Raw genomic sequence first — 55,502 nt, 5'->3', positions numbered from 1 at the left:
CGGCGGGCGGCCAGCGCCGCCCCGGCCCGGCGCAGCGCCTCGGGCCCCATGTCACCCGCCGCGGCGGCGACGCCCGTCATCTCGTCCATCTTGCCGTTGCAATGCAGGGCGATGTCGCAACCCGCCGCGATCGCCGCCGCCGCGCGCTCGGCCCTGGTGCCCGAGAGCGCCTCCATCCCGACGTCATCGGTCATTAGCAAACCGCCGAAGCCGATCCTATCGCGGATCAGCCGGATCATCGGCGGCGAGCAGGTGGCGGGGCGGTCATCGACCGCCGAGAAGACGATATGCGCCGTCATCGCCATCGGCAGGTGGTTCAACGCGCGGAAGACGGCGAAATCGGTGGCGAGCAGCGTTTCCAGATCGGTGGAGACGGTGGGCAGCGCCAGATGCGTGTCGCCCGCCGCCCGGCCATGGCCCGGCATGTGCTTGATGACCGGCAGCACGCCGCTCGCCAGATGCGCCTCGGCCACCACGCGGGCAAGCTCGGTCACGGCAGCCGGGTCGTCGGAGTAGCAGCGGTTGGCGAGGAAGGGATGGGTCGCCGCGCTCAGCACGTCGGCCACCGGGGCGCAGTTGCTGTCGATGCCGACGGCGCGCAGCTCCTCGGCGATCAGCCGGTAGCGCAGCGCCATCATCCGCGCCGCCTGCGGCCCCGCCGCGCGCACCGCGTCGAGCGGCGGCGGATACTCGCGCCAGGCCGGGCTGCGCAGCCGCTGCACGCGCCCGCCCTCCTGATCGACCAGCACCGGCGCGTCGCGGCCCACCGCCTCGCGCAGCTCGGAGGTCAGGCGGCGCAGCTGGTCGGGCGTCTCGACATTGCGGGCAAAGAGAATGAAGCCGAAGGGATCGGCCTCGCGGAAGAAGGCGCGTTCCTCCGGCAAGAGAACGGGTCCGGCGCAGCCGAAGATGCAGGCCCCACGACCGACGGCGGTCATCGCACGGCGACCGGAATGCAGGCGGTGTTCTCGGCCAGAAGCGCCGAGCAGAAGCGGCGCGCGTCATCCTCGTCGGCGAAGCCCTCGGCGCGCAGCCGGTAGAAGGTGCGTCCGCCGCTCTGCGCCTCCTGCACCACGCGGGCCTTGCCCTGCAGGAGCTCGCCGAACGTGCCGGAGAGCTTCACCCATTCGCGGCGCGCCGCCTCGGCGTCGTCGAAGGCGCCAAGCTGCACCAGCCGCGTGCCGGAGGCCAGCGTCGCCGGGTCGACCTCCTTCACCGGCGCGGCCGCGGCGGGCGCGGCGGCGGCCAGCGTCACCCCGGCGGAAGCGGAGGCGGGGCGCTGCGGCGGGCGCGGCGAGCGGGTGACGGCCCCGGCGGGCGCAGCGGCGACCTCGACCTCCGGCTCGGCCAGCGGGTCTTCCAGCGCGGCGGGGTCGGGCAAGGAGGTATCGGCGGAGAGCGGCTCCACCGTGTCGGCCAGCGCCTCGGCGATGGCGAGGCGGGTCGGATCCTCGATCAGCGGCGCGGCGGCGGGTTCCGGTTGCTGCTGCGAGGGGGCCTCCAGCGGCGCGGGATCCTCCTCGGCCACGGCGTCCATCGCCAGCTCGTCGGAGCCCTCGCCCTCGACCGGCGGGGCATCGTCGGACAGGCCGGCCCCGTCCTCCAGCGACAGCTCCACCGGGCGCGGGGCCAGCACCAGCCGTTCCGGCGGCGGCGAGGCGACGCCGACGGCGGCCACGTCATTCACCGAGAGCCCCTGATGCGCGGCGATCTCGCCGCCCGGATCCTCGGGCGCGATCCGCATCGGGCCTTCCATGGCGCGCACCACCGGGATGCCGGTCACGTCGCGCACCGCGAGCTTGTAGCCCCAGACCGCAAGGCCGAGGATCAGCGCGACCGAGACGAGCCCGCCCGCGAGGTTGAGCGCCCGCTGCACCCGCGCGGGGCGCTGCGGCGCGTCATACTCGCCCTCATACTCGTCGTAATCCACGCCGGCCATGCTCTGCCTCACTGCGCCGGGGAAAGCCCCTGACGCTGTCTTGCCCGTTTCACCCCGGCGGGCGCCATTGGTCAGCGCATTTCCTCGACCGGAGTGACGCCCAAGATACCCAAACCGGCAGAAATCACAACGCCCACACTCCGGGCGAGGGCAATTTTCGCCTGCATGGTCGCGGCGTCATCCTGAATGAAGCGCAATCCGGGCTCGTCATTGCCGCGGTTCCACAACCCGTGTAGGTCGGAGGCCAGTTCGTAGAGGTAGAAGGCCACCCGATGCGGCTCGTTGTTGCGCGCGGCGACCTCCACCAGACGCGGCCATTCGGCGATCTTGCCGATCAGCGACAGCTCCGCCGGATGGTCGAGCTTGGCCATGTCGGCCCCGGCCAGCGCCGCGTCTGTCACGTCCACGCCCGCCTCACGCGCCTTGCGCAGCACCGAATTGATCCGGGCATTGGCATATTGCACGTAGAAGACCGGGTTGTCCTTCGACTGCTCCAGCACCTTGTCGAAGTCGAAATCCAGCGTCGCGTCGTTCTTGCGGGTCAGCATGACAAAGCGCGTCACGTCGGCGCCCACCAGATCGACCACGTCGCGCAGCGTGACGAAAGTGCCCGCCCGCTTCGACATCTTGAAGGGCTCGCCGTTCTTCCAGAGCTTGACCAGCTGCACCAGCTTGATGTCCAGCGGCACCCGCCCGCCCGACAGCGCCGAGACCGCCGCCTTCATCCGCTTCACATAGCCGCCATGGTCGGCGCCGAAGATGTCGATCAGCTGATCGAAGCCGCGGGTGACCTTGTCGTAGTGATAGGCGATGTCGGGGGCGAAATAGGTCCAGCCGCCGTCGGATTTCTTCACCGGGCGGTCCACGTCGTCGCCATGCGCGGTGGAGCGGAACAGCGTCTGCTCGCGCGGCTCCCAGTCTTCCAGCGTCTTGCCCTTCGGCGGCTCCAGCACGCCCTCGTAGATCAGCCCCTGCCGTTCCAGCTCGGCCAGCGCCGCCTCGATCTTGCCGGTGCCGTAGAGCGCCTTCTCGGAGGAATAGACATCCATCTCGACGCCGAGCTGGGCCAGATCCTCGCGGATCATCTCCATCATCCGCCGCACGGCGAAATCGCGCACCGTCACCAGCCATTCGGCCTCGGGCTTGTCCAGAAGGGCCGTGCCGAAGGTCTCCTTCAGCGCCTCGCCCACCGGGATCAGGTAGTCGCCGGGGTAGAGCCCCTCGCGGATCTCCGGCTCCAGCCCATGCGCCTCGCGGTAGCGCTCGTAGGCCGAGCGCGCCAGAACATCGACCTGCGCGCCGCCGTCGTTGATGTAATATTCCCGCGTCACGTCCCAGCCGGCGAAGGCCAGCAGCCGCGCCAGCGCGTCGCCCACCACGGCGCCGCGGACGTGGCCGACATGCATCGGCCCGGTCGGGTTGGCCGAGACGAATTCCACATTCACCCGCTTGCCCTGCCCGATGTCGGCGCGGCCGTAATCGGCGCCGTCGGTCAGCACGCCGGCGACCAGACCCTGCCACACCGAAGGATAGAGACGGAGGTTCAGAAAGCCCGGCCCCGCAACTTCGGCCCCGGCAACGCGCGGATCAGCCGCGAGGCGCTTGGCCAGCGCCTCGGCGATGGCGCGGGGGGCGAGACCGGCGGGCTTGGCCAGCACCATCGCGGCATTGGTCGCCATGTCGCCATGCGCCGGATCGCGCGGCGGCTCCACCGCGACGGCGGCGGTGTCGAGACCGGAGGGAAGCTCACCCGCGCGGGCCATGTCATCCAGCGAGGCGATGACGAGACTGCGGATTTCGGAAAAGAGGTTCATAGGTTGCGTCCTGATTATCGCAACCGGGAATGCCAGAGCCGGGCCTGCGGGTCAATGGCGGCAGGGTCACCCCCGCCGCCCCTGCTCAGCCGCGCGCCGCGCGCCAGTCCTCCAGCGCCGGGTTTTCCTCCGCGACCGCCGCTGTCGCTGGCGGCGCGGCCACCGGGCGGAAGCGGAAGTAATGCGCCTCGCGCGCGCCGAAGTAGAAGCCGACGATCGCCGCCAAGAGCCACCACAGCGGCTCGGGCACCAGGTTCAGCCCCACCATGCGCCGCCCGAAACTGTCCGGATCGACCATGGCATAGCCGAACAGCGCCAGCGTGCCGAAGGCCAGGAGTGGGCGCGGCAGGCGGTTCAGCCCGTTGACGAAGCGGTCGAAGCCCCCTGCCCCGGCGCTCTGGTATTCCGCGCCAAGCTGCGCCAGCGCCGCCTGCTGCGCCTCGGACGACAGCTCCTGCGCCCGGGTGGCGTTCGGGGTGAACACCTCGGCCACGTCTTGCGCCGCCTCTCCCAGCGCCGAGACCGCGCCGGGCGCGCCGATCAGCCGCGAGATCACGCCCATGCCGCCACCCGCACCCGATGCTGCGCCTCGGTCAGCCGGTAGCGCGGCTGCATGAAGCTCTCGGCCCGGGTGATCCAGCCGCCTTTGCCGCCATCGCGCCGCCGCGCATATTTGCGCGAGGCCGGGCGGCCGTCGGCCAGAGCGTAATAGTAGTTCCGCCGCGCGATTGCATAGGCATCGGCCAGATGCGCGGGCGCCGCCTCCTGCGCCAGCTGCGCGGCGCGGATGGTCTGCGGCCCGACGAGGCCGTCGACGGCGCAGGCAAAGCCCATGTCCTCCAAGAGCCGCTGCAGGATCTTCACCGCCGCCGGGCCCGCGTTCACATACATGTCGAAGACGCTAGGCTGCAGCGGCTCGGGCAGGCTGCCGAGCCCCGGCTTCCTGAAATACTGCTCGACGAAGATCGTCTCGGCCTGCGCCCGGCTCAACCGCCGCAAATCCTCGACCGATGTCTGCCCGTCGCCGGTCAGATCAAACCCGAGCCGCCGCAGCGTGGCCAGCGTCACCCCATGTTTCGTCGGCCCGCCCGGATCGTCCGAGTCGTCGACAAAGCCGCCCTCGCGGGCGACGATCTCTTTGGCAATCTCCTGAACCGTCTGCATGGGGCCTCCCGGGTTGCGACCCGGGAAGGCTGGCGTCAGGCGGTCAAGATCGGGTTACTCAACCGTTCGGCTGGTCGCTGGGGGCCTCGTAGACGCCCTGCTCCTTCAGCGCGTCAACGACCTCCTTCGGCATGTAGGTCTCGTCATGCTTGGCGAGGATCTCGGTCGCCTTGAACACGCCGTTCTCCATGCTGCCGGTGCCGACCATGCCGGCGTTCTCGGCAAAGAGGTCCGGCAGCACGCCGGCGAAGGTGACGGGGATCGTCTCGTTCGTGTCGGTCACGCTGAAACTGACCGTCTCGCCCTGCCCGCGCACCAGGCTGCCTTCGGCCACCAGACCGCCGATGCGGAACACCTCGCCCTGCGAGGGCGGGTCGCTGACCACCTGGCTGGGCGAGCGGAAGAAGTTGATCCCGTCGCGCATCGCATAGCCGATCAGCGCGGTCGAGACGCCCAGCAGCACGAAGGCCAGCACGATGATCTGGATCCGGCGTTTCTTCTTCAGGCCCCGCATGGTCTTTTCACACTCCCCTCAAGGAAAGACGGGAGCGAGCCGCAGCCCGGAGGCCTCGTCGATCCCCAGCATCAGATTGGCGTTCTGCATCGCCTGCCCGGACGAGCCCTTGCACAGGTTGTCCAGCACCGCCACCACCATGGCGCGGCCGGGTACCCGGTCACCAATCACACCTATGTGCACATAGTTGGACCCGCGGATGTCGCGTGTCGAGGGCAGTGCGCCAAAAGGTAGCACCTTGAGAAATTCCTCGGCGGCATAGCGGCTGGCCAGCGCCTCGTGCACCGCCGCCGGATCGCCGCTGACATAGACCGAGGCGAGGATGCCGCGGTTCATCGGCGTGAGATGCGGCGTGAAGCGCACCAGCACCGGGCGACCGGCGGCCTTGGAGAACTCCTGGTCGAACTCGCCCAGATGCCGGTGCTTGCCGCCGGCCGAATAGGCATGGGTGCCCTCCGACAGCTCGGCATGCAGCAGGTTCTCCTTCAGGCTGCGCCCCGCGCCGGAGACGCCCGCCTTCAGGTCGATCAGGATGTCGTCGAGCCCGATCACCCCGGCCTCGATCAGCGGCCGCAGCGCATATTGCCCCGTCGCGGCGTTGCAGCCGGTGCCCGCCACCAGCCGCGCGCCCTTGATCTCGTCGCGGTAGAATTCGGTCAGGCCGTAGACCGCCTCCTTCTGCAGCTCCGGCGCGGAATGCGGCTTGCCGTACCACTTCTCGTATTCCGACGGATCGCGCAGACGGAAGTCGGCGGAAAGATCGACCACCTTCAGATCGCCCGGCAGCTCGGCGATCACCGCTTGCGAGGTCGCATGCGGAAGGGCGCAGAAGGCCAGATCGACATTGGAGAAATCGATCTCCTCGATCTTCTGCAGCCGCGGCAGGTCGAGATGGCGCAGGAAGGGGAACACCTCGGCCATCTCCATCCCCGCCTTGCGGTCGCCTGACAGCGCGACGATCTTCATCGTCGGATGGGTGGCGATCAGCCTGACCAGTTCCGCGCCCGTGTAGCCAGAGGCGCCGAGAATGGCAATCTTGTGTTCCATGTCAGTCTCTTCCGTGGGTATCTTCAGATAATGCGTCAGGCGGATTCGAAGCTGATCCGCCGCCGCAGGAATTGCGTGGCCTTGCTGGAGACCGATTTCGGATCGCCCGTGGTCAGGGCCTTCGAGACCTGTCCGGCACCGACGAACTCCGGCCGACGCGCCAGATAGTCGGCAAGGCTCTCGGCCACCAGATTGGCCTGGCTGTAGACGGCGACCTCAGGCCCCAGCGCCTCCTGGAAGGCGGCGGCCATCAGCGGGTAGTGGGTGCAGCCGAGGATCGCCGCCTGCGGATGCGGCATCCGCCGCTTCAAGGCCTCGACATGGCTGCGCACCAGCGCCTCGGCCAGGATCTCGTCGCCCTGCTCGATGGCGTCGACCACCCCGCCGCAGGGCTGGGCCTCGACATCGACCCCGATGGCGCGGAAGGCCAGCTCGCGCTGGAAGGCGCGGCTCGCCACCGTGGCGGGCGTGGCGAACAGCGCGACATGCTTCACCGCGACCTCGCGCGGCGGCGAGTTGTCGCCCCATTGCCGCTCGGTCAGCGCCTCGATCAGCGGCACGAAGACGCCGAGCACCCGCTTGTCCTGCGGGATCCAGCCGTCCTGCATCCGCCTGAGCGCCGCCGCCGAGGCGGTGTTGCAGGCGAGGATCACCAGATCGCACCCCTCGGCCCAGAGCCGTTCGGTCGCGGCGCAGGTCAGCGCGAAGATGTCATCGGCATCCCGCACCCCGTAGGGCGCATGAGCGTTGTCGCCGAAATAGACGAAGGGCACCTCCGGCAGACGCTTCTGCAGCGCGTCCAGCACCGTGAGCCCGCCGAGCCCCGAATCGAATACCCCAACCGCCATGCCCGCACCCCGCCCGTTTCAGGACTTGTCCCTGCCTCGCCCCCGTTGGCCGCGAGCATAGGATTTCGCCGCCCCGGGTGAAAGCGCATTGGTGAGGCGGCGCGGATTTTCCGCGTCGCAGCCCCGGTTCACTCCGCCGCATGCTGCAAGGGTGCGCCGCCCGCCCGGAAGGCCTGCAGCAGCGCCAACCGCCGGGCCGCGGCCTTCCCGGCATTGGCCTCCTTCACCGGGCCGTAGCCGCGGATGGTCAGCGGCAGCTCCGCCAGCTCGCGGGCGACCGGCAGCGTCGCCGGCGTGACCTTCGGCAGCACCTCGGCCATGTCGGCCTCGAACTCCGCGATCAGCGCGCGCTCCATCCGCCGCTCCGCCGTGCGCCCGAAAGGGTCAAGCGGCGTGCCGCGCAGCAGCTTCAGCCGGGCGAGCACACGGAAGGCGGGCAGCATCCAAGGGCCGAAGGCGCGCTTCTTCGGCCGCCCGTCGCTGGCCGTGCCCCCCATGAAGGGCGGCGCAAGATGGAAGACCGGACGCAGGTCGCCGTCGAAGGCCGCACGGGCCTTTTCCATCGTCGACAGATGCAGCCGCGCCACCTCGTATTCGTCCTTGTAGGCCAGCAGGTGATGATAGCCCTTGGCCACCGCCTCCCTCAGTTCCGGCGGCGCGCTCTCGACCAGCGCAAGGAAGCGCCGCGCCAGCCTGCGGCTCTGATATGCCTCCAGCCGCTTCGCGCGGTAAGCCACCGGATCGACCGGAGCAGCCGCCGCAGGCGCCAGCAGCCCCGAGGCCTCCGCCGGATGCAGCACCGCCCAGCGGCCCAGAGCGAAGGCGCGCGTATTCTGCTCCACCGCCGTGCCGTTCAGCGCGATGGCCTGCATAATCGCCGCCTCGCTCAGCGGGATCAGCCCGCGCTGCCAGGCCGCGCCGAAGACCATCATGTTGGAGTAGATCGAGTCGCCCATCAGCACCCGCGCCAGCTCCGAGGCGTCGAAGAAGGCCAGCCGGTCCTGCAACCGCGCTTCAAGCGACAGCTGCAAGCGGTCGGACGGAATGCGGAATTCGGTGTTGCGGGTGAACTCGCCGGTGACGATGTCATGGCTGTTGACCACCGCGCCGGTGCGGCCCGTGGTCATCAGGCCCAGCGTCTTCGCCCCCGCCGTCACCACCAGATCGCCGCCGATCACCGCATCCGCCTCGCCCACCGCGACGCGGATCGCGCTGATCTCGCCCGGGCTCGCCGCGATCCGGCAGTGGATATGCACCGCGCCGCCCTTCTGCGCGAGCCCGGCCATCTCCATCATCGCGGCGCCCTTGCCGTCGAGATGCGCCGCCATCGACAGGATCGCCCCCACCGTCACCACGCCGGTGCCGCCGACGCCGGTGATGACCACGTTATGCGTGCCGCGGATTTCGGGAAGCACGGGCGGCGGCAGGTCCGGCAGGTCGATCTGCGCGGTCGCCGCCTTCTTCGGCTTCGCGCCCTCCAACGTGACGAAGGAGGGGCAGAAGCCGGCGAGGCAGGAGAAATCCTTGTTGCAGGAGGATTGGTCGATGGCGCGCTTGCGGCCAAGCTCGGTCTCGACCGGCACGATCGAGACGCAGTTCGATTGCACGCCGCAATCGCCGCAGCCCTCGCAGACCTCGGTGTTGATGAAGACGCGCTTGTCGATGTCGGGGAAGGCGCCGCGCTTCCTGCGGCGGCGCTTTTCGGCGGCGCAGGTCTGCACGTAAACGATGGCCGACACTCCCTTGACCGTGCTCAGCTTTTTCTGGACATCCATCAGCTCTGCCCGCTCGTGCACCGCGATGCCCGGGGGGAAGGCCGCAAGATCCAGCCCCTCCTTCGCGTCATGCACCAACGCGATGGTTTCGACCCCCATCGCCTGGATCTCGCGCACGATCCGGTCGGCGGTCAGCCCGCCCTCGTTGGTCTGGCCGCCGGTCATGGCGACGGCGTCGTTGAACAGGATCTTGTAGGTGATGTTCGTCCCCGCCGCCAAGGCCGCGCGGATCGCCTGCACGCCGGAGTGGTTGTAGGTGCCGTCGCCGAGGTTCTGGAACACATGGGCGCGGGTGGAGAACGGCGCCTCGCCGATCCAGTTCGCACCCTCGCCGCCCATCTGGGTGAAGCCGGTGGTCTCGCGGTCCATCCACTGCACCATGTAGTGACAGCCGATACCGGCATAGGCGCGGCTGCCTTCCGGCAGACGGGTCGAGCTATTGTGCGGGCAGCCCGAGCAGAAATAGGGCAGCCGCGCCGCCATGTCCTTGGCATTGTCGGCCCGCCGCGCCTCGGCCAGCCGGGCCAGAGCGCCGCGCAGCGCATCCGTCCCGCGCCCCTCCTCGATCAGGATGGCGCCGAGTTTCTCGGCGATGCCGACGGGCTCCAGCGCGAACCTCGTCGGGAACAGCTCCTCGCCCCGGTCGGTCTGCCAGCCGTAGATCCGCCGCCCGCGACGGTCGTTGAAGATCGCCTCCTTGGCCTGCACCTCGATCAGCTTGCGCTTCTCCTCGACGCAGACGATCAGCTCCAGCCCTTCGGCCCAGTCGTGGAAGCCGCGGAAGTCCATCGGCCAGACCTGCCCGACCTTGTAGGTGGTGATCCCCAGCCGCTCCGCCTCGGTCTCGTTGATGCCCAGAAGCGCCAGCGCATGCACCAGATCGAGCCAGTTCTTGCCCGCCGCGACGAAGCCGATCTTCGCCCCGGGCCTGCCCCAGACCCGCCGGTCCATCCGGTTGGCATGGCTGAAGGCTTCGGCGGCAAAGCGCTTGTGGTCGATCATCCGCGCTTCCTGAGCGACGGGCGTGTCGCCCAGCCGGATGTTCAGCCCGCCCTCGGGCAGCTGGAAGTCGGGACGCAGGAAGGTCAGGCGATGCGGATCGCCATCGACCACCGCCGTCGCCTCCACCGTGTCCTTCATGGTCTTCAGCCCGACCCAGACCCCGGCGAAGCGCGACAGCGCCCAGCCGTAGAGCCCGAAGTCCATGACCTCCTGCACCCCGGCAGGGGACACGACCGGCATGTAGGCATCCACCATCGCCCAGTCCGACTGGTGCAGCGTGGTCGAGGACTCGCCGGTATGGTCGTCGCCCATCGCCATCAGCACGCCGCCGTGCCGCGACGAGCCCGCCATGTTGGCGTGGCGCATGACGTCGCCGGAGCGGTCCACCCCCGGGCCCTTGCCGTACCAGAGCGCGAAGACCCCGTCGAAGCGCCCCTCGCCGCGCAGCTCGGCCTGCTGGCTGCCCCAGACGGCGGTAGCGGCCAGATCCTCGTTCAGCCCCGGCTGGAACAGCACATCCGCCGCCTCCAGCTCGCGCTTCGCCCGCGCCATGGTCTGATCGACCGCCCCCAAGGGCGAGCCGCGATAACCGGTGACATAGCCCGCTGTATTGAGCCTCGCGGCCATGTCGCGCGCCTTCTGCATCAGCATCAGCCGCACCATGGCCTGCGTGCCGTTCAACAGAACCGGAGACTTGGCGAGATCGTAGCGGTCGGACAAAGACACATCCTGCCTGCTCATCATGCACCTCCCGTTGCTTTCAGAACATGGGACCAATGATAGGTCAAAATGGCTGACCTACAAAGCGCTTTGTCAGCTATGTTTCATTTGCAACTCTGCTATGCAGTCCCTAGATGAATGTTGCCGCCGCGTCGGCCCCTAACGGCGAAGAGTTACGATATGGATTGGGACAAGCTCAGAATCTTCCACTCGGTTGCGGATGCCGGGAGCCTCACCCATGCCGGCGAGACCCTGCACCTGTCGCAATCGGCGGTCAGCCGTCAGATCCGGGCGCTGGAAGAGAGCCTGAACGTCACGCTTTTCCACCGCCACGCGCGGGGGCTGATTCTCACCGAACAGGGCGAGTTGCTGTTCGACGCGACCAATGCGATGGTCAAGCGTCTGGATGCCGCAGCCGCCCGCATCCGCGACAGCGAGGACGAGGTCTTCGGCGAGTTGCGCATCACCACCACCACCGGCTTCGGCACGCTCTGGCTGGCGCCGCGGCTCACCTCGCTCTACCGCAAGTATCCGGCGCTGAAGATCGACCTCATGCTGGAAGAGCGCGTACTGGACCTGCCGATGCGCGAGGCCGATGTGGCGATCCGCATGAAGGAGCCGTCGCAGGCCGACCTGATCCGCAAGCGGCTGATGAACATCCGCATGCGGCTCTACGCCTCGGCCGATTATCTGGCCGAGCATGGCACGCCGCAGCGCATGGAGGATTTCTCGCAGCACCGGCTGATCTGCCAGCATGCCGGCGCGCCGCAGGTGGCGGCGGGCGCCCTGCTGGTGCAGGAGCTGATGAGCCACGACATCCCGTCGATGCTGACGGTGAACAACTATTTCGGCGTGCTGCAGGGGGTGCTGAACAGCCTCGGCATCGGCGTGCTGCCGGATTACAACGCCGTGGCCTTCCCCAACCTCGTGCGGGTGCTGCCCGATGTCGAGTCGGGCGATGTGCCGGTGTTCCTCGCCTATCCCGAGGAATTGCGGCACTCCAAACGGGTCGCCGCCTTCCGCGAATTCGTCACGGAAGAGATCTTCAACTACCGCAAGAGCCAGCAGGGCTGAGGCTGAGCCTCCCAAGGCTGGCCAGAATGGATGCCCGCGCGACGGGCATCCGTTTGATTTGCTTGACGTAAATCTATCCCGGACATGCAGATATGCACGGCGCGCATAGCCGCCATGATCATATCGCGACAACAATCGCCTTGAACGCGTCGTGCCCCAAGCCTAAATCCCACCGTGAAGGCAGTGATTGAGGTTTCTCTTGCTGTCTTCATACCTCCCTGTTGGACTTGGGCCGAGCTTCTGCTCGGCCTTTTTTTGTTTTTGCGCGTCGATTTTCGAACTGCCCGCGGATTGACCGCCGATCCGCCCGTTTCGCGCGCAAAGGATGCGCGACGCGGATCGCGGCCCGACGCACCTGCCCGCAGAGCCCGAAAAAACTTGGGGCTTTCCCCAAGCCACCACCTTCCCCTGTCCCCGCCCATGTCCTAGAACGCGCGCGAGCCCATCCGCGATGGCCCAGAGCGAAGGATAGCGTCATGACCGAGCCCGACATCACCCCCGAGCTGATCGCGGCCCACGGGTTGAAGCCCGATGAATACGAACGTCTCCTCGGCATCATCGGCCGCGAGCCGACCTTCACCGAGCTCGGCATCTTCTCGGCGATGTGGAACGAGCACTGCTCCTACAAGTCGTCGAAGAAATGGCTGCGCACCCTGCCCACCACCGGGCCTCAGGTGATCTGCGGACCGGGCGAGAATGCGGGCGTGGTCGATATCGGCGACGGTCAGGCGGTCATCTTCAAGATGGAGAGCCACAACCACCCCTCCTACATCGAACCGCATCAGGGCGCCGCGACCGGCGTCGGCGGCATCCTGCGCGACGTCTTCACCATGGGCGCGCGCCCCATCGCGGCGATGAACGCGCTGAGCTTCGGCCTGCCCTCGCACCCGAAGACCGCGCATCTGGTGAAGGGCGTCGTCGAGGGCGTCGGCGGCTATGGCAATGCCTTCGGCGTGCCGACCGTCGGCGGCGAGGTGCGGTTCCACCGCAGCTACAACGGCAACTGTCTGGTCAACGCCTTCGCCGCTGGCCTCGCGGATGCCGACAAGATCTTCTACTCCGTCGCCTCGGGCGTCGGCATGCCGGTGGTCTATCTCGGCGCCAAGACCGGGCGCGACGGCGTCGGCGGCGCGACCATGGCCTCGGCGGAGTTCGACGACACCATCGAGGAGAAGCGCCCGACGGTGCAGGTCGGCGACCCCTTCACCGAGAAGCGCCTGCTCGAGGCCTGTCTCGAGCTGATGGCCTCGGGCGCCGTCATCTCGATCCAGGACATGGGCGCGGCGGGTCTGACCTGCTCGGCGGTGGAGATGGGCGACAAGGGCGATCTCGGCATCAAGCTGCAGCTCGACGCCGTGCCGCAGCGCGAGTCGAACATGACCGCCTACGAGATGATGCTGTCGGAGAGCCAGGAACGGATGCTCATGGTGCTGAAGCCCGAGAAGGAGGCCGAAGCGCGGGCGATCTTCGTGAAATGGGATCTCGACTTCGCCATCGTCGGCGAGACCATCCCGGAAGACCGTTTCCTCATCCTGCACGGCAACGAGATCAAGGCCGACTTGCCGCTGAAGGCCCTGTCGGGCACCGCGCCGGAATATGACCGGCCGTGGGTGGAAACTCCGAAAGCCGCGGCGCTGACCGATGCGCCAGAGGTCGATCCCATCGAGGGCCTGCGCGCGCTGATCGGCGCGCCGAGCTACGCCCACAAGGCCTGGGTTTACGAGCAGTATGACAGCATGGTGATGGCCGACACCGTCCGCGCGCCGGGCCTCGGTGCCGGCGTGGTGCGGGTGCATGGCACGGGCAAGGCGCTGGCCTTCACCTCCGACGTGACCCCGCGCTACGTCAAGGCCAACCCCTTCGAGGGCGGCAAGCAGGCGGTGGCCGAAGCCTACCGCAACCTCAGCGCCGTGGGCGCCCTGCCGCTCGCCACCACCGACAACCTGAACTTCGGCAACCCCGAGAAGCCCGAGATCATGGGCCAGTTGGTCGGGGCCATCAAGGGCATCGGCGAGGCCTGCCGCGCGCTCGACTTCCCCATCGTCTCGGGCAACGTCTCGCTCTACAACGAGACCGACGGCACGGGCATCCTGCCCACCCCGACGATCGGCGCGGTGGGGCTGCTCTCCAGCCTCGACGAGCTGATCTCGGGCCTGCCGACCGAAGGCTGCCTCGCGCTGGTGATCGGCGAGACCGCGGGCCACCTCGGCCAGTCGGCGCTTCTGGCCGAGATGTTCGACCGCGAAGAGGGCGATGCCCCGACGGTCGATCTGGCCGCCGAACGCAAGCATGGCGAGTTCCTCCGCGCCAACCGGGAAAAGTTGACAGCCGCAACCGATCTCGCCGATGGCGGGCTGGCGCTGGCCGCCTTCGAGATGGCCGAGGCCGCAGGGCTCGGGGTCGCTCTCGACGCTGCCGACACGGCGACGCTCTTCGGCGAGGATCAGGCGCGCTATCTGGTGGCCTGCACCGAGGCCCAGGCTCAGGCGCTGGAGGCTGCGGCGGCTGCGGCGGGCGTTCCGCTGTCCCGCGTCGGGCGCTTCGGCAGCGACAGCGTGAGCTTCGGCGGCAAGAGCGCCCCGCTCGCCGATCTCTCCGGCCTCTACCGCTCGGCCTTCGAGGCGGCGGTCGGCTGATGCTGCGTCGGGCGGAGACGGCGGAGCTTGCCGCCATCGCCGCCCTGATCGCCCGGCATCCGATGCAGCTCCTCGCCATGGGCGAGGACTGGCTGGCCGAGATCGCCGCCGATCCGGCCAACCGGGTGATGGTCTGGGACAGGGACGGCTTCGCCGGTTTCGCCATAATCGAGACCGCCTATCCGCAGGTGCTCACCCTGCCGAACCTCGCCGTCACCAAGGCTGGCGAGGGCCGCTCCCTGATCGCGGCGGTGCTGGAACTGGCTTTCGCGGAGATGGGCGCGCACCGGCTGTTCCTCGACACGGTCTTCGACAACCAGCGCGCCCTCGAAGCCTTCCGCCGGGCGGGCTTCACCGAGGAGGGCCGCTTACGCCAGTGCTGGCTGCGCCCCGACGGGCTCTGGGCCGATTGCATCGGCATGGCGATCCTGCGCGACGAATGGGCCCGCAAGCGGTCCGGAGACGCGGCTGCGCTTGCACCGTAGCAACACCGGGATTACATCTGGGGCGACAGAGATCGCACAGGACATCCCATGCCCATTGAAGCCCGTGACATTGAAAACCTGATCCGGGGCAGCTTCCCTCAGGCAAAGATCACCATCACCGATCTGGCGGGCGACGGCAATCACTGGGCCGCCGAGGTGATCGACGAAAGCTTCAAGGGCATGAACCGCGTCCAGCAGCAACGCGCGGTCTATGCCTCGCTGAAGGGCAAGATGGACGGCCCGAACGGCGATCTGCACGCGCTGGCGCTGACCACCAAGGCGCCCGAGTGAAACACCGCAGGCCAGAGCCCTGCCACCGAAAGGACTTCCGATGACCACGACCACAGCCGAAGACCAGATCCGCGACACGGTCGCCAAGAACGACGTCGTGCTGTTCATGAAGGGCACCAAGGCGATGCCGCAATGCGGCTTCTCCAGCCGCGTCGCCGGCGTGTTGAACTTCATGGGCGTCGAGTATGCCGATGTGAACGTGCTGGCCGATGCCGAAATCCGTCAGGGCATCAAGGATTTCTCCGACTGGCCGACCATCCCGCAGCTCTACGTGAAGGGCGAATTCGTCGGCGGTTGCGACATCGTCACCGAGATGACCCTCTCGGGCGAGCTCGACCAGCTGTTCGAGGCCAAGGGCGTCACCTATGACAAGGCCGCCGCCGACAAGATCCGCGAAGCCAACGCCTGAGCGACGCCGAACCTTTAAGCGCAGGCGGCCGCCGCCTGCGCTTTCCGCCTCCCTTCTGGGCAGCGCGACCTTGAGACGCAGAGCGGGAGCGGACGGCCTTCCCCCGCGCCGCGAAATCGGTTAATCGCAGACATTCCTTTCAGTCAGATTGCCGGCACGCCCGACATTCCCCATCGGGATACCCCTCATGGCCTCCTCCCTCCTCCGCAGTGCGCACGTGCTTGGCGCGCTTTCCTCGGTCGGCCCCTTCGCCATCGACATGTATCTGCCCGCCCTGCCCGCCATCGGCGCCGATCTGGGCAGCTCGGTCACCGCGATGCAGAGCACGATCACCGCCTATTTCCTCGCCTTCGGCGTGGCGCAGCTGGTCTACGGGCCCTGGGCCGATCAGGCTGGGCGGCGGTTGCCGCTTTATGTCGGGCTCGCGATCTTCTTCCTCGGGTCGGTGGTCTGCACGCTGGCGGGCTCGGCCGAGATGCTGCTGGCCGGGCGCTTCGTGCAGGGGCTCGGCGGCGCGGCGGTCATGGTGGTGCCGCGCGCCATCATCCGCGACCTGCACACCGGGCACGAGGCGACGCGGCTGATGGCGGCGATCATGCTGGTGATCTCGGTCTCGCCGATGCTGGCGCCGCTGGCGGGCGCGGGGCTGATCGCGGTGGCCGACTGGCGCGCGATCTTCGCCGTGCTCAGCCTCGGCGCGCTGGCGAGCCTCGTCATGACCCGCTTCGCCCTGCGCGAGACCCTGCCGCCCGAGGCGCGTCAGCCGGTGCGGCCCCGCGCGTTGCTGGCGGCGGCGCGGATGCTGCTCGGCCATCGCAGCTTTCTCGGCCTGACCCTGCTCGGCGGCTTCGGCATGGCGAGCTTCTTCGTCTTCATCGCCTCGGCCTCCTTCGTCTATACCGAGCAGTTCGGCATGTCGCCCACCGGCTTCTCGCTGGCCTTCGCAGTCAATGCGATCGGCTTCTTCGGCGCCTCGCAGATGGCCGCCGGTCTCGGGCTGCGCTTCGGCGCGGTGCCGGTGGTGCTGGCGGCGGCGGCGGGCTTCGCCGCCTCGACCGTGGCGCTCTTCGCGTTGGCGCTCATGGGCCTTGCCTCGCTGCCGGTGGTGATGGCCGGGCTCTTCGTCGCCAATGGCTTCCTCGGGCTGGTGATCCCGACGACGATGGTGCTGGCGCTGGAGGAGCATGGCGAGCATGCGGGCCTCGCCTCCTCGCTGGGCGGAACGCTGCAGATGCTGGTCGGCGGCGCGATGATCGTGCTGACCGGGCCGTTCTTCGACGGCAGCGTGGTGCCGATGCTGGGCGCCATCGCCGTCTGCGGCGTCATGGCCTTCGCGCTGAGCCGGATCGTGGTGCCGCGTCAGGCGGCGCTGGCCTGAAGCCCGGCCAGCGCCTCGTCCAGCACCTCGAGTCCCGCCCCCGGGCGCGACGCCCCTTCCGAGAGCACCCGCCGCCAGAGCCGCGCCCCGGGCCGCCCGGTGAAGAGGCCGAGCATGTGGCGGGTGATCTGGTGCAACCGCCCCCCCGCCGCCAGATGCGCGGCGATATAGGGCCGCATCGCCTCCACCACCTGCCAGACATCGCGCGCGGGCGCCTCGCCCCAGAGCCGGTCGGCGTCGATGAGCACCTCGGGGTCGTTGTAGGCGGCGCGGCCCAGCATCACCCCGTCGAGCCCCTGCGCCAGCAGCGCCTCGGCCTGCGCAAGGCTGGTGACTCCTCCGTTCAGGCAGATGGTGAATTCGGGAAAGCGCCGCTTCATCGCCACCACCAGCGGGTAGTCGAGCGGCGGGATCTCGCGGTTCTCCTTCGGGCTCAACCCCTGCAGCCAGGCCTTGCGGGCATGGATCACGAAATGCGACACTCCCGCCGCGGCGACTGTCTCCAGAAAGGCCGGCAGCACCTCTTCCGGCAGCTGGTCGTCCACCCCGATCCGGCATTTCACCGTCACCGGCACATCGGCCTCGGCGATCATCGCCGCGACGCAATCGGCGACCAGCGCCGGCCGCTCCATCAGCACCGCGCCGAAACAGCCCGACTGCACCCGGTCCGAGGGGCAGCCGACATTGAGGTTGATCTCGTCATAGCCGAAGGGCCGGGCCAGCCGCACCGCCGCCGCCAGCTCCGCCGGATCGGAACCGCCGAGCTGCAGCGCCACCGGATGCTCGACCTCGGAATAGCCCAGCAGCCGCTCGCGCGGCCCATGCACCACCGCAGGCGCCGTCACCATCTCGGTATAAAGCATCGCCCGCCGCGTCATCAGCCGGTGGAACACGCGGCAGTGGCGGTCGGTCCAGTCCATCATGGGCGCGACGGAGAGGCGGTGGGCGGGGTGTTGCGTCATGCTGTCGTCAACCGTTGCAAGGCGCCCGAGGGGGCGGGTCCGCCCCCAGATAGCATCCTTTGCCGGCGGTTTCGAGGCCCGCCCTAACCAGACGCACCCGCCTCAGGCGTCCAGCTCGGCGTCCCAGTAGAGGTAGTCGAGCCAGCTGTCGTGCAGGTGGTTCGGCGGGAAGCGGCGGCCGAGGTTCTGCATCTCCTCGGCGGTCGGGCGGCGCGGCGGTTGGGCGAGGCGCAGGCCGGATTGCCGAAGCGTCTTCGAGCCCTTGCGCAGGTTGCAGGGCGAGCAGGCGGCGACGACGTTTTCCCAGGAGGTGATGCCGCCCCGGGCGCGGGGCAGCACGTGGTCGAAGGTCAGGTCGCCGCGCGCGCCGCAATACTGGCAGCAGAACTGGTCGCGCAGGAAAAGATTGAAGCGCGTGAAGGCCACGCGCTTCTGCGGTTTCACGAAATCCTTCAGCACCACGACGGAGGGTATCCGGATCTCCGCCCGCTGGCTGCGCACCACCTGGTCATATTCCGCCACGATGGTCACCCGGTCGAGAAAGGCGGCCTTGATCGCCTCCTGCCAGGGCCAGAGCGACAGCGGATAATAGGACAAGGGCCGGTAGTCGGCATTCAGCACGAGCGCCGGATACTGTTTCAGCGCGGCTGGTTCGCGCACGAAAGTTGTTCTGAAATCGCCGTCCATCCGTGAGTGACTCCGTCCTCGTCCCGTCTGCCGGTCATCGGCACCGAGACGGGGAGCCCCGCCCCGGTCATGTGAAAACTATATATGGCGTTCGGCGCCTGACAAGCCCCGCGATCTGCGATGCGGCGCCGAGGCCCTTGTGCCAGCTAACGGTCACAGCCATGTGACGCCTTTTGCGCCGTCACGTCCAGCGTCTCGTCCAGCCCGGCCTGCCGTCCGCGGGGCCATCGAGGCCCCCCGGACGGTATTGCCATGGACGGATCGCCGGAGGGACGCGCCCGAAGCGGGTGTCGGTGCCTCCGGCGGGGATATTTTCACAAGGTGAAGCGGCTCAGCCGAGACGTTCCTTGAGGAAGGCCAGCGCCACCGAGAGGCCGTCGGGCGAGATGCCGTGGCCCGTGCCCTTCATGACATGGCCGTAGGTGGTGAAGCCGGCGGCGGTCAGGGCATTGCCTGCGAGGCCCATGTCGGCGAAGGGCACCACCTCGTCGGCGTCGCCGTGGATCAGCAGGACCGGCGGTTTGGAGCGGGCTTCGGTTGCCAGCCGTTCGGGAGCGAGCAGGCGGCCGGAGAAGGCGACGATGCCGGCGATCGGGTCGGCGCGGCGCGGGGCGACGTGCAGCGCCATCATCGTGCCCTGCGAAAAGCCGACGAGGGCCAGCGCCTCGGGGGCGAGGCCTTCCTTGGCCAGCTGCGCGTCGAGGAAGGCGTCGAGATCGGCGGCGGCCTGAAGGAGACCCGCTTCGGCGAGCGCCTCGGAGGAGCCGTCGAGCCAGGGGATCGGGAACCACTGCCGGCCGAAGCCATTGGCCCGGCAGGGCTCGGGCGCGTCGGGGGCGAGGAAGACCGTGTCGGGCAGATGCTGCGCCAGAGGCTCGGCCAGCCCCAGAAGGTCGGCGCCATCCGCGCCATAGCCGTGCAGGAAGACCCCAAGGCTCTTCGCCTTGCCCGAGGCGGCCGGAATCCGGCCGGTGGTGAGCGTGCGTGTCATCTGATCCCTTCCCGTGCCTTTGCCACCCGGTAATAGGCCCAGAGCAGCCGGGCCGCAACGCCCCGCCAGGGGTGCCAGTCCTCGGCCATCGTGGCGAGGCTGCGCTCCGAGGGCCGCGCCCCGAGGTCGAAGAGGATCCGCGCGGCCTCCTGCAGCGCCAGATCTCCGGCGGCGAAGACATCGGCGCGGCCGAGGGCGAAGAGGGCGTAGATCTCGGCGGTCCAGCGGCCGATGCCGGGCAGCGCCACCAGCTCGGCGATCAGCGCCTCGTCGGGGAGGCTACGCAGCGCGCTGTAGTCGAGCGTCGCTCCGGCCAGCGCCCGGGCGTAACGCAGCTTCGGGCGGGAGAGGCCGCAGCCGCGCAGATCGTCGTCGCTGGCGGCGGCGACGGCCTCGGGGGTGACGAGGCCTGCGGCGGCCATGCGGCCCCAGATCGCGGCGGCGGAGGCGGTGGAGACCTGCTGGCTGACGATGGCCGAGAGGAGTTCGGCAAAGCCGTCGGGACGGCGGCGCAGCGGCAGCGGGCCGGTGAGCGCATAGGCTTCGGCCAGCCGCGGGTGGCGCGCGGCGAGCCAGTCGGCGCCCTCGGCGACGCAGGCGTCGGTCTCGATGATGCGGCCGGTCATGTGTCCCTCCTGACGCGAGGCTAGCCGCCCTGGCCCGCCGCCGCCAGAGCGCGCGGATTCCGCTTGCAGGACTTCGCTCGCCCGGCCTAGGTCAGTGCCATGACCGCTTCCCCCGCCCTCCCCGCCTCCGATCCCCGTTCGCGCCGCAATGTCTGGGTGCTGGTCGCCGCGCAGGCGGTGCTCGGCTCGCAGATGTCGATGGTGTTCATCGTCGCCGGGCTGGCGGGGCAGTCGCTTGCCTCCAACATCTGCTGGGCGACGCTGCCGATTTCGCTGACGGTGATCGGCTCGATGCTGGCGGCGACGCCGCTATCGGCGGTGATGCAGCGTTTCGGGCGGCGGACGGGCTTCGTGATCGGGGCGGTGGCGGGGATGATCGGCGCGGCGATCGGGGCCTATGGGCTGATGCTCGGGTCGTTTCCGGTCTTCCTGATCGGCTCGCTCTTCACCGGGGTCTACATGTCGGCCCAGGGGTTCTACCGCTTTGCCGCCGCCGATACCGCGTCGGAGGCGTTCCGGCCGAAGGCGATCTCCTATGTCATGGCCGGGGGGCTTCTGTCGGCCATCCTCGGGCCGCAGCTCGTCAAGCTGACGGCGGAGGCGATGGTGGTGCCGTTCATGGGCACCTATCTGGCGGCGATCGGGCTGAACTTCTTCGGCGTCTTCCTCTTCGCCCTGCTCGACATCCCGAAGCCGCGGCCTCCGGCCCCGGGGGCGGCGCTGGGGCGGTCACGGATGGAGTTGCTGCGCGAGCCGAGGATCGCGGTGGCGATGATCTGCGCCACGGTTTCCTACGCGCTGATGAACCTCGTGATGACCTCCTCGCCGCTGGCGGTGGTGGGCTGCGGGTTCGAGACCGGGGATGCGGCGAATGTGGTCACGGCGCATGTTCTGGCGATGTATGGGCCGAGCTTCTTCACCGGGCATATCATCGCCCGGATCGGGGTGGAGAAGGTGGTGGCGCTGGGGCTGGTCATTCTGGCGGGATCGGGGGCGGTGGCCCTCTCCGGCGTGGAGCTCGAGCATTTCTTCGGGGCGCTGATCCTGCTGGGGCTCGGCTGGAACTTCGGATTCATCGGGGCCACGACGATGCTGGCCTCGGCCCATGCCCCGGAGGAGCGGGGCCGGGTGCAGGGGTTGAACGATTTCATCGTCTTCGGCGGGGTGACGCTGGCCTCGTTCAGCTCGGGCGGGCTGATGAACTGTTCCGGCGGGACGGTTCAGGCGGGCTGGGCGGCGGTCAATCTGGCGATGCTGCCCTTCCTCGTGCTGGCCGGAGGGGCGCTGATCTGGCTGGCGCTGCGCCCGAAGGAGGCGTGATTTTCACGCGTGAAAATCAGGGAAAGCCGTTGATTTAGAACGATTTTCCCGGCCCCGTTCAGGAAATCTTAACCCTTCAGATCCGCCCCGTCGCTGCAGACCACAGGAGCCGCCCGCGGCGGGAGAATTCCGACAGGTGCAGCGTGCCGTCGGCCACCCTTCCCGGCTCGGCGGCGGCGAGACGCAGGAGCGCGCCCGTCTGCCACGCGGGCAGGATCGCCGGGCGCAGGCCTGCGGGAAGCCTCGCCGCCCTGCCCTCGTTCAGCAGCGTCAGGCCGCGCCGCGCCAGCGCCGCCACCGCCTCGCGCCGCCCGTCGGGCAGCGGCAGGCGGCCGCGCGCCTCGAGCTCCGGCACGGCGCGCAGCCAAGCCACCAGACCCGAGGCCCAGCCGATGGCGCGCAGCGCCGCTTCGTGATCGGGCGCAGCCCCCAAGGCCAGACCCGAGAGCCACATCAGCCCGCCCGCCGTGGCGTCGAGATGCGCGGCGAAGGCGGCCTCGTCGGCGAAGGGCTCGCGGTAGATGTCCCAGCGCCGCGCCTCCACCACACGGTCGAGCACCGGCACCGGCAACCGCGCGACGCGGATCACCTCGGCCAGCGGGGCCGCCACCTCATGCGCCCGCGCCCTGCCCTCCGCCGCCTCTTCCACCGCGTCGCGCCAGAATTGCAGCCGCATCTCGGCGATCATCGGCTCCTTGGTGAGCCATGGCGCGCGGGCGGCCTCGAGGTTGAAGGCGTAGAGCGGGAAGAGCCGCGCCCGCGCGGGGGGCGGACTGGCCATGGTGGCGGCGAAACGGTCGGGATCGCCGCGTTCGACCAGAGCGGCGCAGGCCTCGAGCGTCATAGCGGTTCGCAGACCACCTGAAGATAGCCGTAGTCCCCACCATGCGCGTGGCGCAGCAGGACTTCCTTCTCCTCCTCGTCGAGCGCCAGTTGCAGCGCGGGCTCGGCCTCGCTGCGCAGCGCCTCGATCCGGGCGGCGAGCGGCTGGAGATAGGCATCCCAGCCGGCTTCGGGCAGCCAGCGGCTGGCGATCACCCGGTAGCCCGCGGCGGCGACCTGCTGCAGCACGCCGTCGCGGTCGGTCATCGCCGGGTAGGACTGCCAGAAGCTCCGGGCCTCGGGCGACGGGTTGTCGACCGCCCAGGCGAGTTGCGAGAAGGCGACGCGGCCGCCCTCCTTCAGATGCGGGCGCCAGGCCTGCAGACCTTCGGTGACGCCGAGGAAATAGAGCGACCCGGCGGACCAGATCAGATCGAAGACGCCTTCGGGGTCGGCCATGTCGCCCGGGATCGCCAACACCCGCGCATCGACGGCATGGCGCGAGGCCAGCCGGTCGATATAGGGCTGGTGCAGATCCATCGCCACGACCTGACCTTCGGGCACAGCCTCGAGCAGACCCTCGATATCGGCGCCCGGGCCGCAGCCCGCATCGAGCACCCGCGCATCCCGCGCGACCTCCGCCGCCGCCATCGCCCAGTCGAGGCTTTCACGGGTGCCGGGGCCCTCGCGGTCCAGACCGGAATGCAGGGTGAAGAAGGCGTCTTCGGGGGTCACGTCTCATCCTTTCCTGTGTCACGGATCAACTTCCAGTTGATCGCGTCGAGCAATGCCTCGAAGGAGGCATCGACGATGTTGGGCGAGACACCCACGGTGGACCAGCGGCGGCCCTGGCTGTCTTCGCTGTCTATGATAACGCGCGTCACAGCCTCGGTTCCGCCCTGGGTGATGCGGACCTTGAAATCGACGAGGTGCATGTCGTCGATGATGCTCTGCCAGGGGCCGAGATCCTTGGCGAGCGCCTTGGCCAAGGCGTTGACCGGACCGCGGTCGGTGCCGGCCTCGTCGAGGCTTTCGGAGACCGAGAGCACGCGCTTGCCGTCGATCAGCACCACGACGACCGCTTCGGAGAGGGTCATCATGCCGGCGCCGCTGCGGCGGCGCTCGACGGTGACGCGGTAGCGCTTCACCTCGAAGAACTGCGGCAGCTGGCCGAGCTCGGCGCGGGCGATCAGCTCGAAGCTGGCCTGAGCGGAATCATAGGCATAGCCCTGATCCTCGCGCGCCTTCACCACCTCGAGGATGCGGCCGAGGCGCGGATCGCCGGGGGCGACGGTGAGGCCGGCGGCGGTCAGCCGGGCGCGCAGGTTCGACTGGCCGGCCTGATTGCTCATCGGGATGACGCGGGCGTTGCCGACGAGGCCGGGCTCGATATGTTCGTAGGTGGTCGGGTCCTTCAGGATGGCGCTGGCATGCAGCCCCGCCTTGTGGGCGAAGGCCGAGGCGCCGACATAGGCGGCGGCGCGGCGCGGCACCCGGTTCAGGATGTCGTCCAGCATGCGGCTGGTGCGGGTGATGCCCTTCAGCGCCTCGCGGGTGACGCCCGTGTCGAAGCGGGTGGCGTAGGGCTGTTTCAGCAGCAGCGTCGGGATCAGCGTGGTGAGATTGGCGTTGCCGCAGCGCTCGCCCAGACCGTTCAGCGTGCCCTGCACCTGCCGCGCGCCCGCGTCGATGGCGGCGAGCGACCCGGCCACGGCATTGCCGGTATCGTCATGGCAATGGATGCCGAGGTGATCGCCGGGGATGCCCGCGGCGATGACCTCGGCGGTGATGCGGCCGATGTCGGCGGGCATCGTGCCGCCGTTGGTGTCGCAGAGCACGACCCAGCGCGCGCCTTCGCCTACGGCGGCGCGCAGGCAGTCGAGCGCATAGGAGGGGTTGGCGCGGTAGCCGTCGAAGAAATGCTCGGCATCGAGCAGCGCCTCGCGGCCCTTGGCGACGACATGCGCGACCGAGGCGCGGATCGCCTCGAGGTTCTCCTCCAGCATGACGCCGAGGGCGGTGGTGACGTGGAACTCATGCGTCTTGCCGACGAGGCAGACCACGGGGGTTCCGGCATCGAGCACCGCCGCCAGCACGTCGTCATTCTCGGCCGAGCGCCCGGCGCGCTTGGTCATGCCGAAGGCGGCGAGCCGGGCGGTGAGGGCGGGCGCCTGGGCGAAGAACTCGCTGTCGGTGGGGTTGGCGCCGGGCCAGCCGCCCTCGACGTAATCGACGCCGAGCGCATCGAGCGCCAGCGCGATCTGCCGTTTCTCGGCGGTGGAGAACTGCACGCCCTGGGTCTGCTGCCCGTCGCGCAGGGTGGTGTCGTAGAGGTAGAGGCGTTGCTTCGCCTCCGCTTCGGGCAGGCCCCCGTCTTCCTCTCCGCCCGCGCTCACGCCAGCCCCTCCAGCTTCGCCGGGTCGAAGCCGGGCCCGAGCCGCCAGGTGACGCCGGTGGGGGAATCCATGATCACCACCCCCGCCGCGGCGATGCCGTCGCGCAGCGCGTCGGCGCGGGCGAAGTCGCGCGCCTGCCGCGCGTCGGCGCGGGCCTGCAGCAGCGCGTCGATGCGGTCGGAAATCTCCGAGGTCGAGTTGATCCAGTCGCCCATGTCATCCTCCAGCAGTCCCAAAAGCGCCGCCGAGGCCTTCAGCCCCGCGGCGTCGCCGGCCCCGGCCAGCGCGTGCAGCGCGGCGATGGCGCCGGCGGTGTTCAGATCGTCCGACAGCGCCTCGAGGACCGCGGCAGCCGGGCTCGGCGCGGGTTCGATGCCCGCGACGAGACCGCGCCACCGGCGCAGCGCCGCCTCGGCCTGTTCGGCCTTCTCCGCCGTCCAGTCCATCGGCTTGCCGTAATGCGTGCCGAGATAGACCATGCGGATCACCTCGCCCGGGTAGCCCTGGTCCAGGAGGTCGCGCACGGTGAAGAAGTTGCCGAGCGATTTCGACATCTTCCGGCCCTCGACCAGCAGCATCTCGTTGTGCATCCAGACCCTGGCGAAGCCGCCCTCGGGATGGGCGCAGCAGCTCTGGGCTATTTCATTCTCGTGATGCGGGAATTGCAGGTCGATGCCGCCGGCATGGATGTCGAAGCTCTCGCCCAGGAGCTCATAGGCCATGGCCGAGCATTCGATATGCCAGCCGGGGCGGCCGCGGCCCCAGGGCGAATCCCAGCCGGGCAGCTCGTCCGAGGAAGGTTTCCACAGCACGAAATCCATCGGGTCGCGCTTGTAGGGCGCGACCTCGACCCGGGCCCCGGCGATCATGTCATCGACCGAGCGGCCGGAGAGCGCGCCATAGTCGGCATAGCTGCGCACGTCGAACAGCACATGGCCCTCGGCCTCGTAGGCATGGCCCTTGGCGATCAGGTCGGCGATCATCGCGACCATCGCGCCGATCCATTCGGTGGCGCGCGGCTCGTGGCTGGGGCGCAGCGCGCCGAGCGCGTCCATGTCGGCATGGTACCAGCCGATGGTCTCGTCGGTGCGCTCGCGGATCAGCGCCTCCAGCGGGCGCGGGTCGCCGGAGTCGCGCCTTGCCTGCGCGGCGGCGTTGATCTTGTCGTCGACGTCGGTGAAGTTGCGCACATAGGTGACATGCTCCGCGCCATAGACATGGCGCAGCAGGCGGAACAGCACGTCGAAGACCACCACCGGGCGGCCGTTGCCGAGATGGGCGCGGTCATAGACCGTCGGGCCGCAGACATAGAGCCGCACGTTCTGCGGATCGAGCGGGGTGAACGGCTCTTTCTGGCGGGTTCTGGTATTCGTCAGGCGGATCATGGACATGGCCCCTCGCGAGCGGTTGCGCCGCCGGGCTTCTCAGATCACGCTTGGGAGAACGTCAGAGAGCAGCCCGCGACCGAAGTCAGCAGGTAATGGTACCGCAGATGATGCAGATGCTCTTCATGACGAGGGTGTTAGCAGGCGGCTCCGAGTCTGCCAAGCGGCAATCTGCGGCAGGGGCGGTCATGAAAAACGGGGCGCATCGCTGCGCCCCGTTTCCCGTCCGAGGTGGAAGCCTCAGAAGTTGTACGAGACTTTCGCTTTCACGGTCGTCGCGTCGACGTCGATGTTCTGATCGTCGAAGTCGTCGAACTCGTGCTTCAGGATCTCGCCGCCGACAGTCCAGGTGTCGGTCACGGCGTAGTCCATGCCGATGCCGTAGAAGTTGCCATTGTCGGAGTAGTCCGTGCCGCCCAGCGAGACGTCGGCATAGGCTTTACCGGCGGTGACGTAGAGCAGGCTGCGGCCGAGATCGGCGCCGGCCATCAGCTTGATGCGGGCGACGTTGTCGAGTTCGCCCGAATTGCCGAGGTCGTCTTCGAGGTCGATGTTGCTGAAGTCGTAGTCGAGTTCGCCGCCGAGAACCATGCGACCGAAGTCGTGACGGTAGCCGGCATGCACGCCGCCGAGGGCGCCGTCGCCGTCGACGTCGGAGCTGATGTCGCCATAGCCGAGCTGGGCGCCGGCGTAGAAGCCGCCCCAGTCAGCGGATTGGGCGACGACGACCGGCGCCGGAGCGGCAACCATCGGTTCGGGAGCGATCTCGACCGGGCCGCCAGCGAAGGCGGGAGCGGCCAGAAGGCCACCGAGAGCAAGAACTGCAATGCGTTTCATAATCTGTCTCCATCGTTGCGCCGGGATGCCGCCTGCGTCCCGCGGCTTGCCCGGCATTCTTTGACAGGTTTAACCTGTTCTGCGGAGATAGGCCTGTGCGGCCCCGGGGGGAAGACGGTCTCACGGCGAGGTGAATAAATCCGCCGAGCCATAGGCCAAAACCAGCCGACGGCTGTCACGATCCCGCAATCATGCGCCGGCCTTCTCCTCCAAGGCAAGCCATTCTTCCTCCGCCGCCTGCAATTGCGCCTGACGCTCGGCCATGGCCTCGGTCGCCTTGCGGAATTTCACCGGGTCGCGGGTGAAGAGATCGGTGGCCGACATCAGCTCGGTCAGCTTGGCGATCTCGGCCTCGATCCTGGCGATCAGCCCCGGCAGCGCCTCCAAGCGCTTGCGCTCGGTGAAGGAGAGGGCGTCGGCGGTGCGGCGCGGCTCGGGTTTCGCAGTCGGCTGGGCGGCGGAAGGTTGGGCGGCCGGCGCCGCGGGGCGCGCCGGCGCCTCCGGCTCGGGCGCGGCGCGCTGCGACTGGTAGTCGGACCAGCCGCCGGGATAGGCCATGGCCCGGCCGTCGCCCTCCATGGCGATGGTGGTGGTGGCGACGCGGTCGATGAAATCGCGGTCGTGGCTGACCAGCAGCACCGTGCCGTCATAATCGCCGAGGATGTCCTGCAAGAGGTCCAGCGTCTCGACGTCGAGGTCGTTGGTCGGTTCATCGAGGATCAGCAGGTTCGATTCGCGCGCCATGATGCGGGCAAGGAGCAGCCGCGCCTTCTCGCCGCCCGAGAGCGAGCGCACCGGGGCGCGCATCTGGCGCTCGTCGAAGAGGAAGTCCTTGAGATAGCCCACCACATGCCGCGGCGTGCCGCGCACCATGACCTGATCCTGCTGACCCGAGACGCGCATTGCCGGGTCGCTGGTCATGTTGTCCCAGAGGCTGGCGTCGGGATCGAGCTGGGCGCGGGTCTGGTCGAAGACGGCGATCTGCAGGTTGGTGCCGAGGATGACGGTGCCCTCGTCGGGTGCGATCTCGCCGGTGAGCATCTTCAGGAGCGTGGTCTTGCCGACGCCGTTCGGGCCGACGAAGGCCACGCGGTCGCCGCGCAGCACGCGCAGGTCGAAATTCGCGAGGATCGGCTTGTCGCCGAAGGCCTTGGAGATGCCCTTGGCCTCGATCACCCGCTTGCCGGAGGTCGGGCCCGACTCGAGCTCCATCGCCGCGGCGCCCTGGCGGCGGATCTGGCTGCTGCGTTCCTCGCGCAGCGCGGCGAGCGCGCGGACGCGGCCCTGGTTGCGCTTGCGGCGGGCGGAGATGCCCTCCACTGCCCAGCGGGCCTCTGCCTTGATCTTGCGGTCGAGCTTGTGGCGGGCCTCATCCTCCTCGGCCCAGACGGTCTCGCGCCATTCCTCGAAACCGTCGAAGCCGGATTCGCGGCGGCGGACCTGACCGCGGTCGACCCAGAGCGTGGCCTTGGTGAGGGCGCGCAGGAAGGCGCGGTCGTGGCTGATGAGGACGAAGGCGGTGCGGGTGCCCTTCAGCTCGGATTCGAGCCACTGGATCGCCTGGATGTCGAGGTGGTTGGTCGGCTCGTCGAGCAGCATGAGATCGGGGGCATGGGCCATCAGCTTGGCCAGCGCCGCGCGGCGCTTCTCGCCGCCCGAGGCGGCTGAGACCAGGGTCTCGGGGGTGAACTTCAGCCCCTCGGCCACCATGGCGACGCGGTATTCCTCGCCCTCCTCCAGCGCGGAGGCGGCGTAATCGCCCAGCGTCTCCCAGGCGGAGAGATCGGGATCCTGCTCCATGTAGCCCACGGTGACGCCGGGCGGCACGACGCGCTCGCCGCGGTCGGGCTCGATGAGACCGGCCATGATCTTGAGCAGCGTGGACTTGCCCGACCCGTTGCGGCCGACGAGGGCCACCCGGTCCTGCGGATGGACCACGAGGTCGAGGTTGTCGAAGATCGGGTCGCCGCCGAAGGTCAGCGAGATGCCGGAGAGCTGGAGAAGGGGGATGCGTGCCATGCTGGGCAGGTATCCGCGGCAGGGCGCGCCGTCAACGGGGCGCACAAGTCTTCTGCGAAGACTTTGGGGCGGAGGGCGGAAGTCTTCGCAGAAGACTTGCAGGCGGGGGGCAAGTCTTCTGCGAAGACGTTGGGGGTTGGGGGGAAAGTCTTCGCAGAAGACTTTCCTCCCGCTCAGACCGCGCGCAGCCCGGCGCGGAAGCGGCGCATGTTGGCGCGGTAGCTTTCGGCGGAGCGCAGGAGGCGGGCGATCTCCTCTTCCGACAGGTCGCGCACCACCTTGCCGGGCGCGCCCTTCACCAGCGAGAAGTCGGGGATCTCCTTGCCCTCGGTGATCAGCGCGCCGGCGCCGATCAGGCAGCCGCGGCCGATCCTCGCGCCGTTCAGCACCGTGGCCCCCATGCCGATCAGGCTCCCCACGCCGATGCTGCAGCCGTGCAGCATGGCCTTGTGGCCGATGGTGCAATCGGCGCCGATGCTCAGCGGGAAGCCCATGTCGGTGTGCAGCACGCAGTTCTCCTGCACGTTGCTGCCCTGTCCCACCCGGATCTCCTCGTTGTCGCCGCGCAGCGTCGCGCCGAACCAGACCGAGGCGCCCGCCTCCAGCAGCACCTTGCCGATCAGGTTGGCGTCGGGGGCGACCCATGTGTCTTCGGCGATCTGCGGGGACACTCCATCAAGGGCATAGATCATCGGGTCTCGAACTCCGTGTTGAGGCCGCGCACGAAATCGGGCAGCGCGGGCTGGCGGTCGCGGCGCAGGCGTTCGGCGGAGAGGATCACCTTCAGCTCGGCCTCGGCGATGTCGATGTCCTCGTTCACCAGGACGTAGTCGTATTCGGCCCAGTGGCTGATCTCGTCGCGGCTCTTCTCCATCCGGGAGGCGATCACCTCGTCGCTGTCCTGCGCGCGGCCGCGCAGGCGGCGTTCCAGCTCGGCGATCGAGGGCGGCAGCACGAAGATCGAGACCACATCGCGGCCGAGCGAGGAGTTGCGGATCTGCTGGCCGCCCTGCCAGTCGATGTCGAACAGCGTGTCGCGGCCCTCGCGCATCGCCTGTTCCACCGGCGCCTTGGGCGAGCCGTAGTAATTGCCGAAGACCTCGGCATGTTCCAGCATGCCGCCGTCCTCGACCAAGGCGCGGAAGTCGTCATGGCTGCGGAAGTAGTAGTCCTGCCCCTCCACCTCGCCGGGGCGGGCCGGGCGGGTGGTGGCGGAGACCGAGAAGCGGATCGTCGGGTCCCAGGCCATCAGCCGTTTCGCCAGCGTCGATTTTCCCGCGCCGGAGGGCGAGGAGAGGATGAGGAGCAGGCCGCGGCGGTTCAGTGTCTGTGCCATGGTCATTCCACGTTCTGGACCTGTTCGCGCATCTGATCGATGACCGCCTTCAGGTCAAGACCAATGCGGGTCAGCGCCACCGACTGCGCCTTGGAGCAGAGCGTGTTGGCCTCGCGCATGAATTCCTGCACCAGGAAGTCGAACTTGCGGCCCACCTGCCCCGGCTCGGCCAATAGCGCGCGGGCGGCGGCGACATGGGCGGTGAGCCGGTCGATCTCCTCGGTCACGTCGGATTTCACCGCGAGCAGCGCCAGTTCCTGCGCGAGCCGGGTCTCGTCGATCCCCTCGGCAGCCCCGAGGATGCGGGCGAGATTGTCGCGCAGGGTCTGGGCCATGGCAGGCCGGCGGGCCTCGGCCTCGCGTGCGGCGTCGCCGGTGAGCGCCGCGACGCGGTCGAGCTGGGCGCCGAGCACTGCGGCCAGCGCCGCGCCCTCGGCATTGCGCATCGCGGTGAACTCGGCCAGCAGCGGGGCGAGATCGGCCAGCAGCAGCGCGCGCAGCGGCGCGGTGTCCTCGGCCGCGGCGGAGGCGTCGAGCACGCCGCGCAGGGTCAGCAGGTCGGCGGCGGTGGGCGCGGCCAGCGTCAGCCCGGTCTCGCGCGCGGCGTGGTCGACCTCGGCCATCGCCACCAGCACCGAGCGCAGCACGGTCGGGTTCAGCCGCAGCGCGGTGTCGCCGAGCTCGCTCGTCACCTTCAGCGTCAGGCTGACATTGCCGCGGTTCAGCGCGCGGGCCAGCTCGGCCCGGACCAGGGGTTCCAGCCCGTCGATCCAGTCGGGCAGGCGCAGCCGCAGGTCCAGCCCCTTGCCGTTCACCGAGCGGATCTCCCAGCCCCAGCTGTAGCCCGCCCCCTGCCCCTTGCGCGCGGCAAAGCCGGTCATCGAGGTGATCATCCGCGTCCTTTCCGGCAACGACGCGCGGAACGGGCCGTTAACCATTGATTCAGATTTCCGCGCGCCGGACTGTGACGGCGCTGGATTAATGCACAGGTCATCGGTTTCCTGCGGGATCATCCCGTCCGCCGCCGCCGGGCCTCTCCGGCGATAGCAGAGCGGATTTCGGGGAGCAAGCAGGCCGGGCGGGACGGCGCGGCAGGGGAAGACGCGATGACGGGGTTCGGGGGTGGGATCGGCGGCAGGACGGAGGCCGTCGCGGCCGAGGCGATGCTGCGGCAGGTGCGCGGCTATTGGCAGGCGCTGCGGGTGGGCGACGCCCTGCCGCTGCGCGCCCGGATCGACCCGCGCGGCATCGAGGGGGCGCTGGAGCGGGCCTTCCTGATCGAGCGCATCGGCCCCGGGCAGGCGCACTTCCGGCTGGCGGGCAGTTTCTTCGCCGATCTCCTCGGGATGGACCTGCGCGGCCTGCCGGTCGCGGCGCTGTTCGATCCTCTGGCGCAGCCGCGGCTGGCGGAGGTGCTGGAGCAGGTCTTTACCGCGCCGGGTGTGGCCGAGCTGGCGCTGGAGGCGGATCGCGGGCTGGGCCGGCCGGCGCTGTCGGGGCGGATGCTGATCCTGCCGGTCATCGGCGAGGGCGAGGCCCCGCTGGCTTTCGGCTGCCTGCCGACGGAAGGAGACATCGGTCGCGCGCCGCGGCGCTTCCTGCTGGCGCAGGCGTTGGTGGAGCGGCTGGACCTGCCGCCCGCCGCCGGTCTTGCCGAGCCGCGCGGCTCCTCGCCGCGCCGGCCCCAAATGCAACCGCCGCCCCGGGCGGTTCCGGGGCGGCGGCATCTCAGGCTGGTGAAGGGCTGAGCCGGCTCAGAGCGCCATGCGGCGGCTGGAGTCGCGCAGCGCCGACAGCTCTTCTGCGACGAGGAAGGCCAGCTCCAGCGACTGCGAGGCGTTCAGACGCGGGTCGCAGGCGGTGTGGTAGCGGCTCGACAGATCCTCGTCGGTGACGGCGCGCAGGCCGCCGGTGCATTCGGTCACGTCCTTGCCGGTCATCTCGAAATGCACGCCGCCGGGGATCGTGCCCTCGGCCTTGTGGATCGCGAAGAACTCGCGCACCTCGCGCAGCACGGAATCGAAGGGCCGGGTCTTGTAGCCGGAGGCCGCCTTGATCGTGTTGCCGTGCATCGGATCGCAGCTCCAGAGCACATTGGCGCCTTCCTCGCGCACGGCGCGGATCAGACGCGGCAGGTTGTCCCCGACCTTGCCGGCGCCGAAGCGGGCGATCAGCGTCAGGCGGCCCGGCTCGTTCTCGGGGTTGAGCTTGGCGATCAGCTGCTTGAGATCCTCGACCGTGGTGGTCGGGCCGCATTTCAGGCCGATCGGGTTCTGCACGCCGCGGCAGAACTCGACATGGGCGCCATCCACCTGACGGGTGCGGTCGCCGATCCAGATCATGTGGCCCGAGCCCGCCACCGGCACCCCGGTGATGCTGTCGATCCGGCAGAGCGCCTCTTCGTATTCGAGCAGCAGCGCCTCGTGCGAGGTGTAGAAATCGACCGTCGCAAGGTGATGCGTGGTGTTGCCGTCCACCCCGGCCGCCGACATGAAGTCGAGCGCGTCGGAGATGCGGTTGGAGAGCTCGCGGTAGCGCTCGGCCTTGTCCTGTTCGGAGAAGCCGAGGGTCCAGGCGTGGACACGGTGGATATCGGCAAAACCGCCGGTCGAAAACGCCCGCAGCAGGTTCAGCGAGGCCGCGGCCTGGGTGTAGGCCTGCAGCATGCGCGCCGGATCGGGGATCCGGCATTCCGGCGTCGCGTCGAAGCCGTTGATGATGTCACCGCGGTAGCTCGGCAGCTCCACGCCGTCGATCACCTCGGTGGGGGCCGAACGCGGCTTGGCGAACTGGCCCGCCATGCGGCCGACCTTGATCACCGGAACCTTGGCCCCGTAGGTCAGCACGACCGCCATCTGCAGCATCACCCGGAAGGTGTCGCGGATGTTGTCGGCGGAGAATTCCGCGAAGCTCTCGGCGCAATCGCCGCCCTGCAGCAGGAAGGCCCTGCCCGCCGCGGCCTCGGCCAGCGACTTCTTCAGCTTGCGCGCTTCGCCCGCAAAGACCAAAGGCGGATACTTGGCAAGCTGCGCCTCGACGGCGTTCAGCGCGGCCTGATCCGTATAGTCGGGCATCTGGACCCGCGGTTTGGCGCGCCAGTCAGATTTCGTCCAGCCCTTGGTCATCGGTCTTCTCCGAAGTTAGCGGTATCGGGGGGTCTTACCGCGCGTCCTATACGGAAAGCCTGCTCAAAAGCAAAGGGCGAATGGCCGCGATACCGCTTGAAGGCGGCGCGGATTCCTGCTGTCTGGTGCCGGAAACGACGCATTGAGGTCGCCGGATGTCCACCTCCCCCCGCAAGGCCACCCATGTGGCGAAGATCGAAAGCCCGCGGCGTTTCGTCTTCCTGTTGCTTGACCGCTTCACCATGCTCTCCTTCGCCGGGGCGATCGAGCCGCTGCGCATCGCCAACCGCGTGGCGGGCGCGCCGCTTTATTCCTGGGCGCTGGCTGGCGAGGGCGGCGAATTCGCCACCTGCTCCAACGGCGCGGCCTTCAAGCTGGACATGGGGCTGGACGAGATCGAGCGCGAGGACACGCTTCTGGTCTGCGGCGGGATCGATGTGCAGAAATCCACCACCCGCGGCATCATCGGCTGGCTCAGGCGCGAGGCGCGGCGCGGGGTGGTGATCGGCGGGCTCTGCACCGGGTCCTATGCGCTGGCCAAGGCCGGGCTGCTCGACGGCAAGAAGGCGACGATCCACTGGGAGAACCAGGACGGGTTTCTGGAAGAATTCGAGGATGTGAAGCTGACGAAATCGGTTTTCGTCGTCGACGGCAACCGGCTGAGCACGGCGGGGGGCACCGCCTCGATCGACATGATGCTGAAGCTGATCGCGGCGGATCATGGCGATGATCTGGCTAATACCGTGGCGGACCAGCTGATCTATTCCTCGATCCGCACCGATCAGGACACGCAGCGCCTGTCGATCCCGACCCGGATCGGGGTGCGGCATCCGAAGCTTTCCCAGGTCATCCAGATGATGGAGGCCAATATCGAGGACCCGATCAGCCCGGCCGATCTGGCCGATGATGTGGGCATGTCGACCCGGCAGCTGGAGCGGCTGTTCCGCCGCTATCTGAACCGATCGCCCAAGCGCTATTACATGGAGCTGCGGCTGCAGAAGGCGCGCAACCTGTTGATGCAGACCGACATGAGCGTGATCAATGTGGCGCTCGCCTGCGGCTTCGCCAGCCCCTCGCATTTCTCGAAATGCTACCGGGCGCATTACAACACCACCCCCTACCGCGAGCGCGGCACCCAGGGCGGGCCCGCGGGGGCGCGGCTGTCGATCTGAGGCGGCGGGCGGGGATAGATTCTCGGACTGAAAACCATCCGGGGCGCCCTGCCCTTTCGCCCCGCGCAGGATCCGTTACCCTGCGGCGCGTCGAAATGACCGATCATTGCGGCAGATCGGCGCTTTTCGCGCCTTTTCTTTCGCTGCGCGCCCCTTTACGGTCGCCGCAGGATTTCGGTCCATCAAGGGAGTGACCAATGAAGAAACTGCTTCTGGCTAGCACGGCCACCGTGCTGCTGGCGGGCGCCGCGAGCGCCCAGGACGTCAAGATCGGCATCATCCTGGGCTTCACCGGCCCTCTCGAATCGATCACGCCGTCGATGGCCGCCTCGGCCGAGATCGCGATCAAGGAAGTGAACGACGCCGGCACGCTGCTGGACGGCGCCGCCGTGACCTCCGTCCGCGCCGACTCGACCTGCGTCGACGCCGCCGCCGCGACCGCCGCCGCCGAGCGTCTGGTGACCTCGGACAAGGTGGCCGGCATCATGGGTGCGGATTGCTCGGGCGTGGCCGGCGCCATCCTGCAGAACGTCGCGCGCCCGAATGGCGTGGTGATGATCTCGCCCTCCGCCACCTCGCCGGGCCTCAGCCAGGCCGAGGATGACGGGCTGTTCTTCCGCACCGCCCCCTCCGACGCCCGCCAGGGCGAGGTGATGGCCGATGTGCTGAAGGACAAGGGCGTGACCTCGGTCGCCCTGACCTACACCAACAACGACTACGGCAAGGGTCTGGCCGACAGCTTCCAGCAGGCGTTCGAGGCTGCGGGCGGCACGGTGACGATCTCGGCCGCGCATGAGGACGGCAAGGCCGACTATTCGGCTGAAGTCGGCGCGCTGGCGGCTGCCGGCGGCGATCTGCTGGTCGTGGCGGGCTATGTCGACCAGGGCGGCAAGGGCGTGATCCAGGGTGCGCTCGACTCGGGCGCCTTCTCGCAGTTCATGCTGCCGGACGGGATGTATGGCGAGTCGCTGATCGCGGCGATCGGCGAGGGGCTGGAAGGGTCGTTCGGCACCGTGCCGGGCACCGACAGCGACGGCGCCGAGAAGATGCTGGAACTGGCGAAGGCCGCGGGCTTCGACGGCACCTCCTCCTATGTCGGCGAGTCCTATGACGCGGCGGCCCTGATGCTGCTGGCCATGCAGGCTGCCGGGTCTGCGGCCCCGGCCGACTACAAGGGCAAGATCGAGGAAGTCGCCAACGCTCCGGGCGAGAAGATCTACCCGGGCGAGCTGGCCAAGGCGATCGAGCTGCTGAAGGCCGGCACCGACATCGACTATGTCGGCGCGACCGCGGTAGAGCTGATCGGCCCCGGCGAGAGCGCGGGTTCGTTCCGCGAATACACCGTCACCGAAGGCGCCTTCGTGACGGACGGGTTCCGTTGATCCGAGACCTCGGTTAAAGCCACCGACGGCCCGGCGCGCGCAAGCGGCCGGGCCGTCGCCTTTAAGAAAGACAATCCGGCGGCGGGCCTTCTGGCCCGAAACGCCGGGCTGAAGGGGAAAACCATGATTGCAGTCGACAACCTGCACAAGCATTTCGGCGGATTCCACGCCGTGGACGGCGCCTCGCTGGAGATCGGCACGGGCTCGATCACCGGGCTGATCGGCCCGAACGGCGCGGGCAAGACCACGCTGTTCAACGTGATCGCCGGGCGGCTGCAGCCGACCTCGGGCCGCGTCACCATGGCGGGCGAGGATATCACCGGGCTGGCGCCGCACCAGCTGTTCCACAAGGGGCTGTTGCGCACCTTCCAGATCGCGCATGAATTCGGCTCGATGACGGTGCGCGAGAACCTGATGATGGTTCCCGCCGCGCAATCGGGCGAGACGCTGTGGAACGCCTGGTTCCGCCGCGGCGCCGTGGCCGCCGAGGAGCGGCGGCTGCGCGACAAGGCCGACGAGGTGCTCGAGTTCCTGACGATCTCGCATCTCGCCGACCAGCGGGCGGCCAATATCTCGGGCGGGCAGAAGAAGCTGCTGGAGCTCGGGCGCACCATGATGGTGGATGCGAAGATCGTCTTTCTCGACGAGGTGGGCGCGGGGGTGAACCGGACGCTCTTGAACACCATCGGCGACGCGATCATCCGGCTGAACCAGGAGCGCGGCTATACCTTCTGCGTCATCGAGCATGACATGGATTTCATCGCCCGGCTCTGCAATCCGGTGATCTGCATGGCCGAGGGCAAGGTGCTGGCGCAGGGCACGGTGGATGAGGTGAAGAACGACGAGCGGGTGATCGAGGCCTATCTTGGCACCGGGCTGAAGAACAAGGTGGTGGGCCATGCGTGAGATTGCAGGCGCTGCGCACGGGGCTGCTGTCGGCGCCTCCGGCGGGAGTATTTCTGCCAAGAAGAAGCACGGGGGATGCCATGTCTGAACCGTTCCTGATCGGCGAGGACATGACCGGCGGCTATGGCGCCGCCGACATCCTGCATGGTTGCACGCTGGCGGTGGAGAAGGGCCAGATCGCGGTGATCGTCGGCCCGAACGGCGCCGGGAAATCGACGGCGATGAAGGCGGTCTTCGGCATGCTGCGACTGCGCGGCGGCCATGTGCGGCTGGCGGGCGAGGATATCACGGCGCTCACCCCGCAGGCGCGCGTCGCCAAGGGCATGGCCTTCGTGCCGCAGACCCACAACATCTTCACCTCGATGACGGTGGAGGAGAACCTCGAGATGGGGGCCTTCCTGCGCCGCGACGACATCCGCGGCACGATGGAGCAGGTCTATACGCTGTTCCCGATCCTGAAGGACAAGCGGCACCAGCCGGCGGGCGAGCTGTCGGGCGGGCAGCGCCAGCAGGTCGCGGTGGGCCGGGCGCTGATGACGCAGCCGAAGGTGCTGATGCTGGACGAGCCGACGGCGGGCGTCTCGCCCATCGTGATGGACGAGCTTTTCGACCGGATCATCGAGGTGGCGCGGACGGGCATCTCGATCCTGATGGTCGAGCAGAACGCCCGGCAGGCGCTGATGATCGCCGACAAGGGCTATGTGCTGGTGCAGGGCGCCAACCGTTTCACCGACACCGGAGCGGCGCTGATGGCCGATCCGGAGGTCCGCCGTTCCTTCCTCGGGGGTTGAGGCCATGGATATGCTGAACGCCCTCGTGGCCTTTTTGAATTTCGTCTTCGTCCCGGGCCTCGCCTATGGCGCGCAGCTGGCGCTGGGGGCGCTGGGGGTGACGCTGATCTACGGCATCCTGCGGTTCTCCAACTTCGCCCATGGCGACACCATGGCCTTCGGCACGATGGTGACGATCCTCGCCACCTGGGGGCTGCAGTCGCTGGGGATCAGCGGCGGGGTGCTGCCGACGGCGCTGATCGCCCTGCCCTTCGGCATCCTCGTCACCGCGCTCTTCGTGCTGGGGACCGACCGGCTGGTCTACCGCTTCTACCGCAAGCAGAAGGCGGCGCCGACCATTCTGGTGATCGTCTCGCTCGGTGTGATGTTCGTGATGAACGGGCTGGTGCGATTCATCATCGGGGTGGAGGAGCAGGCCTTCGCCGATGGCGGGCGCTTCCTGATCACCGCGGGCGACTTCAAGGCCTGGACCGGGCTGAAGGAGGGTCTGGCGATCCGCACCACGCAGGGCATCACGGTGGTCACGGCGGTGATCGTGGTGGTGGCGCTGTTCTGGTTCCTGGGCAAGACCCGCACCGGCAAGTCGATGCGGGCCTTTTCCGACAACGAGGATCTGGCGCTGCTGTCGGGGATCAACCCCGAGCGGGTGGTGCAGGTGACCTGGATCATCGCGGCGGCCTTGGCGACCATTGCCGGGGTGCTCTACGGGCTCGACAAGAGCTTCAAGGCCTTCACCTATTTCCAGCTTTTGCTGCCGATCTTCGCGGCGGCCATTGTCGGCGGTCTGGGCAGCCCCCTGGGCGCCATCGCCGGGGGCTTCGTCATCGCCTTCAGCGAGGTGACGGTGACCTATGCCTGGAAGAAGGTGGTGACCTATCTGGTTCCCGCCGACATGGCGCCGGACGGGCTGCTGCAGCTGATGTCCACCGATTACAAATTCGCGGTCAGCTTCGCCATCCTGATCATCGTCCTGCTGTTCATGCCCACCGGGCTCTTCAAGGGGAAATCGGTATGAACCGGAAGAACCTCACGCTTTTCGCGCTCGTGGCGCTTCTGTTCATCGGCACCGGCTTCTTCCAGAGCTGGAATTCGTCGCTGGGCATCCTGAACATGGCGCTGATCTCGGCGATCATGGCGCTCGGGGTGAACCTGCAATGGGGCTATGCGGGGCTTTTCAACGTCGGTGTCATGGGCTTCGTGGCGCTGGGCGGGCTTGCCGTGGTGCTGGCCTCGGCCGAGCCTGCGCCGGGGGCGTGGAACGCGGGCGGCATGGGCATCGTGCTGGGGCTGATGCTGGGCGCGCTGACCATCGGCGGGGCGATCCTCGTCTGGCGCGGCATGTCCAAGGGCAAGGCGCGGGTGCTGGTGCTGATCGGCGTGCTGCTGGCGGGGTTCTTCGCGTTCCGCGCGGTCTTCGATCCGGCGGTGACGGCGATCGAGGCGATCAACCCGGCTGTGCAGGGAAATATCGGCGGGCTGGGCCTGCCGGTGCTGCTGGCCTGGCCGCTGGGCGGGCTGCTGGCAGCCGCCGCCGCCTGGGCCATCGGCAAGACGGCGCTGGGGCTGCGGTCGGATTACCTCGCCATCGCCACGCTGGGCATCGCCGAGATCGTGCTGGCGGTGATGAAGAACGAGGACTGGCTGGCGCGCGGCGTGAAGAACGTGATCTCGCTGCCGCGGCCGGTGCCTTACGAGGTGGATCTGCAGCAGAGCCCGGGCTTCCTCGCCTGGGCGGCGGATTGGGGGATGGACCCGGTGACGGCCTCCTCCATCGTGGTGAAGCTCTGCTATGCCGGGCTGTTCGGCGCGGTGCTGGTGGCGCTGGTCGTGCTGTCGGAACTGGCGCTGAAATCGCCCTGGGGCCGGATGATGCGGGCGATCCGCGACAATGAGGTGGCCGCCGAGGCGATGGGCAAGCATGTCACCCGCCGGCATCTGCAGGTGTTCATCCTCGGCTCGGCGGTGATCGGCGTCGCCGGGGCGATGATGACCACGCTCGACAGCCAGCTGACGCCGGGCACCTACACCCCGCTCCGCTTCACCTTCCTGATCTGGGTGATGGTGATCGTCGGCGGCTCGGGCAACAACTGGGGCGCGGTGCTGGGCGGGTTCCTGATCTGGTGGCTCTGGGTCATGGTGGAGCCGATCGGGCTGGGGCTGATGTCGGCGGTGACCGCCGGGATGGCCGACGGATCGTGGCTGAAGGTGCATCTCCAGGATTCGGCGGCGCATATGCGGCTGATCACCATGGGGCTGGTGCTGCTTCTGGTGCTGCGCTTCAGCCCGCGCGGGCTGATCCCGGAGAAGTGAGACGAAGGGTGCGCCTCAGTCGCAGGCGCACCCCTGCCCCTTGTGGCAGGTCTTCGACCGCGAGATGCAGCTGTCGCCGCAGGCCTTGCCCTTGGAGCAGCGCTTGCAGCAGGCATCGGCGGTGACCACGACGCCCTTGCCGAGCGCGAGGAGCTGCACCATCGGCGCAAGCGGCGGCTGCGCCGCGTCGGGGCGGTTGGCGAAAGCGCCGGTGGCGACACTGGCGGCGACGAGCGCCGCGATGAATATCCGCATGAGAGCCTCCCGCCCCGCGATGGGCGAAACCGTTAACATTGGTTAACGCGGCTAGCGGGCGATCATGGCGGAATTGCGCCGGGGTCGGTCGCGAGTTGCGACAGATTTTGTCGCAAAGAAACATGATCCGGCGCGGTCGGATCGTCACTCTGGCGCAAACAGGCTGTGGAGTGCCCCCATGAAAACCCATACCCGAGCTCTGGTCATCGGCGGCGGCGTCGTCGGCTGTTCGGTGCTCTATCACCTCACCAAGCTCGGCTGGTCCGACGTCATGCTGGTCGAGCGGTCGGAGCTGACTTCCGGCTCCACCTGGCATGCGGCGGGGGGCTTCCACACGCTGAACGGCGACACCAACATGGCGGCGCTGCAGGGCTACACCATCCGGCTGTATAAAGAGCTGGAGGCGATCACCGGGCTCAGCTGCGGGTTGCACCACGTCGGCGGCATCACCCTGGCCGACAACCAGGACCGCTGGGACATGATGAAGGCCGAGCGGGCCAAGCACCGCTACATGGGGCTCGACACCGCGCTGCTGACGCCTGCCGAAGTGGCCGAGATGACCGATGGCATGGTGAACACCGACGGCATCCTCGGCGCGCTCTACGATCCCCTGGACGGGCATCTCGACCCTTACGGGACCACCCACGCCTATGCCAAGGCGGCGCGGATGGGCGGGGCCGAGATCGTCACCCACAACCGGGTGCTGGAGACCAACCCGCGCCCGGACGGGTCGTGGGAGGTGGTGACCGAGAAGGGCACGATCATCGCCGAGCATCTGGTGAACGCGGGCGGGCTCTGGGCGCGGGAAGTGGGGGCGATGGCGGGGGTCTATCTGCCGCTTTTGCCGATGGCGCATCAGTATCTGGTGACCGAGGACATCCCCGAGATCGTCGCCCGCGCCAGGGAATTCCCGCATGTGATGGACCCGGGCGGCGAGAGCTATCTGCGGCAGGAAGGGCGCGGCTTCTGCATCGGCTTCTACGAAAAACCCTGCGAGGCCTGGTCGGTCGACGGCACGCCCTGGAGTTTCGGGCAGGAGCTGTTCAACGAAGAGTTCGACAAGATCGCGGATTCGGTGGAATTCGCCTATCGCCGCTTCCCTGCGCTGGAGCGCGCCGGGGTGAAGCGGGTGATCCACGGGCCCTTCACCTTCGCTCCCGATGGCAACCCGCTGATCGGTCCGGTGCCGGGGTTGCGCAACTACTGGTCGGCCTGCGCGGTGATGGCGGGCTTTTCTCAGGGCGGCGGCATGGGGCTGGCGCTGGCGCAATGGATGATCGAGGGCGAGGTGGAGCGCGACCCGCGCGGCTTCGATGTGGCGCGGTTCGGGTCCTGGACGACGCCGGGCTATACCGTGCCGAAGGTGATCGAGAACTACCAGACCCGCTTCTCGGTGGCCTTCCCGAACGAGGAAAAGCCCGCCGCGCGGCCGTTCCGCACCACGCCGATGTATGATGCGTTCAGCGAGATGCGCGCGGTCTGGGGCCACCAATACGGGCTGGAGGTGGTGAACTACCACGCCCTGCCCGGCGAGCCGCTGTATGAAACGCCCTCGTTCCGCCGCTCCAACGCCTGGGAAGCCACGCGTCAGGAGGTGATGGCGGTACGCGAGGGCGTCGGCATCAACGAGCTGCAGAACTTCGGCAAGTACCGGGTGACGGGCGCGGGCGCACGCGACTGGCTGGACCGGATCATGGCGGGGGCGATCCCGAAGCCGGGGCGGCTGAGCCTGACGCCGATGCTGGCCGAGAGCGGCAAGATCATCGGCGATTTCACCGTCTCCTGCCTGAGCGAAACCGAGTTCCAGTTGACCGCCAGCTATGGCGCGCAGGGCTGGCACGGGCGCTGGTTCGAGCAGCATGCCGAGGACGGCGTGCGGGTGGAAAACATTTCCGACGCGCGTTCGGGCTTCCAGATCGCCGGGCCACGTGCGCGCGATCTGCTGGCGCGGGTGACGCGCAGCGATGTCGGCGCCGAGGCCTTCCGCTTCATGGATGTGAAGCGGATGACCGTGGGCATGGCCGACTGCATCGTGCAGCGGGTGAGCTATACCGCCGATCTGGGCTATGAGATCTATTGCGACCAGATGTCGGTGCGGCATCTGTGGCAGGTGCTGTCGGAGGCGGGCAAGGATCTGGGGCTTCGGCCCTTCGGCATGCGGGCGATGATGTCGCTCCGGCTCGACAAGTTCTTCGGGTCCTGGGGGCGGGAGTATTCGCCGGACTACACGCCGATGGAGACCGGGCTCGACCGCTTCATCCGCTGGAACAAGCCGGTGGAGTGGATCGGCAAGGCGGCGGCGCTGGCCGAGAAGGCCGAGGGGCCGAAGCGGCGGCTCTGCAGCTTTGTCGTCGAGGCGGTGGATGCCGATGTGGCGGCCTGGGAGCCGATCTGGCTCGACGGCGCGGTGGTCGGGTTCTGCACCTCGGGCGGCTTCTCGCATTTCACCGGGCAGTCGGTGGCGATGGGCTTCCTGCCGGCCGATCGGGTTGAGGACCGGCTGGCGGTGGAGATCGAGATCCTCGGCGAGCGTCGCCCGGCCCGGCTGGTGACCACGCCGCTGTTCGACGCCGACGGCGCGCGGATGCGGGGGTGAATGGCTGAGACCGCCCCCAGCATCCTGATCCTCGCCGCCGGGGCCTCGTCACGGATGCGGGGGGCGGACAAGCTCTTGGAGCCGGTGGAGGGCGTGCCGCTGCTGCGGCTGCTGGCGCAGCGGGCGCTGGCGACGGAGGTTCGGGTGCTGGTGGCGCTGCCGCCCGACCGGCCGTCGCGCACGGTGGCGCTGGAGGGGCTGGCAGTGGAGCGGACCACGGTGGCGGAGGCGGCCGAAGGCATGGCCGCCGCGCTGCGCGTCGGGGCGGCGGCGGTGCGCGGGCCGCTGATGGTGCTCTTGGGCGATCTGCCGGAGATCACGACCGAGGATCTGCAGGCGATGCTGAAGGCCGGGCGCGAGACGCCAGAGGCGATCCTGCGCGCCACCTCGGCGGAGGGCCAGCCGGGCCATCCGATCCTGTTCCCGCCGGCGCTGCTGCCGGAGTTGATGCGGCTGACTGGCGACACCGGGGCGCGGGCGCTGCTCGCCGGGCGGCCGCTGCGGCTGATCGCCCTGCCCGGCCGCCATGCCACCACCGATCTCGACACGCCCGAGGACTGGGCGGTCTGGCGCGCGGCGCGCGACGCCTGAGGCTGGGAAAAATACCGCGCCTGCTCCCCTCGGGAGACAGGCGCGGCCAGTCGACAGGGACGGGGAAGAGTCAGCGCAGCAGGAGCCGGGCCTCGTGGCGGCGCAGTGTGCGGCGGGCCGAGGCATAGGCCGCCAGACCCTCCTCGCTGCGCAGTTCGGGGAACAGCTCGTAGAGTTCGGTGCGCTGCGCATTGCCGACGCCGCGCAGGCTGTAGTCGCCGGGCTGGAAACTCTCGCTCCAGGCCCCGTTCGACAGCACCACCTGATGCTGGTCGAACATGAAATGGATATAGGTGGTGCCGACGCTGTCCACCGCCTGCACGTCGCGCCCGGTCACCAGATGCTTGGCCGAGACCAGCACCTCGTGCTCGTCGAAATAGAGCGCGGTGCGGTCGTTGGCGACCAGCATGCGGTGGTTGGGGCTCACCAGCATGTCGCGCTCGGGCAGGCCGTTGCCGAGGCTGCCCTGCCGGATCAGCACCGGCTTCAGATGCGGATTCGCCGCCAGCGCCGCCCAGGGCATCGGCTTGGCGCTGATCCAGCGGATCTCCTGCAGGCCGTTGTCGCGGGTGATGACGCGGTCGCCGGGCCGCAGGCCCTCCACCGGCACCTCGCCCTTCGGCGTGGCGATCAGCGTGCCGGGGGTGAAGCAGGGCACGACCTGCTCGATGTCGCGGAACACCAGCGTGCCGGTGGCGTCGCCGTCGGCGTTGCGGAAGGTCACCTCGCCACTCTCGGGGTCATGCGTGTCATAGCGGATGGTGAAGCGACCGCTGTCGCTGAGATCGAGCCGGTCGTAGCCGTCGCCGCCGTCGATCATGTCGCCGGCAGTGCCGCCGATGAACAGGTCGTCCCCTGCCCCGCCCAACATCATGTCGCCGCCGTCGCCGCCGACGATGCGGTCGTCGCCGCTGCCGCCCTTGAGGATGTCGGCCCCGGCCCCGCCGCGGATCGTGTCATCTCCGGCCCCGCCGTCGATCAGGTCGCCGCCGGCATCGCCGCTGAGGAAATCGTCGCCCTCGCCGCCGAGCAGCGTGTCGCTGCCCTCGCCGCCGTGCAGAATGTCGTCCCCGGCGCCGCCGTCGAGCAGGTCGTTGCCGGCGTCGCCTTCCAGGATGTCGTCGCCCCGGTTGCCGAGCAACGTGTCGTCGCCGCCATCGCCGAACAGCGCGTCATCGCCGCTGCCGCCGTCGACCAGATCGTCGCCCGAACCGGCATGGATCTCGTCATCGCCGGCGCCCGACAGCACCGTGTCGTCGCCCGCGCCGGCCAGCACCTGATCGTCCTGCGCTCCGCCATGCATCGCGTCGGAGCCGTCGATCCGGTCGCCATCGCTGTCGAGGTAATGCGGGTCGATGAGATCCGCGTGGGCGCTGCCCGAAACGACGCCATCGGGCGCGCCGCCGCCCAGCGCCGGCGCCGGCTCATCCACCGGCGCCGATGGGCCGCCCCTCTGCACCGCATCCGCTTTGGAAATCCTGTGCTCAGCCTTGGTCGGCATTGTCATCCCCTTTGCGCAGCGCTGTCATTGTCGGCCGGGATAGAGGTTTCAGGGGCTGTCGGTGCGGACAGGCCAGCGATGCGCAATCTGCAATCGCGCTCCAAGGCGCAATGAATACCGATCGAGGCAATATACCGAGACAAAACGCACCACCTACCACACCTGCGCCCGAAAGCGCCGCATCCCTGACCTGCCCGTCACACGACAGCTGTCCACTACCGGACATGATTTGCTTAGCGCCGCGGAAACCGCATTGGGAAGCGAAAAAGGGTTAACGAAAACATAGGGCTCCGGGGAAATTGTTAAAAAGACCGCGGCCAAATGTTAATATTTCCGCGTCGGTTGATCGGGAAAGGCCGAGAAATCGGCACTTGATTTGCTACCTGAGGGTGAAACAGTAGCGCCTTCGGCATCTTGCAGAGAACAATCCATCGGCGCTCCGGGCAAAAGCTGGCCAGAACCCGTCCTGCAATTCAACCGGCGCGTTAATCTTAATTAAAACGCTGTGTCCTGCGACCAAATCCACCGCAGAGCCGGATTGTTTCACCGCCCGCACCAATAAACCAAAATAGCCGAAATATGAGGCAACCACACCGCCGTTAATCCCTGTTAATCCGAATCATCTTTCGCCGGCTCAGGCCGTTAGCGCCTCGACGATATGCTCGGCGATCGGGATCGCCGAAGTCGCCGCCGGCGAGGGCGCGTTGCAGACGTGCAGCGAGTGGCGGCTCCTCACGAAGACGAAATCGTCGATCAGCCTGCCATCGGGCGCCACCGCCTGCGCCCGCACCCCAGACTTGTAGGGCACCAGATCCTCCAGCCGGATCCGTGCGCAGTATTTCTGCACCTTCTTCAGGTAGAGCGGCCGCAGCATCGAGCCCGACAGCTCTCCCAGCGCCGGGCCGAGGTTGCGCCGCATCAGCCGCCAGAAGCCGGCATAGCCGAGGCTGTCGCGCAGATCCGCCAGCGAGACATCGGTCTTGTGATAGCCCTCGCGCGCCATGGCCAGCACGGCGTTGGGGCCGACGGTGAAGCCGCCGCCGATCTTGCGGGTCAGATGCACCCCGAGGAAGGGCCGCGCCGGATCGGGGACCGGGTAGATCAGGTGCTGGACGAGGTCGGCGGGCTGGTTGCGGATCGCGAAATACTCGCCGCGGAACGGCACGATGCGGAACTCCACCGCCGCGCCGAACATCCGCGCCAGCCGGTCGGCATGCAGGCCGCCGCAGAACACCGCCTTGCCGGCCGAGAGCGCGCCGCGCGTCGTCTCCAGCGTCAGCCCCGCCTCGGTTTCCGCCCCGCCGGTCACCCGCGTCGCCAGCCGGATCAGCCCGCCCCGCTCCTGGAAAAGCTGCGCCATCCGCATCGCCACCGCCCCATAGTCGACGATCCCGGTGCTGGGCGACAGCAGCGCCGCCACCGCCGAGATGTTCGGCTCCAGCTTGCGCGCCTCCTCGCCGGTCAACCGCTCGATCACGATGCCATTGGCCCGCGCCCGGGTCTCCAGCGCGCCCATCCGCTCGGTCTCGGCGGCGTCGGTGGCGACGATCAGCTTGCCGCAGAGCTGGTAGGGGATCTGCTGTTCGTCGCAGAAGGCCTTGGTCGCGGTCACGCCTTGGGCCGAGAACCGCGCCTTGTGGCTGCCCGGCGCGTAATAGACCCCGGCATGGATCACGCCCGAATTGCGCCCCGACTGGTGCTGCGCCACGGCGGATTCCTTCTCCAGCAGCAGGATGCGCGCCCCGGGATGCAAGGCCTGCAGCCGCAGCCCGGTGGCCAGCCCGACAATGCCGCCGCCGACAATCGCGAAATCCGTCGTCTCCATGAGACCTCCTGAAAATGCCTTGGCCCGAGTTCACCGCAGGACGGCTGCGCATACAAGGCCTGCCGGGGTCCCCCGGCCCGGAAAGCGGGAACATCGCCCGGAGCCCCGGGTTCCTCATGCTTAATGGAGGAAACAGCATGAACGCATTCGCCCCTGCCCTCGCCGCCCTGCTCATCGCCAGCGCCGCCCAGGCGCAGGACGCCGCCGCCACGGCGACGGCCGACGCCAACACCGCCGCCAATGCCAGCGCCAGCTTCGTCGACGCCGCGGGCGAGCCTGCCGGCTCGGCCACGCTGACCGGGCTGCGCAACGGCGTGCTGATCGAGCTCGACCTTGCCGGCCTGCCCGCCTCGCAATGGGTCGCCTTCCATGTCCACGAGACCGGCAGCTGCGATCCGCAGACGGGTCACGAGTCGGCGGGCGGCCACTTCAACCCGACCGAGATCGAGCACGGCTATCTCTCCGCCACCGGCCCGCATGCCGGCGACATGCCGAACCAATATGTCGCGGCGGATGGAACGCTGAAGACCCAGGTGATGAACCCGCTGGTGACGCTGGTCGACGGCGGATCCAGCATCCGCGGCCGCGCGCTGATGATCCACGGAGGCACCGACGACTACGTGACCCAGCCCAGCGGCGATGCAGGCGACCGCCTGGCCTGCGCGGTGATCGAATGATCGAATGATCTGCTGATCGCGCGTGCCCCCAGACGGGTTCGAACCGCCGACATCTAGTTTACAAAACTAGCGCTCTACCAGCTGAGCTATAGGGGCTACGCGCGGCCGATGTAGCAACAACGCCCCGCCGATGCAAGGCGGAGCAAGGCCCCCGCGGCGCCCTGCCCCCGCCCCGACGCCAAGCGCTGTGGGGCGGCGGCAGGTGGGGGGTGTCGGTCGTGCCGAAGCAGCACCGGCCCGCCGGATCGCGAAGCGGATCGGCGAGACCGCCATCTCGCCGGACGCCATCGCGCGCGGCATCCTCCATGCGCTGGAGCAACCCTCCGACGCGGAGGTGGGCAGCATCGTGATCCGGCCCACGGCGCAGGGCTGAGGGGACAACAGCCCCGAAAGCCACGCTCGGAAGATGGGACGCGGGCGGTGAATGGCTGCCCGCTCTCGCGTCTGCGAAGGCTCTGCGTCGGCAAGGTGTCGGCTGACTCAGATGGCCGGTGGCGTATCAGCTTCTGGGCACCTGCAGGAAGGCCCTCAGTCTCGGCGCCATGAAATCCAGGAAAGCGCGGACCCGGCGGGGGATATGCTCGCCGCCGAGGAAGACGGCGTGGATGTCCTCGCTGTCCTCGGCGATGGCGTCGGCGAGAACCTCGACCAGCGCGCCGCTGGCGAGATCCTCGCGGATATGGAACTCGCCCATCCGCGCAAGGCCCATTCCTGCAAGGGCCATGCGGCGCACCGTCTCGCCGTTGTTGGCCAGAAGCGGGCCGGAGACGCGGCTGTCGACGATCTGGCCATCCTCAAGCAGCGGCCAGACCGCGGTGGAACGACGGAAGTTGAAGCCGAGGCAGGCATGCCCCACCAGATCGGCGGGCGTCTTCGGGACGCCGTGCAGGCGCAGATAGTCGGGCGAGGCGACGATCTTGCGCGGCGCAGAGCCCAGCCGGATCGCGGTCATGCCGGAACTGGTCAACCGTCCGACCCGGAACGCCACATCCGTGCGGTCGAGATACAGATCGACCAGCTCGTCCGAGATCGACAGATCCAGCGCGATATTGGGATATTCCTGCCAGAACGTCGGCAACAGCGGCTGGATGGCGACCATGCCGAGCCCGACCGAGGCCGAGACCCGCACCGTGCCGGTGATGCTGGCCGCGCTCCGGCTCAGATCGTGCTCGATCGCATCCAGTTCGGCCAGAAGGCTCTGGCTGCGCTCGTAATAGATCTGGCCCTCGCCGGTCAGCGACAGCCGCCGGGTCGAGCGCTCCAGCAGCCGTACGCCCAGCCGCGCCTCGATGCGGCCGATCAGCTTCGACACCGTCGACGGGGTCATCAGCAGTTGCCGGGCGGCTTCGGAGAAGCTGCCGGTCTCGATCACGCGCAGGAAAACCTGCATTTCGCCTGCCCGGTTGTCCATCCGCGGTCCTGTCAGTGAATTCGTTTCACAGATCTTGGGAGGATCCGGCGGATTATCAAGGCGTAATCCTGGATCTATCTCTCTGCGACCAGACCGACAGGCGAGCCGGATGGACTCGATGGACCCGATACGGCGCCTGGCCCGCAGGACACCCGGCGTCCGGATGCCGTCGCATCATGGGCCGTCGCGCGAGGCAATGCGCCCCGCACCGAACAAGAACAACGCGGCCCCCCGCCGCGTGACAGGAGACAGAAGATGCAATTCGTGAAGACTGGCGAGGCCAAGATCCCCGCGCTCGGCTTCGGCATGTTCCGCATGTCCGAGGCCGAGGTCGAGGCCGTGGCGCCCGCCGCCCTTGAAACCGGGTTCCGGCATTTCGACACCGCGCAGATCTACCAGAACGAGGCTGCGCTTGGCCGGGCGCTGAAGGTGGCGGGGGCGCGCCGCGGCGATCTGTTCCTCACCACCAAGGTCTGGGTGTCGAATTACAGCGCCGAGCGCTTCATGGCCTCGGTCGACGAGAGCCTCGAAAAGCTGGGCGTCGATCAGGTGGATCTGTTGCTGGCGCATTGGCCGGGCGACGCGGTGCCGGTCGAGCGGCAGATCGAATGGCTGAACGAGGCGCAGGCGGCCGGCAGGACCCGGTTCATCGGCGTCAGCAACTACAACCGCAGCCAGTTGCGCGCAGCGATCTCCGCCAGCGCCGCGCCGATCGTGACCAACCAGATCGAGATGCATCCCTATCTGGATCAATCGGCCATGGCGGAACTCGCGCGCGAGACCGGCACGGCGCTGACCGCCTATTACGCCATGGCCGATGGCGCCGTCCCGGGGGACGCGCTGATCCGGGAGATCGCCGCCCGGCATGGCAAGACGGCCGCGCAGGTGGGGCTGCGCTGGCTGATCCAGCAGGGGGTCGTCGTGCTCTCCAAGACCGCGAAGCCCACTCGCCTGGCCGAGAATTTCGACATCTTCGACTTCACCCTGACCGCGGCCGACATGGCGGCGATCGGCGGGCTTGCCCGGCCGGAGGGCCGCATCGTCAACCCCGCCGGCCTTGCCCCGGCGTGGGAGGCATAACGGAGGATCATGGACATGCGCAAATTCAACTGGCCGCTGCTGGCGCTCGCCGTCGGCGCCTTCGGCATCGGCGTCACCGAATTCTCGCCGATGGGCATGCTGCCGGTCATCGCCGAAGGGGTCGGAGTGTCGATCCCCTCGGCAGGGATGCTGGTCAGCGCCTATGCCATCGGGGTGATGGTCGGCGCGCCGGTGATGACGCTGATCTTCGCCCGCTTCGGCAAGCGCACGGCGCTGATGGCGCTGATGGCGATCTTCACGCTGGGGAACCTGCTGTCGGCGCTGTCGCCGGATTACTGGACGCTGCTCGCCTCGCGCGTCGTCACCAGCCTGAACCACGGGGCATTCTTCGGCCTCGGGTCCGTCGTGGCGGCGAGCCTCGTGCCGAAGGATCGGCAGGCCAGCGCGGTCGCCACCATGTTCATGGGGCTGACCCTCGCCAATGTCGGCGGCGTGCCGCTGGCCACCTGGATCGGCCAGAGCCTCGGATGGCGCGAGGCCTTCGGAGGGACGGCGCTTCTGGGCCTCCTCACCATGGCCGCGCTGTGGCTGGCGCTGCCGGTCGGCGCCGCCGGCCAGCGCCCCGCGGTGAGGCAGGAGCTGCGCGTGCTGACCCGCCCCGATGTGCTGATCGCGCTCTTGACCACCGTTCTCGGCGCAAGCGCGATGTTCGCCCTCTACACCTATGTCTCGCCGGTGCTGACGACGCTGGCCGGCGCGTCGGACGGCTTCGTGACGCTGGCGCTCGTGCTGATCGGGCTGGGGTTCACCTTCGGCAACTGGCTAGGCGGGCGTGTCGCCGACTGGTCGCTGGATGGCGCGACGGCGATCTTCCTTGGTGCCTTGGCGGCGATCATGCTGGTCGCTCCGCTGACGCTGGGTAGCCAGATCGGCGCGGCGATCACGCTGTTCCTCTGGGGCGCTGCGGCCTTCGCCATCGTGCCGCCGGTGCAGATGCGGGTGATGCAGGCGGCGGCGGGAGCGCCGGGCCTTGCCTCCTCGGTCAATATCGGAGCCTTCAACCTCGGCAACGCCATCGGCGCGGCGCTTGGCGGCGCGGTGATCGCGGCGGATCTCGGCTATGCCGCCGTGCCGGTGGTTGGCGGGCTGACCGCCGCGACCGGGCTCGCACTGGTCTGGCTGGGACGGCGGCAGACGGCCCTCGCCTGTGAGGCCTGACACGGTCGGGGCGACGCGGAGCCGATCCGCGTCGCCCGACCTCATGCGTCATCGTGCTGTCTGCTGGGGCCTCCGAAGGCCCCGGCGGCCCAAAGAGCCACTCGGCCCTCCCGACCGACGGTTGAGCCCGATCCGCTGCATCCGGCGCCAGTGACAGGTCGCAAAGGAGCTGTTCGAGGCAGCACGGACAGAACGCCCATCCTCCCGCCGAGCCTCCCGCCCGTCGCGTCGCGCTTACCGGCAGATGCTGCCCCATGAAGAACATCCGCCCGATCCGGCGTTGAATCCTTCCGGCAAAGCCTGCATGCGGGCCGGAGAAGTGGAAGCCCCGGCGAACCGGCTAGCCCCGTTTACCGCCCTTCCCGCCTCCGCCGCCCTTCCCGCCGCCGTTGTCGCCTCCCCCCTTTCCGCCACCGCCCCCCTTGCCCTTTCCACCGCCGCCCTTCCCGCCGCCAGCGCCCTTCCCATCCAAGTCCTTCCCTCTTCCGCGCGAGGCGCCTCCGTCGCGCGCCCCGGCGGCGGCTTTGCCGGGATCGTCCCGCCCCTCGCCCCCGTCGCGCGCTGTGGGTCCTCGCCCGGCCTGTTCGCCACGCGCCGCGCTTCCGCTTTGTCCTGAGGACGCGAGACCTCTCCGACCGATCGCTCCCTCACCTCGGGGCAGCGCTTCCGCCGCCTCGGTCGGGGACATGCCGGCGCGGCGCAGTATCGTTTCGAGCCGGCGGAAGGGCGGCGCCGCGGCGAGCGCAAGCGGAACGGAGGCGAGGCAGTCGATACCGGCGCATCCTTCGCTGCCGCCGCCGCGCTGCTGCTCCGGCCCGGGCACCACGAAGACGTGCTCGACCCGCTGCTGCCGGTCCGGAAGCGTCCAGGCCATCGGCGCAGCCGGTTGCGAAAGCCCCCGCGTCAGGTCGGGAAAGCCATAGACCACCGGAGCGATCACCCCACCCGGGCCCGGGTGCGCCACCGACAGGACCGGGTCGAGCGAGGCCAGGTCAAGCTCTGCGGGCCAGACAAAGCCGGGCGGAGGAGCAGGCGAGATGTCGGCCAGCGCCGCCATGTCAAGTGCGGCCGGGGACGGCAAGGGCGATGGGCTGGCCCTGAGCAACCCCATCATCGGCGCCGGAAGGTCCGGCAGCGATGCGTCCGGCGTGGCCCCGGGCCGCATGGCCATGGGCTGGAACAGCACAGGCACGGGCGCCGCCGATGCATCGACGGCGGGATCGGCGGTTGCCCCGGCCGGGTTCGCCAGCACCGGCACATCGAGGGCGGCCATCAGCGGCAAGGCCTCGGGGCCGGGAGCCCGTATCGCCGCCCCGGTCACGTCATCGGCCATCAGGGAGCGGATGTCTTCCGCGACCTGCAGCTGCTCTGCGCCATGGGGCTGCTCCGCAGGGGAGCGAGCCTGATCCGTCGCCGCGGCAGCCTCCTCCACCAGCAAATTCATCTGCTCCACCGCAGGCCGCTCCCCCAGCATGCCGAGCGTCAGGGCGAAGCCGACGGCCAGATAAGCGCCCCCCGCCCCGGCCAGCAACAGCAGGGGCCGCAACCGCGATACCGGCGGCACAGGGTGGTGATCGTGAGGCGGAGCCTCCGCAGGAACCGGTTCCTGATCGGCTGGCGGCGCAGGGGCGGAACTCTGGATGTGCTCGTAAAATCCCATGGTGGTCTCTCCTGCAGTGATGCCTGCTGCAATCGACACGGTCTCTCGTCCCGGCGTTCTGAAGAGACTGCTGTGGGGCCGGCTGGCCAGCCTGACGAACACTGGCGATATGAGCTTGTTCCGGCCAGTCGATCACAGGCTTGTTGAACCACCGCCCAACAGCCCGTTCATCTCCCGTTCACTGAGCGGAGTTCAGTTCCCCACCCCGCGCCCGCCGCATCAGGTCGAGCCGCTCTCACGACCGAGCACGAAAGCGTCCTGAATCGGCCCCAGCTGCGCCATCGCGCCGGCCGGGCGGCGCCGCGTCGCAACAGCAGCGCCTGCGCCTCGCCGTTGACCGCGGCCTCAATCGGCTTCGCCGTCCAAGCGGAGTGGGTCGAGGTGGAACAGCCTGTCAGCGGAGTCGCAACGCGGGATCGACCGGCCATGTCGAGGCTCTGGAATACCACGTAGTCCAACCGCTCATGCGCGGCGTCGAGCAGCGGCTAAAGGCGGTCGAGCGAGAAGCGCCGGCCCGCGTCGCGGGCACCCCGAAGACGCTGTCGTCCCCACCGCCCAAAGCCAAGCGCCACATGAAAAGGAGGCGGGAGGCGCGACCGAGGTCGATGATGTGGAGGCGCGGCAGGCGCGAAGATGCGGTCGGGCCCGCTTCCCCACCTCTTCGTGCTTTCCGGAAAGCGGTTCAAAATCATTCGACCGGTCGCCGCCACCCCAGGGATTCACAGCAAGGATAGATTTGGAGACAGGATCAGGGGCTGAAGAAGGCGGAATACTCGACAGCACCGAAATCTTGCGGGGTTCGCCCGATTTCTGGTGCGGGTGGTCGGACTCGAACCGACACTCCGTGAGGAAAGGGTGTTTGAGACCCTCGCGTCTACCATTCCGCCACACCCGCACGGGCGCTGATGTAACGCGGGTGCGGGCGCGGGTCAATCGGCTGCGCGCGGGTCAGAGCTGGCGGGCGGCGAAGGTGTCGCATTGTTCGAGCGCGCCGGTCTCGTAGCCGCGCTCGAACCAGCGGGCGCGCTGCTCGGAGGTGCCGTGGGTGAAGGTATGCGGCATCGGGCGGCGGCCGGCGTTGCGCTGCAGCGTGTCGTCGCCGATCTGCCGGGCGGCGTTCACCGCCTCCTCCAGATCGCCGGGCTCGATGCTGCCGAACTGCGCCTCGGCATGGCGGGCCCAGATGCCGGAATAGCAGTCGGCCTGCAGCTCGATCATCACCGAAATCCGGTTGCTCTCGGTCTCGCTGGCCTGGGCGCGGACCTCGTTGGCCCGGGCGAGGATGCCGAGCTCGTGCTGGACGTGGTGGGCCACCTCATGGGCGACCACATAGGCCGAGGCGAAATCGCCCCCGGCGCCGAGCTGACGTTCCATGGTGGTGAAGAAATCGGTGTCGAGATAGACCTTCTGATCGGTCGGGCAGTAGAACGGCCCGGTGGCGCCCGAGGCGCCGCCGCAGGGCGATTGGGTGGCGCCCTTGAAGAGCACGAGGGTGACCGGGCGGTAGGCGCCCTCGACCTGGTCGCGGAACACCTCGGCCCAGACCTCCTCGGTGTCGGCGAGGGTGACCGAGACGAAGTCGGCGGCCTCCTCGTCGGCGGGGGTGATCTCGTTCCGGGTCACGGTCTGGCCGCCGCCCTGGTCGAGGAGCGGCGTCACGTCGATGCCGAGGAAATAGCCGAGCAGCAGTACGGCGATCACGCCGACGCCGCCGACCCCGCCTGCCCGACCGATCGAGGTCCCGCGGCGGTCCTCGATGTTGTGGCTGCCCCGCCTGCCCCGCCAGTCCATCCGCCGCGCCCCCCGCTGTTGCGCAGGCTCAAGGCGGTGGCGGGGCTTTGGTTCCGCGGGGCGCCTGTTTTGCACCCTTGACCCGCCGGGGGCCGCGTGGTGCAACCCCGGCGGATGCTTCGGGGGATCGCGATGTCACGACAGGTTCTGATGGTGCTGGCCGGGGCCGGTTCGGCGGCGCTGCTGCTGGGGGCCTTTGCCTTTCAATATCTCGGCGGGATGCCGCCCTGCCAGCTCTGCATCTGGCAGCGCTGGCCGCATGCTGTCGCGCTGGCGGCGGGGTTGATCGCGCTCGAGGCGCCGTCGCGGCTGCTGGCCTGGCTCGGGGCGGCGGGGGCGCTGGTTTCGGCGGGGATCGGGGCCTTCCATGTCGGGGTCGAGCAGGGCTGGTGGGCGGGGCTCGCCTCCTGTTCCGGCGGGTCGCTGGCGGGGGTGTCGGTGGAGGACCTCCTCAATCCGGCGGTGGATGTGGCGCAGGTGGTGCGCTGTGATGCGATCGCCTGGCAGATGCTGGGGGTGTCGATGGCGGGGTGGAATGTCATCGCCTCGATGCTGCTGGCGGGGATCTGGATTGCTGCGGCGCTGCGCAAGGCGTGAGGTTTTCACGCGTGAAAATCGGGCCAAGCGGCTGTTTTTGTGCGGGATATTTTCTGGCGTTAGGGGTTTCTTAACCGCTTGGCGGGGGACGGACGCCGGCGGCGGGTCCGGCAAAACTTCTGCGAAGTTTTTCGCCCGGAGGGGCTGAAGCGACGCCTCGGGGCCGCGGGCGACGG

General features: G+C 68.7%; 50 protein-coding genes and 2 tRNA genes (1 of these 52 running past the window's edge). 21 read left to right on the top strand and 31 right to left on the bottom strand.

All coding sequences use genetic code 11. The features are described 5' to 3' along the window. The 9 genes from nagZ to C5F48_RS00975 all read right to left on the bottom strand — a co-directional run. On the bottom strand, window positions 1-938 hold the 5' portion of the coding sequence (gene nagZ / locus C5F48_RS01015; protein WP_107662051.1) for a beta-N-acetylhexosaminidase. Its footprint begins 76 nt before the window's first position; only the first 938 of its 1,014 coding nucleotides appear in the window; it begins with the start codon at window positions 936-938; its stop codon lies off the left edge, out of view. Beyond that, complete coding sequence (locus C5F48_RS01010; RefSeq protein WP_107662050.1) at window positions 935-1,939, bottom strand: SPOR domain-containing protein; 1,005 nt, start codon at window positions 1,937-1,939, stop codon at window positions 935-937. Before C5F48_RS01010 ends, nagZ begins: the two co-directional genes overlap by 4 nt. A gap of 71 nt (window positions 1,940-2,010) precedes the next feature. Then, complete coding sequence (gene argS, locus C5F48_RS01005) at window positions 2,011-3,753, bottom strand: arginine--tRNA ligase (RefSeq protein WP_107662049.1); 1,743 nt, start codon at window positions 3,751-3,753, stop codon at window positions 2,011-2,013. Between the two features lie 85 nt (window positions 3,754-3,838). After that, window positions 3,839-4,315, bottom strand: a complete 477-nt coding sequence (locus tag C5F48_RS01000; protein WP_107662048.1) for a holin family protein — start codon at window positions 4,313-4,315, stop codon at window positions 3,839-3,841. Continuing rightward, a complete protein-coding gene (locus C5F48_RS00995; protein ID WP_107662047.1) occupies window positions 4,306-4,917 on the bottom strand; it encodes a holin-associated N-acetylmuramidase in 612 nt (203 codons plus the stop codon). Before C5F48_RS00995 ends, C5F48_RS01000 begins: the two co-directional genes overlap by 10 nt. A 58-nt stretch (window positions 4,918-4,975) precedes the next feature. After that, window positions 4,976-5,431, bottom strand: coding sequence for a cytochrome c maturation protein CcmE (ccmE, locus tag C5F48_RS00990; protein ID WP_107662046.1), 456 nt, complete (start codon window positions 5,429-5,431; stop codon window positions 4,976-4,978). An 18-nt stretch (window positions 5,432-5,449) separates the two neighbouring features. Then, window positions 5,450-6,478, bottom strand: a complete 1,029-nt coding sequence (gene argC / locus C5F48_RS00985; RefSeq protein WP_107662045.1) for an N-acetyl-gamma-glutamyl-phosphate reductase — start codon at window positions 6,476-6,478, stop codon at window positions 5,450-5,452. 35 nt (window positions 6,479-6,513) lie between these two features. Beyond that, window positions 6,514-7,326, bottom strand: a complete 813-nt coding sequence (locus C5F48_RS00980; protein ID WP_107662044.1) for a glutamate racemase — start codon at window positions 7,324-7,326, stop codon at window positions 6,514-6,516. A gap of 128 nt (window positions 7,327-7,454) precedes the next feature. Next, window positions 7,455-10,844, bottom strand: a complete 3,390-nt coding sequence (locus tag C5F48_RS00975) for an indolepyruvate ferredoxin oxidoreductase family protein (RefSeq protein WP_107662043.1) — start codon at window positions 10,842-10,844, stop codon at window positions 7,455-7,457. 159 nt (window positions 10,845-11,003) lie between these two features. On the opposite strand from C5F48_RS00975, the gene C5F48_RS00970 reads away from it, so the two are divergent. The 6 genes from C5F48_RS00970 (at window position 11,004) to C5F48_RS00945 (ending at window position 17,096) form a co-directional block, all read left to right on the top strand. After that, window positions 11,004-11,897 carry a LysR family transcriptional regulator gene (locus C5F48_RS00970; RefSeq protein ID WP_107662042.1) on the top strand — a complete coding sequence of 298 codons (894 nt, stop codon included), beginning with the start codon at window positions 11,004-11,006 and terminating at the stop codon, window positions 11,895-11,897. A gap of 476 nt (window positions 11,898-12,373) precedes the next feature. Beyond that, window positions 12,374-14,533 (top strand): phosphoribosylformylglycinamidine synthase subunit PurL, encoded by a 2,160-nt coding sequence (gene purL, locus C5F48_RS00965; RefSeq protein WP_107662041.1) that lies wholly within the window; start codon window positions 12,374-12,376, stop codon window positions 14,531-14,533. After that, window positions 14,533-15,018 (top strand): GNAT family N-acetyltransferase, encoded by a 486-nt coding sequence (locus tag C5F48_RS00960; RefSeq protein WP_107662040.1) that lies wholly within the window; start codon window positions 14,533-14,535, stop codon window positions 15,016-15,018. Before purL ends, C5F48_RS00960 begins: the two co-directional genes overlap by 1 nt. A gap of 48 nt (window positions 15,019-15,066) precedes the next feature. Beyond that, window positions 15,067-15,309, top strand: a complete 243-nt coding sequence (locus C5F48_RS00955; protein WP_107662039.1) for a BolA/IbaG family iron-sulfur metabolism protein — start codon at window positions 15,067-15,069, stop codon at window positions 15,307-15,309. Window positions 15,310-15,349: 40 nt separating this feature from the next. Further along, window positions 15,350-15,718: a Grx4 family monothiol glutaredoxin gene (gene grxD / locus C5F48_RS00950; RefSeq protein WP_107662038.1), complete on the top strand. Its 369-nt coding sequence runs from the start codon at window positions 15,350-15,352 to the stop codon at window positions 15,716-15,718. Window positions 15,719-15,905: 187 nt separating this feature from the next. Beyond that, on the top strand, window positions 15,906-17,096 hold the full coding sequence (locus C5F48_RS00945) for a multidrug effflux MFS transporter (RefSeq protein WP_107662037.1): 1,191 nt from the start codon (window positions 15,906-15,908) through the stop codon (window positions 17,094-17,096). On the opposite strand, the gene dusA is transcribed toward C5F48_RS00945, so the two are convergent. The 4 genes from dusA to C5F48_RS00925 form a co-directional block, all read right to left on the bottom strand. Next, entirely contained in the window at window positions 17,078-18,019 is a 942-nt protein-coding gene (dusA, locus tag C5F48_RS00940) for a tRNA dihydrouridine(20/20a) synthase DusA (protein ID WP_245941407.1), read from the bottom strand. The two genes, C5F48_RS00945 and dusA, sit on opposite strands and share 19 nt — an antisense overlap. Window positions 18,020-18,160: 141 nt before the next feature. Next, on the bottom strand, window positions 18,161-18,745 hold the full coding sequence (locus C5F48_RS00935) for an HNH endonuclease (protein WP_107662035.1): 585 nt from the start codon (window positions 18,743-18,745) through the stop codon (window positions 18,161-18,163). Window positions 18,746-19,076: 331 nt separating this feature from the next. Then, on the bottom strand, window positions 19,077-19,736 hold the full coding sequence (locus C5F48_RS00930) for an alpha/beta hydrolase (RefSeq protein WP_107662034.1): 660 nt from the start codon (window positions 19,734-19,736) through the stop codon (window positions 19,077-19,079). Continuing rightward, entirely contained in the window at window positions 19,733-20,362 is a 630-nt protein-coding gene (locus C5F48_RS00925; protein ID WP_107662033.1) for a DNA-3-methyladenine glycosylase family protein, read from the bottom strand. The genes C5F48_RS00930 and C5F48_RS00925 overlap by 4 nt, the downstream gene beginning before the upstream one ends. 99 nt (window positions 20,363-20,461) lie before the next feature. Here C5F48_RS00925 and C5F48_RS00920 point away from each other — a divergent pair, with 99 nt between their 5' ends. Continuing rightward, window positions 20,462-21,682 carry an MFS transporter gene (locus tag C5F48_RS00920; RefSeq protein ID WP_107662032.1) on the top strand — a complete coding sequence of 407 codons (1,221 nt, stop codon included), beginning with the start codon at window positions 20,462-20,464 and terminating at the stop codon, window positions 21,680-21,682. Window positions 21,683-21,758: 76 nt separating this feature from the next. Here C5F48_RS00920 and C5F48_RS00915 read toward each other — a convergent pair whose 3' ends face one another. The 9 genes from C5F48_RS00915 to C5F48_RS00875 form a co-directional block, all read right to left on the bottom strand. Beyond that, window positions 21,759-22,526, bottom strand: coding sequence for a phytoene/squalene synthase family protein (locus C5F48_RS00915; RefSeq protein WP_107662031.1), 768 nt, complete (start codon window positions 22,524-22,526; stop codon window positions 21,759-21,761). Continuing rightward, complete coding sequence (locus C5F48_RS00910) at window positions 22,523-23,239, bottom strand: class I SAM-dependent methyltransferase (RefSeq protein WP_107662030.1); 717 nt, start codon at window positions 23,237-23,239, stop codon at window positions 22,523-22,525. Before C5F48_RS00910 ends, C5F48_RS00915 begins: the two co-directional genes overlap by 4 nt. Next, entirely contained in the window at window positions 23,236-24,900 is a 1,665-nt protein-coding gene (gene cimA, locus C5F48_RS00905; RefSeq protein ID WP_107662029.1) for a citramalate synthase, read from the bottom strand. Before cimA ends, C5F48_RS00910 begins: the two co-directional genes overlap by 4 nt. Then, window positions 24,897-26,291, bottom strand: coding sequence for a cysteine--tRNA ligase (gene cysS / locus C5F48_RS00900; RefSeq protein WP_107662028.1), 1,395 nt, complete (start codon window positions 26,289-26,291; stop codon window positions 24,897-24,899). The genes cimA and cysS overlap by 4 nt, the downstream gene beginning before the upstream one ends. Before the next feature lie 234 nt (window positions 26,292-26,525). Further along, complete coding sequence (locus tag C5F48_RS00895) at window positions 26,526-27,122, bottom strand: outer membrane protein (RefSeq protein WP_107662027.1); 597 nt, start codon at window positions 27,120-27,122, stop codon at window positions 26,526-26,528. A 189-nt stretch (window positions 27,123-27,311) separates the two neighbouring features. Next, the gene (locus C5F48_RS00890) at window positions 27,312-29,141 is read right to left on the bottom strand and encodes an ABC-F family ATP-binding cassette domain-containing protein (RefSeq protein ID WP_107662026.1); all 1,830 of its coding nucleotides are present in this window, start codon (window positions 29,139-29,141) and stop codon (window positions 27,312-27,314) included. Window positions 29,142-29,314: 173 nt separating this feature from the next. Next, the gene (locus C5F48_RS00885; protein WP_107662025.1) at window positions 29,315-29,833 is read right to left on the bottom strand and encodes a gamma carbonic anhydrase family protein; all 519 of its coding nucleotides are present in this window, start codon (window positions 29,831-29,833) and stop codon (window positions 29,315-29,317) included. Then, window positions 29,830-30,465, bottom strand: a complete 636-nt coding sequence (gene gmk, locus C5F48_RS00880) for a guanylate kinase (RefSeq protein ID WP_107662092.1) — start codon at window positions 30,463-30,465, stop codon at window positions 29,830-29,832. Before gmk ends, C5F48_RS00885 begins: the two co-directional genes overlap by 4 nt. A gap of 14 nt (window positions 30,466-30,479) precedes the next feature. Beyond that, window positions 30,480-31,370 carry a YicC/YloC family endoribonuclease gene (locus tag C5F48_RS00875; RefSeq protein ID WP_107662024.1) on the bottom strand — a complete coding sequence of 297 codons (891 nt, stop codon included), beginning with the start codon at window positions 31,368-31,370 and terminating at the stop codon, window positions 30,480-30,482. A gap of 213 nt (window positions 31,371-31,583) precedes the next feature. On the opposite strand from C5F48_RS00875, the gene C5F48_RS00870 reads away from it, so the two are divergent. Continuing rightward, window positions 31,584-32,225 (top strand): PAS domain-containing protein, encoded by a 642-nt coding sequence (locus C5F48_RS00870; protein ID WP_107662023.1) that lies wholly within the window; start codon window positions 31,584-31,586, stop codon window positions 32,223-32,225. A gap of 6 nt (window positions 32,226-32,231) precedes the next feature. Here the strand turns inward: C5F48_RS00870 and C5F48_RS00865 are convergent, their stop codons facing one another. Beyond that, entirely contained in the window at window positions 32,232-33,602 is a 1,371-nt protein-coding gene (locus tag C5F48_RS00865) for a class II 3-deoxy-7-phosphoheptulonate synthase (protein ID WP_107662022.1), read from the bottom strand. Between the two features lie 155 nt (window positions 33,603-33,757). Here C5F48_RS00865 and C5F48_RS00860 point away from each other — a divergent pair, with 155 nt between their 5' ends. From C5F48_RS00860 to C5F48_RS00835, 6 genes are all read left to right on the top strand, one after another. Next, the gene (locus C5F48_RS00860) at window positions 33,758-34,774 is read left to right on the top strand and encodes a GlxA family transcriptional regulator (RefSeq protein ID WP_107662021.1); all 1,017 of its coding nucleotides are present in this window, start codon (window positions 33,758-33,760) and stop codon (window positions 34,772-34,774) included. A 197-nt stretch (window positions 34,775-34,971) separates the two neighbouring features. After that, window positions 34,972-36,156 carry an ABC transporter substrate-binding protein gene (locus C5F48_RS00855; protein ID WP_107662020.1) on the top strand — a complete coding sequence of 395 codons (1,185 nt, stop codon included), beginning with the start codon at window positions 34,972-34,974 and terminating at the stop codon, window positions 36,154-36,156. A 123-nt stretch (window positions 36,157-36,279) separates the two neighbouring features. Further along, window positions 36,280-37,062, top strand: a complete 783-nt coding sequence (locus C5F48_RS00850) for an ABC transporter ATP-binding protein (RefSeq protein WP_107662019.1) — start codon at window positions 36,280-36,282, stop codon at window positions 37,060-37,062. An 80-nt stretch (window positions 37,063-37,142) separates the two neighbouring features. Then, window positions 37,143-37,853, top strand: a complete 711-nt coding sequence (locus tag C5F48_RS00845; protein ID WP_107662018.1) for an ABC transporter ATP-binding protein — start codon at window positions 37,143-37,145, stop codon at window positions 37,851-37,853. Window positions 37,854-37,857: 4 nt separating this feature from the next. Beyond that, window positions 37,858-38,868: a branched-chain amino acid ABC transporter permease gene (locus C5F48_RS00840; RefSeq protein WP_107662017.1), complete on the top strand. Its 1,011-nt coding sequence runs from the start codon at window positions 37,858-37,860 to the stop codon at window positions 38,866-38,868. Further along, complete coding sequence (locus C5F48_RS00835) at window positions 38,865-40,163, top strand: branched-chain amino acid ABC transporter permease (RefSeq protein WP_107662016.1); 1,299 nt, start codon at window positions 38,865-38,867, stop codon at window positions 40,161-40,163. Before C5F48_RS00840 ends, C5F48_RS00835 begins: the two co-directional genes overlap by 4 nt. A gap of 15 nt (window positions 40,164-40,178) precedes the next feature. On the opposite strand, the gene C5F48_RS00830 is transcribed toward C5F48_RS00835, so the two are convergent. After that, a complete protein-coding gene (locus C5F48_RS00830; protein WP_107662015.1) occupies window positions 40,179-40,418 on the bottom strand; it encodes a hypothetical protein in 240 nt (79 codons plus the stop codon). 178 nt (window positions 40,419-40,596) lie between these two features. Between C5F48_RS00830 and C5F48_RS00825 the strand changes: the two genes are divergently transcribed. Both C5F48_RS00825 and C5F48_RS00820 read left to right on the top strand, forming a co-directional pair. Next, complete coding sequence (locus C5F48_RS00825; protein ID WP_107662014.1) at window positions 40,597-43,014, top strand: GcvT family protein; 2,418 nt, start codon at window positions 40,597-40,599, stop codon at window positions 43,012-43,014. Then, window positions 43,015-43,605 carry a nucleotidyltransferase family protein gene (locus C5F48_RS00820; RefSeq protein ID WP_107662013.1) on the top strand — a complete coding sequence of 197 codons (591 nt, stop codon included), beginning with the start codon at window positions 43,015-43,017 and terminating at the stop codon, window positions 43,603-43,605. A gap of 70 nt (window positions 43,606-43,675) precedes the next feature. Here the strand turns inward: C5F48_RS00820 and C5F48_RS00815 are convergent, their stop codons facing one another. Both C5F48_RS00815 and lhgD read right to left on the bottom strand, forming a co-directional pair. After that, window positions 43,676-45,106 carry a Hint domain-containing protein gene (locus C5F48_RS00815; protein ID WP_245941396.1) on the bottom strand — a complete coding sequence of 477 codons (1,431 nt, stop codon included), beginning with the start codon at window positions 45,104-45,106 and terminating at the stop codon, window positions 43,676-43,678. A 634-nt stretch (window positions 45,107-45,740) separates the two neighbouring features. Next, on the bottom strand, window positions 45,741-46,931 hold the full coding sequence (gene lhgD / locus C5F48_RS00810; protein WP_107662011.1) for an L-2-hydroxyglutarate dehydrogenase: 1,191 nt from the start codon (window positions 46,929-46,931) through the stop codon (window positions 45,741-45,743). A 137-nt stretch (window positions 46,932-47,068) separates the two neighbouring features. On the opposite strand from lhgD, the gene C5F48_RS00805 reads away from it, so the two are divergent. Then, a complete protein-coding gene (locus C5F48_RS00805; RefSeq protein WP_107662010.1) occupies window positions 47,069-47,608 on the top strand; it encodes a superoxide dismutase family protein in 540 nt (179 codons plus the stop codon). Window positions 47,609-47,631: 23 nt separating this feature from the next. On the opposite strand, the gene C5F48_RS00800 is transcribed toward C5F48_RS00805, so the two are convergent. After that, window positions 47,632-47,704: transfer RNA gene (locus tag C5F48_RS00800), tRNA-Thr, on the bottom strand. A 106-nt stretch (window positions 47,705-47,810) separates the two neighbouring features. On the opposite strand from C5F48_RS00800, the gene C5F48_RS00795 reads away from it, so the two are divergent. After that, a complete protein-coding gene (locus tag C5F48_RS00795; RefSeq protein ID WP_211314628.1) occupies window positions 47,811-47,981 on the top strand; it encodes an SDR family oxidoreductase in 171 nt (56 codons plus the stop codon). A gap of 126 nt (window positions 47,982-48,107) precedes the next feature. On the opposite strand, the gene C5F48_RS00790 is transcribed toward C5F48_RS00795, so the two are convergent. Beyond that, window positions 48,108-49,019 carry a LysR substrate-binding domain-containing protein gene (locus tag C5F48_RS00790; RefSeq protein WP_107662009.1) on the bottom strand — a complete coding sequence of 304 codons (912 nt, stop codon included), beginning with the start codon at window positions 49,017-49,019 and terminating at the stop codon, window positions 48,108-48,110. Window positions 49,020-49,274: 255 nt separating this feature from the next. Here C5F48_RS00790 and C5F48_RS00785 point away from each other — a divergent pair, with 255 nt between their 5' ends. Together C5F48_RS00785 and C5F48_RS00780 are read left to right on the top strand one after the other, a co-directional pair. After that, on the top strand, window positions 49,275-50,099 hold the full coding sequence (locus tag C5F48_RS00785) for an aldo/keto reductase (RefSeq protein WP_107662008.1): 825 nt from the start codon (window positions 49,275-49,277) through the stop codon (window positions 50,097-50,099). Between the two features lie 15 nt (window positions 50,100-50,114). Further along, window positions 50,115-51,278, top strand: coding sequence for an MFS transporter (locus C5F48_RS00780; RefSeq protein ID WP_245941397.1), 1,164 nt, complete (start codon window positions 50,115-50,117; stop codon window positions 51,276-51,278). A 340-nt stretch (window positions 51,279-51,618) separates the two neighbouring features. Here C5F48_RS00780 and C5F48_RS00775 read toward each other — a convergent pair whose 3' ends face one another. The 3 genes from C5F48_RS00775 to ypfJ all read right to left on the bottom strand — a co-directional run bounded on the left by C5F48_RS00775 (window position 51,619) and on the right by ypfJ (window position 54,729). Beyond that, on the bottom strand, window positions 51,619-52,938 hold the full coding sequence (locus C5F48_RS00775; protein WP_107662006.1) for a hypothetical protein: 1,320 nt from the start codon (window positions 52,936-52,938) through the stop codon (window positions 51,619-51,621). Window positions 52,939-53,749: 811 nt separating this feature from the next. Then, window positions 53,750-53,833, bottom strand: a tRNA-Leu gene (locus C5F48_RS00770). A 53-nt stretch (window positions 53,834-53,886) separates the two neighbouring features. Further along, complete coding sequence (gene ypfJ, locus C5F48_RS00765; RefSeq protein WP_107662005.1) at window positions 53,887-54,729, bottom strand: KPN_02809 family neutral zinc metallopeptidase; 843 nt, start codon at window positions 54,727-54,729, stop codon at window positions 53,887-53,889. 132 nt (window positions 54,730-54,861) lie between these two features. Between ypfJ and C5F48_RS00760 the strand changes: the two genes are divergently transcribed. Continuing rightward, window positions 54,862-55,326, top strand: coding sequence for a disulfide bond formation protein B (locus C5F48_RS00760; protein WP_107662004.1), 465 nt, complete (start codon window positions 54,862-54,864; stop codon window positions 55,324-55,326). The last annotated feature ends 176 nt before the right edge of the window (window positions 55,327-55,502 follow it).

The organism is Cereibacter changlensis JA139 (assembly GCF_003034985.1).
GTDB classification, from domain to species: domain Bacteria; phylum Pseudomonadota; class Alphaproteobacteria; order Rhodobacterales; family Rhodobacteraceae; genus Cereibacter; species Cereibacter changlensis.
This window is presented reverse-complemented; position numbering and strand designations above follow the sequence as displayed.

Excerpts from the sequence above, each read along its gene's own strand:
- C5F48_RS01010 (WP_107662050.1), bottom strand. The coding sequence starts at position 1,939 with ATGGCCGGCGTGGATTACGACGAGTATGAGGGCGAGTATGACGCGCCG.
- argS (WP_107662049.1), bottom strand. The coding sequence starts at position 3,753 with ATGAACCTCTTTTCCGAAATCCGCAGTCTCGTCATCGCCTCGCTGGAT.
- C5F48_RS01000 (WP_107662048.1), bottom strand. The coding sequence starts at position 4,315 with ATGGGCGTGATCTCGCGGCTGATCGGCGCGCCCGGCGCGGTCTCGGCG.
- C5F48_RS00995 (WP_107662047.1), bottom strand. The coding sequence starts at position 4,917 with ATGCAGACGGTTCAGGAGATTGCCAAAGAGATCGTCGCCCGCGAGGGC.
- ccmE (WP_107662046.1), bottom strand. The coding sequence starts at position 5,431 with ATGCGGGGCCTGAAGAAGAAACGCCGGATCCAGATCATCGTGCTGGCC.
- argC (WP_107662045.1), bottom strand. The coding sequence starts at position 6,478 with ATGGAACACAAGATTGCCATTCTCGGCGCCTCTGGCTACACGGGCGCG.
- C5F48_RS00980 (WP_107662044.1), bottom strand. The coding sequence starts at position 7,326 with ATGGCGGTTGGGGTATTCGATTCGGGGCTCGGCGGGCTCACGGTGCTG.
- C5F48_RS00975 (WP_107662043.1), bottom strand. The coding sequence starts at position 10,844 with ATGAGCAGGCAGGATGTGTCTTTGTCCGACCGCTACGATCTCGCCAAG.
- C5F48_RS00970 (WP_107662042.1), top strand. The coding sequence starts at position 11,004 with ATGGATTGGGACAAGCTCAGAATCTTCCACTCGGTTGCGGATGCCGGG.
- purL (WP_107662041.1), top strand. The coding sequence starts at position 12,374 with ATGACCGAGCCCGACATCACCCCCGAGCTGATCGCGGCCCACGGGTTG.
- C5F48_RS00960 (WP_107662040.1), top strand. The coding sequence starts at position 14,533 with ATGCTGCGTCGGGCGGAGACGGCGGAGCTTGCCGCCATCGCCGCCCTG.
- C5F48_RS00955 (WP_107662039.1), top strand. The coding sequence starts at position 15,067 with ATGCCCATTGAAGCCCGTGACATTGAAAACCTGATCCGGGGCAGCTTC.
- grxD (WP_107662038.1), top strand. The coding sequence starts at position 15,350 with ATGACCACGACCACAGCCGAAGACCAGATCCGCGACACGGTCGCCAAG.
- C5F48_RS00945 (WP_107662037.1), top strand. The coding sequence starts at position 15,906 with ATGGCCTCCTCCCTCCTCCGCAGTGCGCACGTGCTTGGCGCGCTTTCC.
- dusA (WP_245941407.1), bottom strand. The coding sequence starts at position 18,019 with ATGATGGACTGGACCGACCGCCACTGCCGCGTGTTCCACCGGCTGATG.
- C5F48_RS00935 (WP_107662035.1), bottom strand. The coding sequence starts at position 18,745 with ATGGACGGCGATTTCAGAACAACTTTCGTGCGCGAACCAGCCGCGCTG.
- C5F48_RS00930 (WP_107662034.1), bottom strand. The coding sequence starts at position 19,736 with ATGACACGCACGCTCACCACCGGCCGGATTCCGGCCGCCTCGGGCAAG.
- C5F48_RS00925 (WP_107662033.1), bottom strand. The coding sequence starts at position 20,362 with ATGACCGGCCGCATCATCGAGACCGACGCCTGCGTCGCCGAGGGCGCC.
- C5F48_RS00920 (WP_107662032.1), top strand. The coding sequence starts at position 20,462 with ATGACCGCTTCCCCCGCCCTCCCCGCCTCCGATCCCCGTTCGCGCCGC.
- C5F48_RS00915 (WP_107662031.1), bottom strand. The coding sequence starts at position 22,526 with ATGACGCTCGAGGCCTGCGCCGCTCTGGTCGAACGCGGCGATCCCGAC.
- cysS (WP_107662028.1), bottom strand. The coding sequence starts at position 26,291 with ATGTCCATGATCCGCCTGACGAATACCAGAACCCGCCAGAAAGAGCCG.
- C5F48_RS00895 (WP_107662027.1), bottom strand. The coding sequence starts at position 27,122 with ATGAAACGCATTGCAGTTCTTGCTCTCGGTGGCCTTCTGGCCGCTCCC.
- C5F48_RS00890 (WP_107662026.1), bottom strand. The coding sequence starts at position 29,141 with ATGGCACGCATCCCCCTTCTCCAGCTCTCCGGCATCTCGCTGACCTTC.
- C5F48_RS00885 (WP_107662025.1), bottom strand. The coding sequence starts at position 29,833 with ATGATCTATGCCCTTGATGGAGTGTCCCCGCAGATCGCCGAAGACACA.
- C5F48_RS00875 (WP_107662024.1), bottom strand. The coding sequence starts at position 31,370 with ATGATCACCTCGATGACCGGCTTTGCCGCGCGCAAGGGGCAGGGGGCG.
- C5F48_RS00870 (WP_107662023.1), top strand. The coding sequence starts at position 31,584 with ATGACGGGGTTCGGGGGTGGGATCGGCGGCAGGACGGAGGCCGTCGCG.
- C5F48_RS00865 (WP_107662022.1), bottom strand. The coding sequence starts at position 33,602 with ATGACCAAGGGCTGGACGAAATCTGACTGGCGCGCCAAACCGCGGGTC.
- C5F48_RS00860 (WP_107662021.1), top strand. The coding sequence starts at position 33,758 with ATGTCCACCTCCCCCCGCAAGGCCACCCATGTGGCGAAGATCGAAAGC.
- C5F48_RS00855 (WP_107662020.1), top strand. The coding sequence starts at position 34,972 with ATGAAGAAACTGCTTCTGGCTAGCACGGCCACCGTGCTGCTGGCGGGC.
- C5F48_RS00850 (WP_107662019.1), top strand. The coding sequence starts at position 36,280 with ATGATTGCAGTCGACAACCTGCACAAGCATTTCGGCGGATTCCACGCC.
- C5F48_RS00845 (WP_107662018.1), top strand. The coding sequence starts at position 37,143 with ATGTCTGAACCGTTCCTGATCGGCGAGGACATGACCGGCGGCTATGGC.
- C5F48_RS00840 (WP_107662017.1), top strand. The coding sequence starts at position 37,858 with ATGGATATGCTGAACGCCCTCGTGGCCTTTTTGAATTTCGTCTTCGTC.
- C5F48_RS00835 (WP_107662016.1), top strand. The coding sequence starts at position 38,865 with ATGAACCGGAAGAACCTCACGCTTTTCGCGCTCGTGGCGCTTCTGTTC.
- C5F48_RS00830 (WP_107662015.1), bottom strand. The coding sequence starts at position 40,418 with ATGCGGATATTCATCGCGGCGCTCGTCGCCGCCAGTGTCGCCACCGGC.
- C5F48_RS00825 (WP_107662014.1), top strand. The coding sequence starts at position 40,597 with ATGAAAACCCATACCCGAGCTCTGGTCATCGGCGGCGGCGTCGTCGGC.
- C5F48_RS00820 (WP_107662013.1), top strand. The coding sequence starts at position 43,015 with ATGGCTGAGACCGCCCCCAGCATCCTGATCCTCGCCGCCGGGGCCTCG.
- C5F48_RS00815 (WP_245941396.1), bottom strand. The coding sequence starts at position 45,106 with ATGCCGACCAAGGCTGAGCACAGGATTTCCAAAGCGGATGCGGTGCAG.
- lhgD (WP_107662011.1), bottom strand. The coding sequence starts at position 46,931 with ATGGAGACGACGGATTTCGCGATTGTCGGCGGCGGCATTGTCGGGCTG.
- C5F48_RS00805 (WP_107662010.1), top strand. The coding sequence starts at position 47,069 with ATGAACGCATTCGCCCCTGCCCTCGCCGCCCTGCTCATCGCCAGCGCC.
- C5F48_RS00790 (WP_107662009.1), bottom strand. The coding sequence starts at position 49,019 with ATGGACAACCGGGCAGGCGAAATGCAGGTTTTCCTGCGCGTGATCGAG.
- C5F48_RS00785 (WP_107662008.1), top strand. The coding sequence starts at position 49,275 with ATGCAATTCGTGAAGACTGGCGAGGCCAAGATCCCCGCGCTCGGCTTC.
- C5F48_RS00780 (WP_245941397.1), top strand. The coding sequence starts at position 50,115 with ATGCGCAAATTCAACTGGCCGCTGCTGGCGCTCGCCGTCGGCGCCTTC.
- C5F48_RS00775 (WP_107662006.1), bottom strand. The coding sequence starts at position 52,938 with ATGGGATTTTACGAGCACATCCAGAGTTCCGCCCCTGCGCCGCCAGCC.
- ypfJ (WP_107662005.1), bottom strand. The coding sequence starts at position 54,729 with ATGGACTGGCGGGGCAGGCGGGGCAGCCACAACATCGAGGACCGCCGC.
- C5F48_RS00760 (WP_107662004.1), top strand. The coding sequence starts at position 54,862 with ATGTCACGACAGGTTCTGATGGTGCTGGCCGGGGCCGGTTCGGCGGCG.